We start from the raw sequence: 57418 nt of genomic DNA on the forward strand, positions 1-57418 counted from the left end.
CAGCAGGTTCTACGATGAGGATTTTTTCATATTCTTCGGCAATCGGCAGCATGCCTTTGGTCACACCGGATGAGGTAGCCCCCACAGCCAAAAGCACTTCGTCGTCGCCGTATGCCTCGGCCAGTACAGCCCGCGCCACATCTGGCTTGAATTGAGTGTCTTTGATGATCACTTCGATGGGGCGGCCGTTAATCTCGTTGGTGCCGCCGGTTGCATATTCCAGACCCAGTTCAAAGCCGGTTTGTGCCTGTTTTGAGAAGGCCTCAAAACTGGAGCCGGAAAGCCCGTGCAGCAGGGCGATCTTGATCGGGTCTTGCGCCCAGCCTGCGCTGGTCAAAGCAAGGGACGTGACAATTGTTGCGGTGAACCGCGTTAATATCTTCATGGTATCCTCCCTGGGGGCAGGCGATGTCGTTGCACGCACCAAGCCCATCGTATAAAACACTTTCACCATCCGCGAGATAATGCTTGGAGGCAAGATGGTGGAAATACTTACCGACGATTCCTATTCAAATGGGGAGTTTGCAGAGCTGGCATTCACCTATGCTCCGATTGGTCTGGTCGTGACCGAGATGCGTGTGATCCGTGACTGCAATATCGCATTTGCACAAATGTTCTGCTATACACGCGATGAATTGCGCAATCAGATGTTTTCAATCCTCTATCCTTCGGCGGAGGAGTTTAAGAACATTCGTGATCGGGGTGTTAAGCAGCTTCGTGAAAACAATAGCTATTGGGATGAACGGATTATGGCGCGCAAAGATGCCTGCCTTTTCTGGTGCAGGGTACGCGGCCATTCTTTTACACCTGATGATCCGCTTGCCCGCGCTGTCTGGAGCTTTGCGGATCTGTCCTCCGAGCGCCCTTACAACAAACTCACCCGCCGTGAACGCGAAATTCTGAGCCATCTGAGCGAAGGGCTGACCAGCAAGGAAATTGCTATTCAGCTGGATATCTCTTACCGCACCGTCGAAGTGTACCGCGCAAAGCTGTTGCGCAAATTCAATGTCAGCAATACCAGCGGGCTGTTCCACTCACTTGGCGGGATTGATGGTGAACATGTCGTATAGGATCACTTGACGGGACAGGCGCGCATTGGCCGACGGAGGTGGTGTCGGCCTCTTGGCCGTAAACTTCCTGCTGGAAGCACAGGCATGAACCAGCGTAGAAGTATCCCAGCGCATGTAGATATGCGCGAGATTTTTAGCGCGATCACCCTCGGACCACAAAAGGAATTTACGATGAGCACAATTACACGCATGCACGGCGGCCCTAGAATGAGCCAGATCGTAACCCATAACGGCACCATCTATCTGGCAGGCCAAGTGGGCAACGCAACAGATGATGTCGCGGCACAGACCCAGACATGTCTGGACAAAATCGACGCATTGCTGGCCGAAGCAGGTTCAGACAAGACACGCATCTTGCAAACTGTGATCTGGCTGGCGGATATGTCCGATTTTGCGGCGATGAATGATGTTTGGGATGCTTGGGTGCCCGAGGGCCACACCCCTGCGCGTGCTTGCGGTGAGGCCAAGCTGGCGACACCTGATTATCGTGTCGAATTCACGGTTATCGCAGCACAAAGCTAAACAATTGCGGGCGCGCCATGACGCGCCCGCGACCCTTTGGCGTTATTGCGCCTGATAGGTCACTTTGCCATCACAAATTGTCGTGGCCGCGTTTGCTTCGGTGATCCGATCAGCGGCCAGCGCAAAGAGATCACGATCCATCACTACTACATCGGCCTGTAAGCCCACTTTGATCCTGCCGCGTTTATGCTCGGCAAACTCGGCCCATGCGTTATCGCGGGTATAGCTGGCCAATGTGTCGGTCAGGCTTTGGGTTTGATCGGGCCAGTCCTCGCCCAAATCCAATGGCGCAATGGCGGCGCGGATGTTGGGCATCACGTCAACAGGGATCACAGGCCAATCAGTTGAGAAAATCACCTTGGCGCCCGTATCACGGATGGTTTGCCACGCATAAGCACCTTTGATCTGTTCGGGGTGGATACATTGGCCAATGGCACCTGGTGGAAAGATATGGCCAATCGGCGCATGGCCGGGCTGGATTGACGCGACAATGCCAAGCTGCGCCAGACGCGGGATGTCATCGACATGCATCACTTCCAGATGTTCGATCCGGTGGCGGCTGTCGCGCGTGCCATTTGCCTTTTGCGCTGCGTCATAGGCGTCAATGGTGCGGCGCACCCCTGCATCCCCAATCGCATGAACCGCAATCTGGAAACCCAGTCTGTCGGCTTCAACGCAGCACTTCACAAAATGCTCTTGGGTAAAGACTTCGTCACCTGTGTTGCCATCCTTACCCAGATCAGCGGGGTAGGGATGCAGCATCAGGGCTGTACCGCTTTCGACCACACCGTCGATGAACATTTTGACGTGCGAACACCGCACCATTTCTGTCTGCGTATGGTCACGCATGAGGGGCGCTTGGGTGGTTAACCATTCCAACGGGTCGGTACCTTTCATGTGGAAAGGCACATTGCAGCGGATGATCAAGCGGCCTTCGGCCTCTAGCTCGGACAGTAATTTCAACTGATAGGTATTGCCGTCCATCAGGTGCAATCCGGTGATCCCCTGCGCGGCGCAATGTTTCAAGCCGCGTTCAATGGCGTCTTTGTCCATTTCGCGCTGGGCAGGGGTGGCGGGCGGCACGGGGTCTTTGCCTGTGGTCAGCCCCATCATATCGCGCCCGCCATAACGCGTCAGCGCCAGCACGGGACCATAGGCCCCCGGCTCTAGCAACGCACCACTGGCCTGCCCGTCGTCGCCCATGACGATCTCGGAACCCGCATCAACTTTGCCGCCTTCCAGCATGCCTACGGCACGTAGGGCCGCCGTGTTGGCCCAAACAGTATGGTGATCGGGCGCAAACATCGCCAGCGGGCGATCGGGCAAAATTTGGTCAAGGTCTTGGCGGGTCAGGGTGGCCCCTGTGCCCAGAATATCATAATCGGCCATCACGCAGAAAACCATCTGGTCGTCCGGGTTGGCGGCGGCATATGGCAGGATGCGTGTTTTCATCTCCTCCAGCCCTTTGACGCCGTAGAGGTCTAACATTTCCAATTCAACCGAGCCGCCAAACAGATGCACATGGCTGTCGATAATGCCGGGTAAAACTGTGCCGCCCTGCGCGTCAAGCATTTTGGTCTGCGGGCCAGCCAACGCAAGGATATCCGCGTCATTGCCTACCGCAGTGATCAACCCGCCTGTGATGGCCATGGCTTGTGCTGACGGGGCAGCGTTGTCAAAAGTGGTGAGTTTTCCGGTGTGGATGATGATGTCAGGTGTCATACAAGCCTCTGGCAGAATGAAAAACAGCCCCGCAATTGCGGGGCTGTTGGTTGGCTTTATCTTCGCTTACTTCTGCAATTCTGTCCAGATCGCAGTGTAGAGCTTGCTTGCTTCTGGTGGGCAGGTTCTGGCGATATAGGCAGCGCCTTTCAGCTCGGCTGGAACAACGATTTCTGGTGCTGTTTTCAGGTCTTCGGCCATGAACTCTTCTGATCCGACAATACCATTTGCATAACGCGCAAAGGTAGACAGCATCGCCGCGTTTTCAGGGTCCATCATGAAGTTAAGGAAGGTTTTTGCCTCATCGACATTTTTGGCGTCTGCCAGAATTGCCGCGTTGTCCATCCAAACAGAGAAGCCTTCTTGGGGATAGCCGAATGCGATGTCGGCGTTTTGCACACGTGCGCGCATAGAGGCACCGTTCCAGTTGGTGCCAGCAGCGACATCGCCCGCAGCGTATTTCTCGATCATGCCGTAATCCATGGACAGCCAGTGTGGTTTGGCTGCTGTCAGCACGTCACGGACTTTCATCAGGACTTCTTTGTCCGCTGTACATTGTTCGCCGCCAACATAGTGGATCGCCATTTGCATCACGTCATTCATTTCTGGTGTGACGTTGATCTTGCCTTTCAGCTCTTCTGGCGGGTCGAATACGACGGCTGCGGTGTTGATGTCGCCTGTGTAGGTTTTGGTGTTCACGGTCACACCAACGGTGCCCCACTGCCACGGCACGGTATAGTTGCGGCCCGGATCAAACTCTACGTCTACCCACTGTGGGTCCACGTTTTTAAAGTTCTCCATCTCGTTCGGCTTGCTTTCCATCAGCAGGCCTTCTTTGATGAAGATCGGAACATATGTGCCGGACGGCACAACAATATCAAACCCGTGGCCGCCTGCTTTGATTTTTGCCAGCGCGGTATCGTTGCTGTCATAATCGGTGATCGTGACCTTGATGCCGGTCTCTTCCTCGAACTTCGTGATCATCTCGGGCGAGGTGTAGTTGCCCCAGTTGTAGAGGTTCAATTCACCTTCGGCAAAGGCGGGGCCTGCAAGAACAAGCGCAAGTGCGGTGACTGTCTTTTTCATTTTTAACTCCTGTTGGTTTTTAATTTCGTATTTTGCTGAGCAGTGTAAAGGCAACGACCATAAAGACCGAAATACCTAGTAGAACAGTAGAAATCGCATTGATTTCCGGCGTGATCACGCGGCGCAACTGGCCCAGCATGTAGGTCGGCAGCGTGTCTTGGCCAGCGGATTTCACGAATTCGGTGATAACTACATCATCCAGAGAGATGACAAAAGCCAGCATCGCGCCCGCAAGGATACCGGGCCAAAGTTGGGGCAGGGTCACGCGGCGGAACACCAAAAACGGCGAAGCGTAGAGATCAGCCGCTGCTTGCTCAAGGCTTAGGTCCATGCCTTGCAGCCGTGCGCGAATTGGCAGGTAGGCAAAGGGGATACAAAAAGCCGCGTGAGCGATGATCAGGTACAGCAGTCCCGTATAGCCTGTGGCGACTTTGATCACTGAAAACAGGATCAACAAGGCAACCGCTGTCACAATCTCAGGCACCATCAGGGGCTGGTTGATCATAGCAAATGCCGCTGTCTGGCCTTTGAACTTGGGCGTGCGAGTGGTTGCAAGGGCTGCCATCACAGCAACGCTTGTCGCAATGGCTGAGGCCCAGAAGGCAATCACTAGGGATCTGACAGTTGCGTCTTGGACCTGTTCATTCTCCCATGCCGAAACATACCAGCGCCACGAAAAACCTTCCCATGCTGCGATGGAGGTGCCCGAGTTGAAGGAATAGATGATCAGCAAAAAGATTGGTGTGTAGAGCAGGATGAAACAGGCGATTGCAATAGTGCCAAAACCTGTCTGTTTCTTGATGTCAAAACCGTGTTTAGCCATGATGTGCATCCTCTTTGCCAGCGGTGCGCACATAGAAGATCAGTGCGACCATAACGATAACCAGCAACGTGATCGACAGCGCAGCCCCCAAAGGCCAGTTGCGGCCTTGGCCGAATTGCAGTTCGATCAGGTTGCCCAGCATCAACTGATTGCCGCCGCCCATCACACGCGGTGTCACATAAGCGCCCAGCGATGGGACAAACACCAGAATGGAACCCGCGATCACACCCGGTTTTACCAGCGGCATAATCACACGGCGCAACACCTGAAAACGCGTCGCATAAAGATCGTAGCCCGCCTCGACGAGGCTGAAATCCAGCCGCTCCATTGACGCATAGACGGGCAGAACCATCAGGGGCAGATAAACATAGAGCATACCCAGCAGGATCGAACCTTCGGTATAGAGCATCTGGATCGGCGCATCGATAATACCCAGCCACAGCAGAAGCGTGTTGATAGTGCCTTCATTGCGGATCAATTCGAGGATCGCAAAGGTGCGGATCAACAGGTTGGTCCAGAACGGGATCATGATCAACAACATCCACATGTCGCGCTGTTGTTTCGGGCGTGTAGCGATGAAATATGCGGTGGGAACGCCAAAGAACAGGCAGGCCAACGTTGTCATCAGTGAAAGCTTGATCGACCGCCACAAGATGCTCAGATGTGCATCCGACCACCCTAAGGTGTCATCGAAAATATCGCGCTGCGCAAAAACGTTGAACCAGCCGTCGGTGGAAAATTTCCAAACCACCCCGCCATAATCGCCGGGCGTCAGAAAGGAATACACCAAGGTGATCAGCAACGGGCCGCTGGCTGCAAGGACCAGAATGATTAACGCAGGCGCAAGCAGCATCCAGCGGGTGCGCGATGCGCGTTTGGCGACAGTTGTGGACAGATCAGCCATGCATCAATCCTTCAGAACCTGAGCCACATTCGCACCAAAGCGTACAGCGGCACGGTCTCCCTTTTCGTATTCCAATGTCGAATCCGCGCTGTTTTGCTGGCGCAGAACAAAGGTGGTGCCGTCCTCCAGCGTCATATGCACATGGGTGTCGGTGCCGAAATAGACGATATTGTCGATCATGCCGCTCAACAGACCGGTTTCAGAGGTGGTCAGGCTTGCTTGCTCGGGGCGTACGGCAAGGGTCACGGCACCTTCGCGTGCAACACCTTCGGGCAGATGCGCGGTGACGGTTTTGCCAGAGGCTAGCAATACCTGCGCCACATCCCCTTCGACAGATTTGATCTGCGCGGGCAGGAAGTTGGTATCCCCAATGAAATCCGCCACAAAGCGTTCAGCAGGGCGGTCATAGATATCACGTGGGGAACCGATCTGGCGGATCGAACCACCACCCATAACCGCGATGCGGTCTGACATGGTCAGGGCTTCTTCTTGGTCATGGGTGACAAAGATAAAGGTAATGCCGGTTTCAGTCTGGAGGCGCTTCAGTTCCAACTGCATCTCTTTGCGCAGCTTGAAATCCAGCGCGCTGAGCGGCTCATCCAGCAGTAATACACGCGGTTTGGGTGCCAATGCACGGGCAAGGGCCACACGCTGCTGCTGGCCACCAGAAATCTGGCTGGTCTGGCGATCCGCCATTGCGGTCATCTGCACCAGTTCCATCATCTCATCAACGGTGGCTTTAATCTCGGCTTTTGGTTTGCCCAGCATTTCCAAACCAAAAGCGATGTTCTGTGCCACTGTCAGGTGGGGGAATAAGGCATAGCTTTGGAATACGGTGTTGATCGGGCGTTTATATGGGGGCAAGTCCAGCAGGTCTTTGCCGAACATCTCCAGCGTGCCTCCCGTGGGATGTTCGAACCCTGCGATCAGCCGCAGCATTGTGGTTTTGCCACAGCCTGACGGGCCAAGAAGGGTGAAAAACTCGTTGTCGCCAATCTCAAGATCGACGCCGGCCAATGCCTCTACAGGCGGGTTGCCGGGATAAACCTTGCGCAGGTTGCGGGCGTGTATCGCTGTGGTCAAATTTGTGTCCCCTGTTCCAGTATCAAGGCAATATGCTGTGATAGCAGAGATTCCAGTAAACATGATCAAATTAGTTTAGGCTATGAAAAATAACCCCGATCAGGTAGTTTTTTTTAAAATCGCTTTAATTAGGGGGTAATTTTAGTGCAGGAACTCTCTCATCGGGACGTTTTTCGCCTGCGTCATGCGATGGCCTCGGTTGGAAGCGATTCTTTCTTCACCTCATTCAGGAAGCTTCTCAGAGGCAGATTACATTTCGATACGTTCCTGATGATGCGATTTGATGCGGGCAATGCGCCAACATTGCTCGGCACGTGGAAACGGCTGGGCGCGACGCCGCCGCATGTGTTGGGCGAATATCTGGATCGGGCGTACCGCCTTGATCCGTTTTACCAGTTTACTGATGTGCCAACGCAGGGCGGGCTGTACCGTCTTTGTGATATTGCGCCGGATCGGTTTTTCTCAAGCGAGTATTTCTACAAGTATTTCAAAGAAACCCGCCTGTTGGATGAGGTGGGGCTGCTTGCCCCGCTGTCTTGCGGGTCTGTCGTGCACTTGTCCTTCAGCCGTCTGGAGCGGAGCGGGCAATATCGCCGTCGTGAAATACAATGTCTTCAGGATTACAGCCCGATTTTGTTGGAATTGCTGGTCAGCCATGGCCGGTCATTGCCGCTGGCGGGTGTTTCACCACAAGAGCAGACCCGCGTCAGCGCTTTGCATGAACTTATCCTGAATGAAGCGAATGAGGCATTTCAGGCAGGGTTGACGCGCAGAGAGGCGCAGATTGCGGGGTTGGTTTTGCTGGGGCATTCCAATGGCTCTGCCGCGCAAATGCTGAATATCTCGCGTGAGACGGTCAAGGTGCACCGCCGCAACCTCTATAGTAAATTGAGAATATCGTCTTCGGGGTCTTTGTTCGAGATGCTGCGTCATCTTTTGTAGAATTGTAAGGGCTTAGATAATGTCGGGAAACGGGATTTACGCGGCCTGACGTCTTGCCTTTGGGCGCTTCTATTGTCAATCTCCGCGGAAATCTCTTCCTAAGGACAGTCCCTATGCCATTGCGCCCGCTGAATATTGATCCCACACATTGCCTGATTGACGGTACATGGGCACCCTGTGCCAGCGGGCAGGTTTTGCCGCTGTTGAACCCCTCGGATGGTAGCACGCTATGCGAAATCGCGCGTGGCGGTGCCGAAGATATGGACCGCGCTGTAGCTGCGGCCCGTGCGGCGTTTGAAGGTCCATGGGGGCGCACAACTGGGGTTGAGCGGGGGCGTATCCTGCAAAGAATCGGGGCGCTGGTTTTAGAGAACATCGACGAATTGGCCGAGTTGGAAGCACTGGACGTCGGCAAGCCGATTACTCAGGCCCGTGCCGATGTGGTGGCGCTGGCGCGTTATATGGAATTCTACGCAGGGGCCGTGGACAAGTTGCATGGCCAGACGATCCCGTATCTGGACGGCTATACTGTCTATACAATCCGCGAAGCGCATGGTGTTACGGGGCATATCATCCCGTGGAACTATCCGATGCAAATTATTGGCCGATCAGTCGGGGCGGCATTAGCCACTGGAAACGCGGCTGTGTTGAAACCCGCCGAGGAAGCCTGTCTGACAGCCATCGCCTTTGGCGAGTTGGCGCGTCGTGCGGGGCTGCCTGACGGGGCGTTGAATGTTGTGTCGGGGCTAGGTGCAGAGGCGGGTGCGGCGCTGACCTCACATGCGGATGTGAATCACATTTCTTTCACCGGTTCTGTCGGTACAGGCCGCCTGATCCAGCAGGCAGCATCGCAAAATGTGATCCCTGTGACGCTGGAACTGGGTGGCAAATCGCCGCAGTTGGTGTTCGACGATGCAGACATCGACGCGGCGCTGCCGTTTTTGGTGAATGCGGGTATCCAGAACGCAGGGCAGACTTGCTCGGCGTCTTCGCGGATTTTGGTGCAACGCGGGGTCTATGATGAAGTCGTGCGCCGCATGGCAGAGAAGTACTGCGAATTGCGGGCAGGGCCAGCCATGTCTGACCTCTCGGTTGGTCCGCTGGTCTCTGCTCGTCAAAAGGAAATCGTGGAAGGGTTTATCGCCAAAGGCGCTGACCTGAACCTTGCTGCACGGGGCGAAGTTGTTGCTGATGCGCCTGCAGGCGGTGCCTATGTTGCGCCGGCTTTGTTTGCGGATGTGTCACCGGATCATGCGCTTGCACAAGATGAGATCTTCGGCCCTGTTCAGGTGATTATCCCGTTTGAAGACGAAGCCGAAGCGCTGGCGATTGCCAATGGTACGGCTTACGGGCTTGTCGCTTCGATCTGGTCACGTGATGGGGCGCGTCAGATGCGTTTGGCCAAGGCGTTGCGTTCAGGCCAAGTGTTTTTGAACAACTACGGCGCAGGCGGCGGCGTTGAGTTGCCCTTTGGTGGGTCAGGTCTGTCGGGCTATGGCCGCGAGAAAGGGTTTGAGGCGCTATACGGCTTTACCTCGCTCAAAACGGTTGCAGCCTACCACGGCTGATCTGGAATACCCGCGCCGATGCGGCGCATTTTGAAACGTCAACAAAAGGAATAAACCATGCGTTTGCAGGGAAAAACAGCGATTGTAACGGGCGGTGCCTCGGGTTTTGGTGCAGGGATTGTGCGCAAATTTGTGGCAGAGGGTGCGCGGGTGATGATCGCTGATCTGAATACAGAATTGGCTCAAGAGCTGGCCCAAGAACTGGGTGCGCAGACCATTGTTTCCACAACCAATGTGGCAAATGCCGCCAGCGTGGAGGCGATGACTGCACAGGCAATGGACGCGTGGGGACAAATCGACATTCTGGTAAATAACGCGGGTGTCACGCATTTGCCTATGCCGATGGAGACTGTGACAGAAGATGATTTTGACCGTGTGTTCGCGGTTAATTGCAAATCCATCTATCTGACAACACAGCATATTGTGCCGCTGATGAAGGCCCGTGGCACAGGGAATGTGTTGCATGTTGCATCCACCGCAGGTGTGTCGCCGCGCCCGAACCTGAGCTGGTATAACGCGTCGAAAGGGTGGGTGAATAACGCCACCAAAGGCATGGCGGTTGAGCTGGCCCCCGCAGGTGTGCGCGTTAACGCATTGAACCCTGTTGCCGGTGAAACGCCGCTGCTGCAATCGTTCATGGGCGAGGATACGCCAGAGGTGCGTGCCAAGTTCCTGTCCACCATCCCGCTGGGCCGCTTTTCCACACCCGAAGACATGGGCAATGCCGCGTGCTTCTTGTGCTCGGACGAGGCAAGCATGATTACAGGCGTATGCATGGAAGTGGATGGCGGGCGCTGTATCTAAGTTTCAAACGGAAACCCTAAAGAAATTTGGTTGTGCGGTCTGGTATCAGCCCGCACAATTCTTTAGTTTCTCCGAAACTATTTGTAATATTCGCCACGATTCCTGATCGCGGTGAGACGACAGGCTGCGGAGTAGTTTTTTCCGCACCCCAACAGTATGGAGCGCGTGTGTCCCTTCTTTTGATTGTTGCCTTACCGTTTTTGGGGGCTTTGCTTCCCGGATTGATGAACCAGGCTGGCCGCGCCTCTTGCGCGGGAGTGACATTTACCGTCACGCTGGCGGCCTTTGTCGGTCTGCTGACCAACCTGCCTGCGGTCATGGCGGGTGATCTGGTCATGTACCGGATGGACTGGATTCCCAGTCTGGGCCTGAACTTTACCCTGATGCTCGACAGCTTGGGCTTTTTCTTTGCCACACTGATCCTTGGCATCGGATTGCTGATCATCACCTATGCACGCTATTACCTCGCACGTGAGGACAATATGGGTGAATTTTTCACCTATTTGTTGTTGTTCCAAGGGGCGATGGTCGGGATTGTCATGTCCGACAACATCCTACTTTTGCTGGTGTTTTGGGAGCTAACATCCCTTTCGTCTTTCCTGCTGATTGGCTATTGGAAGCACCTTCCCGAAGGCCGCCAAGGCGCGCGGATGGCGCTGACGGTGACAGGCATGGGCGGTCTTGCGATGATCGCTGGTATGATGATCCTTGGTCAGATCGTCGGCAGCTACGATCTTAGCGTGATCTTGCAAAACCGTGAGCTGATCCAGAACAGTGACCTGTATCTTCCTGCGCTGATCCTGATTTTGATGGGCTGTTTCACGAAATCCGCACAATTCCCGTTCCATTTCTGGTTGCCGCACGCCATGGCCGCGCCGACACCTGTTTCGGCCTATCTGCACTCGGCCACGATGGTAAAAGCAGGGATTTTCCTGATGGCGCGGATGTGGCCGGTGCTGTCGGGGACGCCTGAATGGTTCTGGATCGTCACCTCGGCGGGGATGATCACTATGGTTCTAGGGGCGGTGATTGCGCTGTTCAAACATGATCTGAAGGCGCTGTTGGCGTTTTCCACTGTCAGCCACCTTGGCTTGATCACCATGCTTTTGGGGACAGGCACCACCTATGGCGCAATGGCGGCTGTCTTTCACATCTTGAATCACGCCACCTTCAAAGCGGCGCTGTTCATGTCCGCAGGGATCATTGACCACGAGACCCACACCCGCGACATCCGCCGTCTTGGCGGCTTGCGCCACCTGATGCCGATCACCTTTGTGATTGCCACATTGGCGGCATTGTCGATGGCGGGTATTCCGTTACTCAACGGGTTCCTCAGCAAAGAAATGATGATGGGCGAGGCCTATGACACGGTGATGGGCGGCAATACATGGATTGTTCCCACAATGGCCGTTGTTGGCTCGCTGTTTTCTGCGGCCTATTGCTTCCGGTTGATCGGGCACACTTTCCTAGGTGCCAAACGTGACGATTACCCCGCCAAACCCCATGATCCGCCTGCGGGTCTGTGGCTGCCGCCTGCGGTGCTGGTGGTGTTGGTTGTGGCGATTGGTGTGGCTCCGTTTCTGGCAGAGCCAGCGGTTAAGGCGATCACCAGTGCTGTTATTGGCAACGTTGGCGATGTCTATGACGGCCGTTTCAAAATCTGGCACGGCTTTGTGCCTGCGCTCTATATGTCCATCGTGGCTGTCGGCGGCGGTTTGGTTGCGCTGGCCCTTTTCAATCCAATGTTGAAAATCTGGGACACAGTGCCGCGCCCCGAAGCCAAGACAATCTTTGATGCGGTGATCAGGGCTGCTGTGCGCCTGTCCCGTGCCCTGACCCTGCCGCTGCACAACGGCGCATTCACGCGCTATAGTGCGGTGATGGCAGTGACGGTGGTTGTTGCAGGCTGTTACGCTTGGGTCACAGGCACAGTCGGCGCACCGACCCGCAGTGTGCAACCTGCTGGCGCAATCGAAATTGCAGGCTGGGTGATGTTGGTCTCGGCCACGCTAGGCATGGTATTCCTGCACCGCAACCGTCTGCTGGCGCTTGTGTTGATCGGTATTGTCGGGCTGATGGTTTCGGTCGGTTTTGTGTTCTTTTCGGCCCCTGATCTGGCGATGACCCAGATCACGGTTGAGGTGGTGACAACAATCCTGCTGTTGCTGGCGCTGAACTTCCTCCCGAACGAAACACCCGTTGAAAGCACCGTTTTGCGCCGTGTGCGTGATGTCAGCGTTGCTGTGGCAGGGGGCTTGGCGACAATGGCGCTCAGCTATCACTATCTGCTGCGCGACGCGGTCACGGCACCGATTTCAGAGTTCCATCTCGCCAACAGCTACAAAGGCGGCGGCGGTACAAATGTTGTTAACGTGATCCTCGTTGATTTCCGGGGCTTCGACACCTTTGGCGAAATCATCGTGTTGGGGATTGCTGCGGTCTTGATCTATGCCCTGACAGAAGCACTTTTGGGCGGCCCTGTGCGTGCGCGTCTGTTGAACCGTACGCCGGACAAGCCGCTGGCGGGGGACATGCACCCGATGATGATGGTTGTGCTAACCCGCGTCTTGCTGCCTGTGGTTATGATGGTGGCCTTCTATGTCTTCTTGCGCGGCCACAATGAGCCGGGCGGCGGGTTTATTGCAGGTTTGATCGCGTCGATTGGTCTGGTGATGCAGTACATGGCCAGCGGCTATAGCTGGGCGACACAGCGCCAGCGCTATCCGCACCACGGTGTGATTGGCGCAGGTGTGCTGATCGCAGGTCTGACGGGCATCGGGTCTTGGTTTGTGGGTAAACCTTTCCTGACATCTGATTTCGCCTATGTTCGCATCCCGCCGTTTGGAAAGTTTGAACTGGCCACAGCGGCAATGTTCGATTTGGGTGTGTTTCTGGCCGTTGTCGGGGCGGTTATGCTCTCGCTTGACGGTTTCTCGCGCCTCGCCAGACGCGCCCATGTAAAGGACAGTGATCACGCTATGGATATCAACCCTGCGCGTTCCGAAAAAGAAGCGCTTAAAGGGCAGGGGGTATAACATGGAAATTCTTGTAGCATCCGCCATCGGCATCCTGACAGCAGGTGGTTTGTATCTGGTAATGCGCCTGCGTACCTTTCCGGTAATTTTGGGCGTGTCGCTGCTGACTTATGCGGTGAACGTGTTTTTGTTTGCTTCTGGTCGTCTGACCATCGGCGCGCCGCCGATCCTGACAGATGCAACCACCTATACCGATCCTTTGCCGCAGGCCTTGGTGCTGACGGCCATTGTGATTTCCTTTGGTATGACTGCCGTTGTGGTGATGATTGCACTGGGGGCTTATCTGGGAACGGATGATGACCACATTGATGATGCACCCGGCCGTGGGGAGGACGTAGTATGACCCATTGGTTGATTATGCCGGTTGTTTTGCCGGCGCTGCTTGCACCGTTTCTGATCCTTGCTGCGCGTTATCACATGGGCATCCAGCGGGTGTTCTCTGTGGCGGGTGTGATGGCGATGATCGCGCTTGCGCTGGGGCTGTTTGTTAAGACAATGGACGGCACTGTGATGCTGTACCAATTGGGCGATTGGGCGGCCCCGTTCGGGATTGTGCTTGTGGGGGACCGTCTGAGCACGATGATGTTGCTTCTTATGGCCGTTCTGGCACTGTTTGTCCTGCTCTACTCCATTGCATCTAAATGGGATGATCGCGGGCGGCATTTCCACGTGCTGTTCCAGTTCCAACTCATGGGGATTGCAGGCGCTTTCCTGACGGGTGACCTGTTCAACCTGTTTGTATTCTTTGAAGTCCTGTTGATCGCCTCATATGGCTTGATGATCCATGCAGGCGGCAACACGCGGTTACGTGCAGGTGTGCAATATGTGCTGTTTAACCTGCTTGGCTCGACGCTATTTCTATTTGCGCTTGGTGCGCTCTATGCGGAAACAGGCACGCTCAACATGGCGGACCTTGCTGTGCGGGTGCAGATGATCAGCGTTGACGCCAGCGTGGGTATCCGTGTCGCCGCTGTGCTACTGATCCTTGTGTTTGCGATCAAAGCCGCGCTTGTGCCGTTGCACTTTTGGCTGCCCAGCTCTTATGCCGAAGCACCAGCGCCAGTGGCCGCCCTGTTTGCGATCATGACCAAAGTGGGCGCTTATGCTATCATCCGTGTTTATACGTTGATCTTCCCAGTTGATCTGGAGGTCACCGCGGGTTTGCACGGCACTTGGTTGCTACCCGTGGCGATGGTTTCGTTGGTTGTCGGGGCCGTGGGGGTGCTGGCGTCGAAAAAGCTGGACAGGCTGGTGGCTTTTGCTGTGATCAGTTCTATGGGGATGGTGATGGTTGCCATTGGGATGTTCACCGAAGAAAGCATCGCCTCGGCGCTCTATTACATCGTGCACTCTACCTTGTCGGCAGCGGCGCTGTTCCTGATCGTTGACCTTATCCGCCAGAGCCGTGGGCATCTGGAGCTTCGCACGGATGCGCCGATTACTTCGGCGGCATTGGTTGCGGGCATGTTCATGGTGGCGGCGATTGCCATCGCTGGCTTGCCGCCGCTTTCGGGTTTTGTGGGCAAGCTGATGGTGATGAATGCCGCGTTTGACGATGGGCTTGCTGTTTGGGTCTGGTCGGTAATCCTGTTCTCCAGCTTGATTACCATTGTCGGGTTCTCGCGGGCAGGGTCTGTGATTTTCTGGAAGGCGCAATCGGATGGGGCACCTGTCCCTGAAGCAGGTCGATCTGTGCCCGCGCCGCTGTCGTTTGTGGCGGTCGGTGGATTGCTGGCCTTGCTGGTCGCGCATACGGTTTTTGCTGGAAGGGTCTATGAGTTTACCACATTAACTGCCGCGCAACTGATCAACCCCGAGGACTATTCCAGCACCGTTTTGGAAACACCGGGTAAACTCGACGACGCAAAAGCGGAGGATCACTGAGATGGCGCGCTTTTTCCATTGGCTTTTTCCCCACCCCCTTCTGACCGTTTTGTTGGTGTGTGTGTGGATCATCCTGCAAAATGAATTCAGCGCTGGCATGGCTGTCTTTGGTTTGATCTTGGCGATTATCATTCCACGGATCACCGCCGCCTTCTGGCCCGAACGGCCAGGGGGGGTACACGCTGGCAAGATGATCTCCTATGGCGTCATGGTGCTGTGGGACATTATGGTTGCCAACATCCAGGTTGCTTGGATCGTGCTGACGGTCCCGAACTCCAAGCTCAAACCCGCTTGGATCACCATCCCTCTGGACCTGCGCCAGCCCGAAGCGATTACCGTGCTGGCAGGCACAATCACCCTGACACCCGGAACGGTATCGGCGGATCTATCGGAAAGTGGCCATTACCTGTTGGTTCACATTCTGCACACCGATGATCCCGAAGGGGAACGCGACGCCATCAAAACCCGTTATGAGGCCCGCCTGAAGGAGATTTTCAAATGACCTTTGCAACCGAACTAATGAACTATGCGCTAATGGGGGCGTTTGTGATCGTCGGCCTGTGCCAGTTGATGTCGATGGTGCGGGTTGTCATCGGGCCAAACACGGGCGACCGTATTCTGGCGCTGGATACCATGGTGGTAAATGCCATTGGTCTGATCGTGCTGATGGGATTGTCACAAGGTACGCGAATCTATTTCGAAGCATCCTTGATCATTGCGATGCTCGGGTTTGTATCCACCGTCTCTTATGCGCGGTTCGTCCTACGGGGAGACATCATCGAATGACTTATGAAATCATCGCCCTATACGCTGTCAGCTTTTGCCTGATTGTCGGTGCAATCTTTACGCTGGTGGGGGCCATTGGCCTGTTGAAATTCAACGATAGCATGACGCGTCTGCACGCGCCTACCAAAGTGGGAACCGTGGGTGTGGGCGCGTTGTTGTTGGCATCCATCATCTACAATGGTGTTTTTAATGGCGGCGCTATTCAGGAATTACTGATCATGGGCTTTCTCTTTGTGACGGCGCCAATTTCAGCCCATTTTATCGCCAAAGTGAACATGCACCGTGGTGCCTGTGACACGCCCCCCGAATTGCCCGAGGGTGAGGAATGGGCGACGTTTGATCTGCCTGCAGGGGATAACGCTTTGCTTGAGGAAAACACAACCAGCGCGAATTAAAGCGCTGCAAAGCATTTGGCCAGATGGTCAAATGTCAGCCTCACGCGGGGACTCATCCGCAACTCGCGGTGCGCGGTGAGCCAGACAGGCATGCTTACCAACGGCATGTCTGGCCAAATCTGGATCACGTCAGGGTGCGACAGGCCTACCAAACGCGGCACAAATCCGATGCCCATGCCTTCCAGCACCATCCGCCAGCACACCACCTGATCATCTGACCTAAAGGCAAAAAAACTGCGGTCCACTGGCATGCCAACTTCGCGCATGCCGTCGATGATCAACGTGCTGCGGTCATAGCCGATGATCGTGTGCTTGCCCAAGGCTTGGGCGCTGTTAGGCATGCCGTGTTTTTCGACATATGCCGAGGATGCAAATAATCCGATGGGTAGTTCGGCGACTTTTTTGGTGATTAAATCATTCTGCGTGGGGCGGTACATGCGCACCGCCAAATCCGCTTCGCGGCGCAACAGGTTTTCGGAATGGTCCGACGCCACAACTTCAATTTGTAAGTCCGGGTGGCTGGCATTCAGGCCTACCAACATTTCGGGCAACAGATAGGTGGCCGCGATCTGGCTTGCGGTGATGCGTATTGTTCCGCTGAGGGTTTGCGCCTGCGTCCCTGCCAAGGAAAGTCTTGCCGCTGTTTGGGCCATTTCTTCCGCATGGGCCTGCACCACTGCGCCCTCGGGGGTGAGGGTCAATCCTGTTGACGTTCTGAAAAACAGCCGTTGGCCCAGCAACTCCTCTAACTGCGACAGATGGCGGCTCAGGGTGGGTTGGCTATTGCCAGATGTGGATGCCGCCGAGGATAGTGACCCTGCCGCTGCGATGGCCGCAAAGGACTGAAGTAAATGCCATGGCAAGTTTGTGCTATTCATTTTTGTATGACCAAGTCCAAATTACAGCAGTTATTTATGCGTATATTGTCAGGCAAACAGTCTCTGTCAACATCATTGAACGGAGCACATTATGACTAAAACAGTTCTCATCCTTGGCGCTAACGGGCGATTTGGCCGCGCAGCGACGCAGGCCTTTTCAGACGCTGGATGGAATGTGCGTGCCGCTACGCGCACCGCGCAGGGGGCCGCCATGCCACGGGTCAGCCGCGTGGCGTGTGATGTTACCGTCCGTGCGGCGGTCATAAGCGCCGCACAAGGCGTGGATGTGATCGTGCATGCGGCGAACCCGATTTATCCGCAATGGGCCCAATTGGTGCCCACTCATACGGCCAATATTATCGCGGCGGGGCTTGCCAGCGGGGCCACAGTGATGATCCCCGGTAACGTTTATAACTTCGGTGAAAATGCCGATGTGGTGTTGAACGAGGCAAATGCATTTGCGCCGACCACCAAAAAAGGCGCATTGCGGGTGACAATGGAACGCTGTTTTGAGGATGCGGCGCAGCAGGGGTTGCGCACGATCATCCTGCGCGGCGGTGATTATCTGGAGCGGGAAAAAAGCGGAAACTGGTTTGATAGCCAAATTGGCAATAAGGCCCATCGTGGTAAATTCACCTATCCGGGCAGTATGGATGTGGTGCATGCATGGGCCTATCTTCCTGATATGGCGCGGGCGATGGTTGGTCTCGCAGAGAAACGCGATACATTTGCACCCTTTGTGAGCTTCGGGTTTGAGGGCTACAGCCTGACGGGGACGCAATTGAAAGACGCCGTTGCACAGGCCGTGGGACGATCACTAACAGTGGGTCAAATTCCATGGTGGCTGTTGCGTGTTATGTCCGTATTCAGCCCGATGATGCGCGAAGTGCTCGAGATGCGCTATCTGTGGAATACGCCGCACCGTGTGGATGGTAGCGCGCTGCACGCAACCCTGCCGGATTTCATCCCGACTCCGCTTGCCGAAGCCATGGCAGATGTCATGGCCCCCTCTCGATCGGCTTGACAAAAGGGGCCTGTGAGGGTCCCTTGGCTGCAACATATTTCAGGAGAACCCTCATGATGAAAACCCGTGCCGCTGTCGCAGTTGAAGCAGGAAAGCCACTAGAGATCATGGAGGTGAACCTTGAAGGCCCAAAGCGCGGCGAGGTTCTTGTCGAGATCAAGGCAACGGGATTGTGCCACACGGATGAATTCACCCGTTCTGGGGATGATCCAGAAGGCATTTTTCCCTGCATCCTTGGCCATGAAGGGGCGGGGATTGTGATGGAAGTGGGGGAAGGCGTGACCACGCTTGAGGTCGGTGATCACGTGATCCCGCTCTACACCCCAGAGTGCCGTGAATGCGAATATTGCCTGAGCGGTAAAACCAACCTGTGTCAGGCGATCCGCATCACCCAAGGGCGGGGTCAATTGCCCGACGGCACCACACGTTTCTCTATGTTGGATGGCACGCCGATCCATCACTATATGGGCTGCTCTACCTTCGCCAACCACACGGTTGTGCCAGAAATTGCGCTGGCCAAAGTTCGCAAAGACGCACCGTTTGATAAAATATGCTACATTGGTTGCGGTGTGACCACGGGCATCGGCGCGGTGATCAACACCGCCAAAGTCGAGATCGGCGCGCGTTGCGTTGTCTTTGGCTTGGGTGGTATCGGGTTGAACGTGATCCAAGGTCTGCGCCTTGCAGGGGCCGACCAGATTGTTGGCGTGGATTTGAACGACGACAAAGAAGAAACAGGCCGTTATTTTGGCATGACCGATTTTGTGAACCCTACAAAAATTGACGGCGATATCGTCGATCATTTGGTTGAGCTGACCAAAGGCGGTGCAGACTACACTTTTGATGCCACCGGCAACACCAAAGTCATGCGTCAGGCGCTTGAGGCGGCGCATAAAGGCTGGGGCGAAAGCATCATCATCGGCGTGGCTGCAGCGGGTGCTGAAATCTCGACCCGTCCGTTCCAATTGGTCACAGGCCGCGTCTGGCGCGGGACTGCCTTTGGCGGGGCCAAGGGCCGTACGGATGTGCCGAAAATTGTGGATTGGTACATGAGCGGCAAGATCGAGATCGACCCGATGATCACTCATAAGCTCACACTTGATCAGATTAACGAAGGCTTTGATCTGATGCATCAGGGTAAATCCATTCGTGCCGTAGTCGAGTTCTGATCGGGTGATCAGCCTGAGGCATATCGCAACGGGTTTGGTCGTTGCGATTGTGGGTTTCTTCGGGACGTTCCCGATTGTGATCCAAGGTCTGAGCGCGGTGGGGGCCAGCCCATCGCAAGCCTCGGCAGGGTTGATGGCGTCAGCCATGGCTATGGGCCTTGCCGCCATCGGGCTGAGCCTGTTTTACCGCATGCCGATCAGTGTGGCGTGGTCCACTCCAGGCGCGGCGTTGCTGGCGGTGAGTGTTGCTCCGCAGGGCGGGTTTTCGACGGCCATCGGCGCGTTTATTGTGGCGGGTGTGCTGACCCTTGCGGCGGGGCTGGTTCGGCCATTGGGCCGTGCGGCGGCGGCAATTCCCGCCAATCTGGCGCAGGCGATGCTGGCAGGGGTGTTGCTGCCGATCTGCCTTGTGCCTTTTTCGGCTTTGCCCCAGCTCCCTTATTTTATTGGTCCGATCATTGGCGCGTGGATCGTGGGCGCATTGGTGCACAAGCTGGCGGCGGTCCCTGCGGCGCTGATAATGACGGGTATTCTGACGTTTTTGATGGGCGATATATCCGCGCTGGACGGTGCGGCGTTGGTGACTTTGCCCAAGTGGACCCTGCCGACGTTCTCGCTCACTGCGGCGATCAGCATTGGGGTGCCGTTGTTTATTGTGACGATGGCGACACAGAACGTGCCCGGCATCGCGATCCTGCGCAGCTATGGTTACACGCCACCGCCTGCTGCGCTGCTGACCACTGTTGGTGCAGGCAGCATCATCGCGGCGCCTTTTGGTGTGTTTTCAATCTGCGTGGCGGCGATCACCTCGGCGCTCTGCGCCAATGAAGACAGTGATCCCGACCCAGAGCGGCGCTATATGTCGGCGGTGATGGGCGGCGTGTTTTATTGCCTGTTCGGGCTGTGTGCGGGCGTGTTGACCGCTTTCGCCGCTGCGGTTCCGGCACTGGTGTTCGGGGCGTTGGCGGGGCTTGCTGTGTTGAACGTCATGGCAGGCGCATTGCGCGCGGCACTGATAGATGACCACGGGCGCGAAGCGGCGGTTTTAACCATCGCAGTCACGGCCTCGGGGATGAGTTTTGCGGGCATCGGTGCTGCGGTTTGGGGGCTACTGGCGGGGTTGCTCTTCTTTGGGTTGCTGACGATCCGCGCAGGGCTGACTAAACCGTAGGGGCCTTGTAAGAAATCGCAGCATTCAGCATGTGCCTGAGCTGGGCCTCGTATACGGGGCTTTCGCAGGGGGCTATACCACTTAGGAACATGGATTTTTCGGCAACAGTCATGCCCAAAATAGCCGCCATAAACAGCGCGGCACGCGGGCTGTCACCCAAGGCAGCTTCAATCCCCGTTTGCATTGCACTGTGCTGCGCCTCACGTACCAATGGCCCCACTTCTTCGTCCTGCGCGTTCATCAGTAGAAGATGCAGAATTGTGGGTTCGGGGCTGTCGCGGGGATGGCTGGTGAACAGATGCACGACCAAATCTACCAAGTCCTCTGGCCCATCGACCCGAGGAAACTCAAACGCGCCTTCTAATGTGGCCTCAAACAACCCTAATTTGCCCCCGAAATAGCGCGAAACCAGCGCCACATCCACGCCCGCCGCTTTGGCAATCTGGCGGAGTGTCACGTTGGAGTAGCCGTACCGCCACTGAAGCGCACGAGCGTTGTTTAACAGAGCTCCGCGTGTTTTCTCGGCTTTGGTCATGGGGTGTTTCTACTGTGTTGAAATGTGTTGTCAACGATTGTTGACTTTTGGCGTGGAGTACCTATTTGTGAATTTAATTAACCTTTGGCTCGGAGGCATACAATGTCCAATACGGCACTTATCACAGGCGCATCTTCGGGCATTGGCGCTGAATTTGCCCGTTATCATGCATCGAAAGGCGGCGATGTCGTTCTGACGGCACGCTCAGCTGATGCATTGCAAGCACTGGCGGCTGAGTTGACGGCGGCGCATGGCATCAAGGCGCATGTGTTTGCGGTTGATCTGGGCGCTGCAGAGGGTCCAGCCGCATTGATCAAGCAAATCACCGATGCGGGAATTGAGATTGATATTCTGATTAACAACGCCGGATTTGGGGGGCAAGGACGGCATATTGACCGCGCCCTTGAAGATGAACTGGGCATGATCGACCTTAACACCAAGGCACTTGTGGCGCTTTGCCATCATTTCGGTGGGGTTATGGCCAAACGGGGTACGGGGCGCATCCTCAATGTCGGCTCTACGGCGGGTTTCATGCCGGGGCCGCTACAGGCTGTCTATTTCGCGACCAAAGCTTTTGTCAAAAGCTTCTCCCTCGCGTTGGAGCATGAGCTGCGCAAACAGGGGGTGACTGTGACGCTGCTGGCTCCCGGCTATGTCGAAACAGCTTTTGCCGACCGTGCGGATTTGCGCGGCACCGATCTGGCGAAAGGTACTAAAACGCCTGCTTCGGTTGCGAAGCATGGTTATGATGCGATGTTGCGCGGTGATCTACTCACTGTGAACGAGGCAGGATTGGGCTTTGCGGTGAATTGGATCATCCCGCTGGCACCACGGCGGTTGGTGATGAAGATCATCGAACGCATGCAGGCCAAATAAGAAACACTCCGGAGGGAATAGGCGATGAAACTGAACGTAGATGGAAAATCCCATGAAGTGGATGTCGAAGACGATATGCCGTTGCTTTGGGTGTTGCGGGATGAATTGGGCATCACTGGCGTAAAATACGGTTGCGGCATTGCGCAATGTGGGGCGTGTACCGTCCATATCGATGGTGTTGCGGTGCGGTCGTGCCAAACGGCGGCAGGGGATGTCGACGGTGCAATCACAACCATTGAAGGTTTGGGAACGCCTGACGCCTTGCATGCGGTTCAGGACGCATGGATTACACATCAAGTGGCGCAATGTGGTTACTGCCAATCTGGGCAAATCATGCAAGCAGCCAGCCTGTTGGGCGAGAACACCGCTCCCACTGACGCCGAAATTGATGAGGCGATGGATGGTAATCTATGTCGCTGCGGAACCTATCCGCGCATCCGTGCCGCTGTTAAAACCGCCGCCGCCAAGCTGCAGGGAGCCTGACCCATGGGTAAGTTGAAAACAATTGCGCGACGTTCGTTTCTGATTGGATCGGCTGCCATTGTTGGCGGTGTGGCCTTTGGTGCTTATCTGGTCAAGCGCGATCCCGAAAACCCGTTGGCGCTGGATGCTACTGACGCGGATGCCGTGTTTAACCCATGGGTCAAGATCAACGCCGAAGGCATCACACTGGTCACGCCGCATACGGATTTGGGGCAGGGGGCTGCCTCCATGCAGGCGATGCTGATTGCCGAGGAACTGGATGTGAATCTGGATCAGGTTACCACCAGCTACGGGCGCCCTGCGGCGGCCTATTACAACACGGCGATGGCTGGCGAAGCAGTGCCGTTTCGCTCCAATGATGACAGCTTTGTCGCAGGGGTGGCGCGTAGTACGGTGGACGCTGTGATGAAAGTAATGGGCGCGCAGGTCACTGGCGGGTCCAGTTCGGTTACAGACAGCTATGAAAAACTGCGCCAAGCAGGGGCAATGGCCCGCGAAACCCTCAAAGCGGCAGCGGCTGCCGAGACAGGTTTGCCGATAAGCGATCTCAAGACCGAAGGCGGCGCGGTTGTGCTGCCTGATGGCACACGGATGGCCTATACCACCTTAGCTGCCAAAGCGGCACAGATGGACCTTGTGCAAGATGTCGCCTTGCGCGATCCATCGCAGTGGCGGTTGGTGGGCAAGCCTGTCCAGCGGATGGATGTTGTGGCAAAATCCACGGGCACCCAGACCTATGGGATTGATCTGAACATCGAGGGCATGGTGTTGGCTTCGGTGCGGATGAACCCGCGCAAAGGGGCGCCCATGCGCGGCTTTGATGCAACCGCAGCTGAAACGATGCGCGGTGTGTCGCAAATTGTCGCTCTGCCTTACGGCGTGGCCGTGGTTGCCGACAACACATGGCGCGCCTTTCGTGCGTTGGAGGAGATCGAGATTGACTGGGCCGAAGCGCCTTATCCAGCGGAGCAAGATGACCATTGGGCCGCTGTTGCTGCGTCCTTCACGCCTGATCGTTTGGATAAGGAATGGCGCAGCGACGGCGATGTAGAGGCGGCGTTTGAGGGGGCAGAGGTATTTGAAGCCGAATACCGCGCGCCTTATGTGGCCCACCAGCCGCTAGAGCCGCTCAGCGCTATTGTCAAAGTGACGGATGACCGTGTGGATATTTGGGCGGCGCATCAGATGCCAAGGTTTGTGCAACAACGAGTGGCCAAACGTCTGGAAATGGATGAGGAGCAAATCCACTTCCATAACCAATATGCAGGCGGGAGTTTTGGCCATCGGCTAGAGTTTATCAACATCGATGTTGCTGTTGATGTAGCGGATAAAATGCGCGGCACAGCTGTCAAAATGATCTTTCGTCGCGAAGAGGATTTCACACAGGATTTCACCCGCCAGATCGGCATGGCCCGTGGGCGCGGCGCGTTTGAGGGCGGTAAGATTACGGCGCTTGATCTGGAGATCGCAACGGTCTCATCCTCACGCTCGCAAATGGCGCGGCTTGGGTCGTCTGTGCCGGGACCAGATATGCAGATTGTAGCGGGCGCGTGGAACATGCGTTACAGCGTGCCAAACCTGCGTGTGCGGGGGTATGCGGTGCCGGAACTGGCGCCGACATCGTCTTGGCGCTCTGTCGGGGCATCGTCAGCTGGGTTCTTTGCCGAGAGCTTTCTGGATGAATTGATCCATGCGGCGGGCGCTGACCCGATGGAAGAACGCTTGCGTTTGGCCGATGATCCAGATGCCCGTGCTGTTCTTGAGGCGGTGGCCGAGATGTCAAACTGGGGCAGCCCGTTGGGGCCGCGCAAAGGGCGCGGCGTTGCCTTGGTCACCTCGTTTGGAGTGCCTGTGGCTGAAGTTGTTGAGGTCACGGATACGGATGACGGTATCAAAATTGACCGCGTCTGGCTGGCCGCAGAAGTGGGGCGTGTGGTTGATCCCGTCACCTTTGAGAATGTCGCCACGGGGGGCGTGATCTGGGCACTGGGCCATGCGATGAACTCCGAGATTACTTATTCGGACGGGCAGGCGGAGCAAGACAATTATCACCTCTCTGAGGGGATGCGCCTGCGTCAATGTCCTGTGATCGAAGTGCGTGCCTTGGAAAATAACCCGCATGTGCGCGGCATTGGGGAACCGCCTGTGCCGCCTGCCGCTGCTGCACTGGCCAATGCGATTTTTGCCGCTACAGGTACCCGCCTGCGCGACATGCCGTTCTTTAATACGGTTGATTTTGTTTAACTTACTCAAACTCTAAAGGGGGTCGCGCGTCGTTGCGGCCCTCTATGGACCTCGTATTAGAGGATTGAGCACCCAAAGTCGAAATTTCATGCACTGAAGTACGTCTGAACATCTTGACGCCCCAGCCGTGATGTCATACCCAATGATTGGTCGCGGGCGTTGTGTAATGGTTAAGACCTCAGTTTTCCAAACTGAAGATGAGGGTTCGATTCCCTCCGCCCGCTCCAAAATCCCCTTTTTGATCCTATAGATGCGACATTGCGGCGCTTGACCCCGCGCCATAGCCGCGCCACTAAGCGCTGCATAGATTTGAAAAAGGACAGCGCATGGCGGATACACCGACGCCCCCCCCTTCCACTACAGAAGAGCGTGAGCGTTCGCGCCGTATTGGTGCGCTTGGTGCGCTGTTGCCGTTTTTGCGGCCTTATCGTTTGCTTATGGCTGGCGCGTTAGTTGCTTTGGTTGCAACTGCGATGATATCATTGACGCTGCCGTTGGCGGTACGCCGTGTTGTCGATACGTTCAACAGCGGCGAAGCGCAGTTGCTGGATCAGTATTTCTTGGCTGCATTGGGGATCGCGGGTTTGTTGGCGATTGGGTCGGCGCTGCGCTATGCGTTGGTGACGCGTCTGGGCGAACGTGTGGTTGCGGATATCCGCAAGGCGACCTTTGACCGTGTGATCTCCATGAGCCCCGTGTTCTACGAAAGAATCATGACCGGCGAGGTCCTGAGCCGCATCACCACGGATACCACCTTGATCTTAAGTGTGATCGGATCGTCTGTTTCCATCGCCCTGCGCCATTTCCTGACGTTTGTGGGCGGATTGGCGTTGATGTTGCTGACATCGGCCAAACTGGCGGGGCTGGTGTTGCTGATTGTGCCCGCGGTTGTGTTGCCGATCCTGTTTCTTGGCCGTCGGTTGCGGGTGTTGAGCCGCGAAAATCAGGATTGGATTGCGGCCTCATCTGGCAATGCCTCCGAGAGTCTGAGCGCGGTACAAACTGTACAAGCCTTTACCCACGAACGTGCAAGCCGCGCCCAATTCGCACAGATGACCGAAAGTTCGTATGACGCAGCACGCCGCCGCATCCGCACCCGTGCGCTGCTGACCTCTATTATCATCTTCTTGGTGTTCTCTGGCGTGGTCGGCGTTTTATGGATTGGCGCGCGCGATGTCCGTGCCGAAGTCATGACCGTGGGCGCATTGGTGCAATTCTTGATCTATGCTGTGATGGTCGCTGGCGCTGTCGCTGCCATGTCCGAGATTTGGTCAGAACTGCAACGTGCCGCTGGGGCGACTGAGCGGTTGGTTGATCTGTTGGAAACTGTTGATCCGGTAACCGATCCGGCCACGGCCCAAACACTGGCAGAGCCTGTGCGCGGTCATATCCAGTTTGAGGATGTCGGTTTTCGCTACCCTGCGCGCCCAGATACGGCAGCACTGGATGGTGTGACGCTGGAAATCAAAGCGGGCGAAACCGTTGCCTTTGTCGGCCCGTCGGGGGCAGGTAAAACCACGATTATCCAGGTGATCTTGCGCTTTTATGATCCGCAATCGGGGCGGATTACCTTTGACGGCATTGACCTGCGCGATCTGAGTCGCGATGCATTTCGCCGTCAGATTGCCTTGGTGCCGCAAGACCCTGTGATTTTTGCCGCATCGGCGCGTGAAAACATCCGCTTTGGCCGCCCTGACGCAACTGACGCCGAGATCGAAGCCGCCGCACGTGCCGCCGCTGCGCATGAATTCATTTCTTCGCTTTCAGATGGCTATGACAGCTATCTTGGTGAACGTGGTGTGATGCTGTCTGGTGGTCAAAAGCAACGTATTGCCATTGCCCGTGCCATTCTGCGCGACGCACCTGTGCTGTTGCTGGATGAAGCCACCAGTGCGCTAGATGCCGAGAGCGAACGTGCGGTTCAGGCCGCTGTCGAGGAGCTGAGCGCAGATCGCACCACATTGATTGTGGCGCACCGTTTGGCCACGGTGAAAAAGGCCGACCGCATTGTCGTCTTAGAGGCGGGACGCATCATGGACACTGGCACCCATGAGGCACTTGTCGCGAAAGGGGGGCTTTATGCCCGTTTGGCGCGATTGCAGTTCACAGATGGTGCGCCAGAGGCGTAATTCCCTCTTGCGCCTTGGTGGCACAGGTTGGACTATCCACTTGTAACCAATCCATTCAGGGAGTTTTCAAATGGGTCTGTGGAATTTCGTAAAAGGTGCCGGCAAAAAAGTATTTGGCGGCGAAGATGCGGCAGAAGTGTCCGGCGCGGCACTGCAGGACGAATTGAAAGAACTGGGCCTTGATGCCGAAGGTCTGGACATCAAAGTTGACGGCGACAAAGTTACCGTAACGGGCAAAGCCGCCAGCCAGGAAATGCGTGAAAAAGTTATTCTGGCAGTGGGTAACGTTGAAGGTGTGGCCGCCGTTGAAGACGACGTAGAAGGCGGCGAAGGCGAGCCGACTTTCCACACTGTTGAAAAAGGCGATACACTTTGGGCCGTTGCGGAAAAAGCGCTGGGCAATGGCGCGCATTATGAAAAAATCTTTGAAGCCAACAAGCCAATGTTGAGCCACCCTGACAAAATCTACCCTGGTCAGGTTCTGCGCATCCCGACGCTTTAATATCTTGGCCGCATCCCGTAGAAAATTACGGGGTGCGGCCCTTTCGGCTGGTGCCGACATCCCCCATATAGCCAAGATCACGTTGACGTTGGGTCAATCTTCCGAATAATGCAGCGTTCTGGCCTATCGTTTGCTTGATGTATGGCATCGAGGACGTCATCGTAGAGTATCAAATACGTTAACCGCAAAAGCGGTAGCACTCGGGAGGAAGAAAAATGGGATTTTCAGGTATTGCGGATCGTGATGCAATCGAAGCAGAGAGCGCGTGGGAAGACCGCGATTTGCACAAAACGCTTTATGGCATGCTTTCAGCGACAACAGCCAAGTTTCCAAATAGAAAAGCCGTCAGCTACCAATTGTTGTCTGGCCCTACGGATTTCGCAGAAACACTCACATGGCAGCAGTTTCACGATAAATCCGTCCAAGCGGCGAACCTTTTTCGTGGCCTAGGTATTGGCCCCAAAGATGTCGTGGCCTTCATTCTTCCCAACACCAATGAAACAGCGATCACGCTGATTGGTGGCGCAATTGCAGGTATTGTTAATCCGATCAACCCGTTGCTGGAGCCTGAGCAAATCGGTGCGATCCTGCGCGAGACAAATGCCACGGTGGTTGTCACCCTGCGCCCGTTCCCTAAGGCGGACATCGCTGACAAAGCCGCCGAGGCTGTAGCGCTTGCTCCGAATGTGAAGACGGTTCTGGAAGTGGATTTACACCGCTACCTGACGGGGCTGAAAAAGCTGATCGTACCTTTGGTTCGCCCGAAACGTAGCGCGCAAAACCATGCGACTTACATGAACTTTAACGCCGAAATGGACAAGCAGCCGAAAACTTTGCAGTTTGAAGACCCGCAAGAAGACCGCGTGGCCTTCTATTTCCACACGGGTGGCACGACGGGTATGCCCAAAGTGGCGCAGCATCTCTATTCTGGAGTTATCTACAACGGTTGGACGGCGAACCGCCTGCTCTACACTGAAAATGACGTTGCGATTTGCCCACTGCCATTGTTCCACGTGATGGCCTGCCACTCGGTCTTTATGGGCGTGCTGCATTCGGGCGCACATATGATCTTGCCAACGCCGCAAGGGTATCGCGGTGAAGGCGTGTTTGATAATTTCTGGAAGCTCTGCGAACGCTGGAAAGTTACCTTTATTATCACAGTGCCGACCGCCATTTCGGCAATGATGCAGCGTCCTGTCAATGCAGACTTGTCCACAGTGAAAACGGCGTTTTCAGGTTCAGCACCGTTGCCGCAAGAACTGTTCAAGCGGTTTGAAAAAGCCACTGGCATCACCATCGTTGAGGGCTATGGCCTGACCGAAGCGACGGTTCTGGTGTCATGTAACCCAGTTGATGGCCTGCGCAAAGTCGGCTCCATCGGGGTTGAATTCCCATATACCAAGGTACGCATCATCAAAGGCACGCCTGACGGACCGATTGACGCAGGCGTTGACGAGATCGGCGAAATCTGCGTCTCGAACCCCGGTGTTTTTGCGGGCAATACCTATACAGAAGCCGCGAAAAACAAAGACCTCTACTATGACACCAAATTCTTGCGCACAGGTGATCTGGGCCGCAAGGACGAGGATGGCTATATCTGGATCACGGGCCGCGCAAAAGATTTGATCATTCGCGGCGGTCACAACATCGACCCTGCCGAGATCGAAGAAGCCCTGTTGGGCCATGAGGCTGTCGCCTTCGCGGGGGCCATTGGCCAACCTGATGCCCATGCCGGCGAAGTGCCTTGCGCCTTTGTTGAGCTGGTAGGCGGTGCCACGGTGACCGAAGAAGAGCTGTTGGCATTTGCTAAAAAGCACGTGCACGAAAAAGCTGCGCATCCAAAGCACATGACCATCATGAGCGAGCTGCCCAAGACCGCAGTGGGTAAAATCTTTAAACCCGATCTGCGGCGCATGGCGATCACCCGTGTCTTTGACGGGGCATTGGAAAAAGCGGGCGTAGCTGCGCGTGTGGATCATGTGATTGATGATAAAAAGCGGGGTCTTGTTGCGATGATCGCAATGAATGGCGCGGATCAAACTGCGGTTGGCGCAGTGCTGGGCGACTTCATCAACCAATGGGACGCTGTGTGAGCGTGACAGACTATAGCCTGCTCCTCGATGACGAGGTGCGGGCCTATATCGCGCGGGGGGCAGAGTTCTATCCCCCCGATGCGGTCAATTTGACGATCATTCAACAGCGTGCAGTCTATGACGATATGTGCGCCGCCTTTCATGCGGGTCGCCCTGAGGGCGTACAAACATGGGATGAACCCTATGGCGGCGTGCCGTGTCGTCGCTATGAGGTTGGCCCATCGGATGTAACGCTGATCTATTACCACGGCGGCGGGTTTGTCGTTGGGGGCTTGCACAGCCATGATGACGTCTGTGCAGAGCTATGTGCGCGGACAGGGGCGCGGGTGATCTCGGTTGATTACGGGCTGGCGCCTGAAACGGTGTTTCCTGCCTGCTACAACGATGCAAAATCAGCCTTTGATGCCATATCCCAAACCTACACAGGTAAAATCCTGATGGCGGGAGACAGTGCGGGCGGCAATCTGGCGGCTGCGGTGACCCATCATGCACGTGACCGCATTGCTGGCGTGGTGCTGATCTATCCGGGGTTGGGCGGGGATCCCACACGTGGCAGCTATATCACTCACGCAAATGCGCCCGAGTTGAACACACGCGATATGGAATTTTATAAAACCGTGCGAACAGGCGGGGCCGTGCCACCGGTGGGTGATGCGCGGTTTGCGCCTCTGCACGATACGAATTTCTGGGGCCTGCCGCCCACGGTGATCGTAACTGCGCAATGTGATCCATTGTCCAGTGACGGCGAAACCTACCGCGACGCGATCACTGCGGCGGGCGGCCAAGCTGTCTGGTTTGAAGAGGCAGGTCTGGTGCACGGCTGTTTGCGCGCCCGCACCATGAGCAAGCGCGGGGCGGCGTTTTTTGACCGTGTGGCAGATGCGGCCAGCGCATTGTCGCGGGGCGACTGGCCGTATTAGGCCCTAGCGCAGGAAACTGCCCGCTTTCATCGTGTCAGGCACGGGGGCGCCCAGACGGCTCAGGATGGTTGGCGCAAGTTGGAGTTGGTCAATAACCTGATCGGCCTCTGGGCCTTCTGCGTCACCAAAGTAATATAACGCTGCCTCTTGCTGTAACGGATCGCGTCCGCCGTGGTGCCCACGTGCGTCTTGGCCGTGATCTGCCGTAACAATCACCTCATAGCCCGCTGCGCGCCATTTCGGGATGAAAGGGGCCAGCATTTCGTCCATGACGAAACAGGCATGATCCATTTCCTGACAGTCGTGGAAAAACCGATGGCCCATACTGTCGAGTGTGCAGGTGTGCAGCATACCATAGTTAAGGCCAAAACGCATGCACATGTTGGACAGTGTCGCAAAGAGATCAACGTCAGAGGGGGTCATCTGGTTGGCCGCGCCATAGCCTGTCATCGTGTGGAAACGGCCATGGTTGATGGTGCTGCTGTCGGGTTCGTCATATTCGATGTCACGCACGTAATCGAAGGGATGGCGATTAAAAAACTCGGACCAGAAGCTGTGAGCGACGGCCCCGGTAATGCCGCCGCCTTTGCGCACTTGGGCAAAGACATCTGGCTGGCTGAGGCGGAACACATTGCCGTTGCCCGTACAGCCATGCACCGCAGGGGCCACACCTGTATGGATAGACGCGTAACAAGACGCCGAGATCGACGGCAAAACCGAACGCATTTTCCAGACCCGCGCATCGCCGCTGTCCACCCAACCCTCCAGATTGCCAAAAAGACGCCGCCAATTCCGGTAGGGAACACCGTCTAGGATGATCAAAAGAAGTTTCTTATCCATGTTTCTACCCGTCCTATCGTTTGGGCGTACACAACGGCAAACAGTGCTGTAGCGCAAGGGTAAGCACACCAAATTGTGAGGCCCCTTTTCCAGAGATTTGAGATAGCAGGCAGGCTGGACCGCATCGGCAGGAGAGTTTCAATGGCAGCCAAAGGTAACAAACGCAAACAACAACAGGCCCTCAAACAGGCTGACACGTCCAAGGCAGCCATGACGCGGCGTAGGCTGTTGACATGGGGCGGCGCGGCGGTGGTCGGTGCAGCAGTGCTTGGTGCAGGCGGTATTTGGGCTGTTGGGTCATTTAACCGTTCACTTGAGGAACATGACCTGAGCCGCATCGGGCAGGGGCAACCAACCGTGGTTCAGATCCACGATCCGCAATGCCCGCTGTGCACTGCGCTACAGCGCGAGACACGCAAGGCGCTGGCACGGATGGAAGGCACGCCGCCAGTCTATCTGATTGCTGATGTGACACGGACCGAGGGCGCTGTGTTTGCACAACGGCACAACGTTCAGCATGTGACTTTGATGTTGTTTGATGGTCAAGGCAACCGTGTCGAAACGCTGACTGGTCCCCGTAAGCGGGATGAATTGACTGAGGTTTTTGCACGCCATACGCGATAGGGTGGTGCAGGCAAGGGGATGAAACCTTGCCTGCGGCCATTTGTTTAGTTGCCCGCAGCTTCCATCTTGCGGGTGGCAATTGTCTCTTCGAGCCAGCCAATCCGCATTTCGGGAACCGAGCTGAGCAGCAGGTCGGTATAATCGTCAAATGGCGGTGCCAGCACTTGGGATTTCGGGCCGTAGCGCACGATTTTACCCTGAAACATCACCGCGATGCTGTCTGCAATGGCCTTTACGGTTGCCAGATCATGGGTGATGAACAAATAGGCTACGTCCTCGACCTTTTGCAGGCGCAACAGCAGCTTGAGGATGCCATCCGCCACCAGCGGATCAAGTGCACTTGTCACCTCGTCACAGATGATCAGCTTGGGCTTGGCGGCCAGCGCACGGGCGATACAGACACGCTGTTTCTGCCCGCCTGACAATTCGGCAGGATAGCGATCTTGGAAGCCTTCGCCCAACTCGATCTCATCCAGCAGTTGTTGGATACGTTTCTGTTTTTCCTTGCCCTTGAGGCCAAAGTAGAACTCCAATGGCCGCCCGATGATAGTGCCAACGGTCTGGCGCGGATTCATCGCAGTGTCGGCCATCTGATAGATCATTTGCAATTCGCGCAGATCGTCCAGAGGGCGTGTTGCCAGATCAGGCGTCAGGGTGCGGCCATCAAAGGTCAATGTCCCCTCGGATGGGGGCAAAAGGCCGGTGATGACCCGCGCCAGCGTGGACTTTCCCGACCCGCTTTCGCCCACAACGGCCAATGTTTGGCCTGCGTGCAATTCCACGTCGATGTCTTTGAGGACATCAAAGTTGGTCCCTGAATACCGCGCCGTGATGCCTTCCACCTTCAGGAGGGGCGTTTGGCCTGGTTCTTTTTCGACATGTTTGATCGAGCGCACAGAAACCAATGCTTGGGTGTATTCTTCTTTCGGGGCATTGATGATTTGATCAACGCTGCCGTATTCCACCATCGCGCCTTGCTGTAGCACCATGATGTGATCGCTCACTTGCGCCACAACCGCCAGATCATGGGTGATATACAGTGCAGCAACACCTGTATCTCGGATCGCCGTTTTGATCGCTTTGAGCACGTCAATCTGGGTGGTCACATCCAACGCGGTTGTAGGCTCGTCAAAAACGACAAGGTCGGGCTGGGGGCAGAGCGCCAGCGCGGTCATGCAGCGTTGTAGCTGGCCGCCTGACACCTGATGCGGATAACGCGACCCGATGTTTTCAGGATCGGGCAGGCCCAACTTCTCAAACAGGCCAACAGCGCGTTCTTCGGCTTCTTTCTTGGTGAATTTGCCGTGGCTGATTGCAGCTTCGGTCACTTGCTCCATGATCCGCTTGGCAGGGTTAAAGGAGGCTGCCGCGGATTGTGAAACATAGGTCACTTCGCCGCCGCGCAAACTGCGTTTGTCAGCCATGCGCGATTTCAGAATGTCGCGCCCGTTCAGCCAGACTTCTCCGCCTGTCAGCTCTACTCCGCCGCGTCCATAGGACAAAGCAGCAAGGCCGATGGTTGATTTCCCCGCACCAGATTCCCCGATAAGGCCCAGTACCTTACCGGCTTCCAGATCAAAATCGACGCCATGTACAATTTCAATATCGCGGGATTTTTCACCCGGTGGATAGATCGTCGCGCCTATTTTCAGGCCGCGTACTTTGAGCAGTGGTTCAGTCATCCCCGACCGCCTTTCAGTGATGTGGTGCGGCCTAAAATCCAGTCAGCCACAAGGTTGATGGAGATACACAAAGTTGCGATTGCATAGGCTGGATAAAGCGCCGCTTGAATGCCGTAATTTATGCCCTCTTTGTTTTCTTTCACGATGCCACCCCAGTCGGCTTGTGGGGGTTGTACGCCCAAGCCGAGGAACGACAGGGTCGAGACAAATAGAACCATAAAGATAAAGCGCAGGCCAACTTCGGCGACCAGTGGTGATAGCGCGTTTGGCAGTGTCTCGCGGAAGATGATCCAGCCGATTTTTTCGCCCCGCAGGCGGGCGGCTTCGACGTAATCCATCACGGTTATGTCTACGGCCACAGCGCGGGCAAGGCGGAACACACGGGTGCTGTCCAGCAAGCCCATCAACAATATCAATGTGAGAATTGTTGTTGGCATGACCGAGAGAACCACAAGCGCGAAGATGAGCGAAGGGATCGACATAACAAGGTCAATAAAGCGGCTAAGGACCTGATCCACCCAACCACCCGATACAGCGGCAAAGAAGCCTAGCGTGGCCCCTGTGACAAAGCTAAGGACCGTGGCGGCGGTGGCGATGAAGATGGTTGTACGCCCGCCCCAGATCATACGTGACAGCAGGTCACGGCCAATGCTGTCAGTGCCGAGCAGGAACTCGGAGGAGGAGGGCTCCCAAACATCGCCCACCACTTCGGCCATGCCGTAGGGCGCTATAAAGGGTGCAAAGATCGCGCAGAAGAAAAAGACAGAAGTGAAGAAGAGCCCAACAAGGGCGGCGGGAGGAATACGCATCATTTGGGGTGCCTCAACCTTGGGTTCGTGATGATAGAGACAATATCAGCGACCAGATTCAGCCCGATATAGACCGCAGCGAAGATGAGACCCACGGCTTGCACCACTGGCACATCGCGTTTTGTCACATGATCGACCAGATATTGGCCCATGCCAGGGTAGGCAAAAACAACCTCAACCACGACAACACCAACCACCAGATAGGCCATGTTGATCATCACAACGTTTACAATAGGGGCAACCGCATTTGGAAAAGCATGCGTGCGGATGATTTTGAGCATCCCCAAGCCTTTCAGTTCTGCGGTCTCAATGTAGGCGGATTGCATCACGTTCAGGATCGCCGCACGGGTCATCCGCATCATATGCGCAAGAACAACAAGGGTAAGTACAATCACAGGGATGGCAATCGCGTTTAACTTTTCAAGCAAGCTCATGGAGTCGTTCAGGATGGCGACAGAAGGGAACCAGCGCAGTTTGACCGCGAGCCAGTACATCAGGATGTAACCGAGCATGAATTCGGGGATCGAAATAGTGGTCAATGTCACCGCTGAGATCAGTTTGTCTGGCCATTTGTCTTTGTAGCGGACGGCCAACAGGCCGAGGAACAAGGCCAAAGGGACTGATACCACTGCAGCCCAAAAGGCGAGGAACATGGTGTTTTTCAAACGTCCGCCGATGCTTTCGGCGATGTCGCGGCCATTGGTGAGGGCGGTGCCAAGGTCACCTTGAAGCACGCCGCCCAGCCAGTTGAAATAACGGGCCACGGGTGGGTCATTCAGCCCCAGCTCTGCGCGCAAGTTTGCGAGGCTTTCGGGGGTGGCCCCTTGACCGAGAATTTGTTGCGCCACATCGCCGGGCAACATCGTGGTGCCTGCAAAGATAAGGACGGACGCGGCGAAGAGGAGCAGGATGCCCAGCGCGAGGCGCTGGGCAACCAGAGTTACAATGGGGTGCATGATCCGATCACGCCTTCCAAGTGTTCTTAAACGCATACCAGTTCATCAACGAAGCATTTGGATCGTCGTTATAACCTTGCACTTCGCTGGAGATTGCATCGACATAGTCGTTGAACATTGGCACAATCACCCCCCCTTCTTCGTTTATCATGCGACCCATTTTGGAATAGATTTCCTTGCGCTTTGCAGGGTCAAGCTCGGCACGGGCTTCTAGAAGCATCGCGTCGAAGTCATCGCGTTTCCAACGGGTGTCGTTCCAGTCTGCTGTAGAGAGGTAAGCGGTAGAGTACATTTGGTCCTGTACAGGTCGCCCGCTCCAATATGAGCAAGAGAACGGCTGAACGTTCCAGACTTCGGACCAGTAGCCATCGTTTGGTTCACGTTTAATTTCCAGCGGAATGCCCGCAGCCTGACACGACTGCTGGTACAATGCTGCTGCATCTACGGCACCGGGGAAGGCACCATCGGCGGTCCGCAGGATGATGGAGCTGCCGTCGTGACCTGATTTTTTGTAGTGTTCAGCGGCTTTTTCCAGATTGAATTCGCGCTGCGGGATTGTGTCGTCAAACAGTGGATAGGCTGCGTTGACTGGCATGTCGTTGCCAATTGTGCCGTATCCTTGCAAGATTTTATCGACCATTTCCTGACGGTTAACCGCATATTTCAGGGCCAGACGCAGATCATTGTTGTCAAACGGTGTTGTGTCAACGTGGGCGATGAATACATAGTGGCCACGGCCTGCAATGTTACGTACTTGCAGATTTGGGGCGCGGTCCATCAATTTGGCGATCTTTGGTTCAACGCCATTGATGACATCCACCTGACCCGATTGCAGCGCAGCGGTGCGTGCCGTTGCATCGTTCAACACAATGATTTCGATGTTATCGTAATGGGCCACTTCTTCTTGTGTGCCGCCCCAATAATCATCGCGACGTTTGGCTGTGGTGCGCACACCCGGTTCGTCGGTTTCCAAGACGTATGCACCAGTGCCGATTGCAGCGTTCGGATTGTCAAAGCCGCCATCGGGTTGGATCATCAGGTGATAGTCAACCAGCAGATAGGGAAGGTCGGCATTGCCGATCTTCAGCGTGACTTCGAAAATGTCATCGCCATCGGTGCGCATGCTCTCGATGTTTCTCATGATGCCCAAGGCACCGGATTTTGAATCTTCGTTCGAGTGGCGCTCCATCGTGCGCAGTGCGTCTTGAGCGGTTACAACTTGGCCGTTGGAGAATTTGATGCCTTCGCGGATTTTAAAGCGCCAGACTTTTGCGTCTGAGGAGCCTTCCCAGCTTTCTGCGACCAGCCCAGACAGTTCACCGTTTGGGAGTTGGCGCAGCAGCGGTTCTGCCCAGAGACGGCCGATTGCCAGCGGGACGTGAGACGCCCAGAGCGCGGGATCTTGTGTGCTTGTGCTTTCGCCGCCAGTCAGACCCATGCGGAAGGTGCCGCCGACAACAGGTTTGGCTTCTTCGGCTTGTGCCGTGCTGGACAGCATCGCGTTTGCAACGGCGGCTGTCACGCCCAAGGCAGCGGCGCGTGAAATGAACTCGCGACGCGTTAAGGCGCCGCTCGCAACTTGTGTGCTGAGCTTCGTCAGTTGTTCGTTCATGGTAAGGATCTCCCAGTTGGAAATGAGCGTCTATTGCGCTGCTTTATATATGTGATGCCTTAACGTTACGCATTTAAGGGTGTGTCGCAAGGGGTATTACCCCACCAATGTGTCAGTCGCACAACAAGAAACGAGGGGAGTTGAGAGCACTTAGGGGGCGTTTTACAAAGCACCTGTCTTTTGTTTCTTGAGGACACGATTTGTGCGTCACCCGAAGGGCCAGTGGGTAAATTGAATGGGATGGGCAGTAGGGCATCGCCTTGCGCTCTATGGCTCTAAGTTGTGTTGCGCAGATTTTAACGCAGCGCCGCAGTGCCGCATTTCACAGGCCCGCGGCATGTCGGAGGTGTTGTCATAGAGTGGAGGTAGTAGGCCGCAAAAAAGACGTGTAAAATGTGGTGACAAACCTGTCCTGATTAAATTTTACATTTTTTTGTGCTATGCAGCATTTGCCTATTTGTGTGCCAGTGATTGCTGTTGGAGACATGAAAACCACAATCTCTTGCGTGGTAGAGTACAACCTATCCGATAACGCAGAGCGCCAAATGTCCCGAATGTGTCTGATTCTGTAGTATTTTTACGACGCTTGCGGCCCATACCGTGCGTTTGCGGCAACAAAGCGGCAGATTTGAAACAGGGGGGAATTTTCCTCAATTAAATACTGGATTTCGCGATTGCCGCAGAATAATGTGTCCAAATAACGGTGAAATCACGGCGCGCTCGAACGGGCCGGATAGCAGAATATAAAAAAATTATAACCAAGCGACCCGCAACAAAGTGGGCGCTTCTGAGGTAGAGTGGGTATAACGATGAAGACGATTGATTTCGTTGTCCGTGGAAGTGCGGGCGATTTACAGCGTGGAACTGTTTCTGCAGATGCCACAAATCAGGTGATCGTGGCTGGTGCCGGTCAAGAAATTTCCCTTAATGCACGTCAGTCAGATCTGGCGAGTCAGGTTCGTTCAGGTGATCAGCTGATCGTCACACTTAGTGATGGCCGTGTCCTGACGATTGACAACTTCTTTAATGACAGTGGCGCAGCGAACCGTCTCTTTGTGTCGGCTGACGGCTACCTCAATGAAGTGAGCTTTATTGATGCTGGGCAGGGCAACCTTTATGCACAGTACGGGCCAACAGCTGAATGGGGCAAGTGGAGCCCGTCAGATGATCTGATCTTCCTTGGCGACAATGAAATCGCTGGTGTTCCGTTGGGTGGCGATGAGCAGGTTTCGATGCTTGGCGCTGGTATGCTTGGTGGCGGTGGTTTGCTTGGTGCAGGTTTGATCGCAGCAGGCGTCGGCGGTGCAGCACTTCTCGCTGGCGGCGGTAAAGACGGTGGTGGTAGTAATGGCGGCGGTGGCGACACAGGTCCGAAAGCGCCGTATGTTGATGACGCCGATTCAAATAGTGTCATCGGTGGTGATGACGCTGAGGAAACTTTGACCGTTACAGGTGGTGGTGAGCCAGGTGATACAGTCAAAGTTACCGTAGGTGACAAAGTTGTTGAAACCGTGATTGACGATGATGGCAAGTTTGAAGCCGTTTTCGAAGGCGAAGACTTTCCCGAAGATGGTGTCTATGATGCCACTGTGGTTGTTACCGACCCTGACGGTGGTACGACTGATTTGGATGGCCCGTCATTTGAAATCGACACAACACCACCGGTACTCGGCTTTACCGAGGGTACAGAGTCTACGGGCGATTTCTTCAATGAAGTTAGCTTCGAAGATGGCGTGACCTTGACCGGTACAGGCGAAGCAGGTGCAACTGTTGAAGTCACAATCGACGGCGAAGTGCGCAGCACAGTTGTTTCCGAAACAGGCGAGTGGAGCCTGACATGGGAAAAAGGCACGCTTGAAGCAGGCGAGTATACCACTGCAATTACTGCGGTAACCACCGACAGCTACGGCAACTCAAGCAGCTATACCGAGACCCTCGTCATCGACACGGTCAACTCGGTCAGCATCAACGAAGAAGTCTCCGTAACGGTCGACGGTGTTGTCACTGTGGGTGACAACGTCATCAACGGTGCAGAACATACTTCCGGTGCGATATTCACGGGGACTGCAGATGCAGGATCTAGTGTTGTTGTCACAATCGGGTCTGTGTCCAAAACAGTCACAGCAACTGCTTCGGGTACATGGAGCGCAACCTTCACTTCCACTGAACTGGCAACGGGCGAGTACACGGGTGAGGTTTCGGTTACCTCAACGGACAACCACGGCAACGTGGCCAATGGCACCGGCTCCTTCGAAGTTGATACATTTGTGCGTGATTTCTCGATCACATCCAGCACAGGTGGCTCCGATGGCGTCATCAGCGGCTCCGAAGTTGGGCAAGCGCTGACCGTTACAGGTATGACCGAACCAGGTTCGACTGTTGTGGTTGAACTGGGCGGCGCAACTGCAACTGCTGTTGTTTCCGCAGACGGTAGCTGGACTGCTACTTTCCCTGCAGGCAGCGTTGCAGAAGGTACTTACACCAAGACAATGACCGCTACAGCAACTGATGCTGCGGGCAACGTTGATACGGCCACAACATCGGTCGTTGTAGATACCGAAGCGGGCAAACTCACGATCGATACTGATCCGGTTGAAGGTGACGATGTCGTTAACAAAGTTGAAGCCAGCGACGGTGTCATCCTAACTGGTACTGCGGATGCAGGTGCAACTGTTACGGTAACAATGAACGGCGTAAGCCATGATGTTCTAACCAAAGCGGATGGCACATGGGAAGCGTTCTTCAAAGCATCCGAAGTCGAAGCTGGTGTGTATACTGCTAAAATCACTGCGACAACAACAGACCCATACGGCAACAACCGTTCGGCATCTGACAGCGTTGAAGTCGATACACGCGTAGACAACCTCACCCTGAATGCAGACGATATCGCAGGTGACAACATCATCAGCGCGTCCGAGCATGACGGCAACGTGACAGTCACCGGCACAACCGAAGTTGGGTCTACCTCTGTAGTTGTTACTTTGGATGGCAAAACGGCTAATGCGACTGTAGACGCAGCAGGCAACTGGACCGCAACCTTCGATGCAAGCGCATTGGCGGAAGGCACCCATACGGCTGACGTCTCTGCTCTTGCGACTGACAAAGCTGGTAACACCAAGTCGGTTTCTGCAACTGTCGATATCGATACCGAAGTTAACCCGCTTGAAATGACAAGCAACTCTGCTGGTTCCGATAACGTTGTGAACGCAGAAGAAGCAGCTATGGGCATTGATCTGGGCGGCTCCGTGGAAGCGGGCTCTACCGTGACAGTGACTGTCAACTTTAACGGCAAGTCGGCTGAGTACACAGCAGTGGTCTCTAAATCCGGTGACTGGTCGCTGAATATCCCGGCAGAAGATATTCCTGCTGGGGAATATGATGCGGCGATTACCGTGAATGCTGTTGACCATGTGGGCAACAAAGCGGAAATCAACGAAACGCTTGCGATCGATACACAGGCGCCAGATGGTCCGGTTGTTAACTTTATCGGTGACGGTCGTAATGATGGCTACCGCGAGATTGCGACTACAAGTGTCGGCGACGACACTGACGTCACAAGCGTTGCTGAAGTTCGCGAAGCTGGAACCATCCATGAGGTTGCAGGAACGCAGGGCGAAAACGCGCGGGGAGAGACAACTTTCGAGTTTGATCAAGACGTTCCAAACGGCTCACATCTGATCGTCAATTCAACAGATGAAGCTGGCAACACGTCGGGTACATTGGTCTTGTTGAACGACAAAGCGGCGACAGAGGACTATGATCTCTCTAACGCAGCTTACGGTGAGTTCAACATCGAGAACCTCGATTTGATCTCAGCCGAAGACGCGACTGTTGTGATTGATGAGGCAAGCTTGTTGGCACTTTCCAGCGGCTCAAACACTCTGACTGTGCGCGGTGGTAGCGACGATACGCTGAACATCGAAGGCGGTCTTAAGACAGAGCAAACTGAAGTTGGAGCAGACGGTCAGACTTATGATGTCTATTCAGTAGGTGCCGAAGGCATGTTGCTGGTAGATCAAGACATCAATGTCGCCATCATCTAACGGCTGACTGCGAATAAATAAGGGATGCGGCGGGGCCAAACCACCGCCGCACCCAACACGAATAAAACAATAAAAATAATAAATATAAATATCGGCACGTTAAGGGCAGGATATGGGGCAGTGGCTAGTTAAGACGACGTTAATGTGCGCAAGCGCGTTGGCGTTGACGGGTTGTTTATCAGGTACAGGCAGTACCGGTTCCAATAGTGATGTCGTGGCAATGCAAAGCACCACAGGCACTGCGAATGCGGCCAAACCAACTCACTCAGAAAAGATTAATGCGGAAAGCGCGATTATTCAGGGTTTGATTGCCCGGCGTTCGGTTTTGCCTGCGGGCAGTTCGTACAGCCGTGTGGCGACAGCCGTGCTTGCCGCGAACTCGCGCAGCGCCGAAAGCGAATTGCGCGCAGCTCAGTTGCGCGCGCGCGCAGCTTCCAAAAACTGGCTCCCCTCCATTGGTCCAAACATCAGCCTGACATCGCTCAGTTCCCTTGTGGCCAATCTGGTGATTGAACAGGTGATCTTTGACAATGGCCGCAAGAAAGGCGAACGCGAGTTTGCCGTAGCTGACGTTGAAGTTGCTGCCGTGGCATTGGCCACAGATACAAATGCCCGTGTGCGCACTGGTCTCGACCTCTATGTCGCAGCGCTTGAAGCCCGTGAAAAGATGGCATTGGCCAGCAAAAATGCCAAAGACATCGGGCATTTTGAATGGGTTATGCAGCAACGCGTTCAAGGCGGAGTCTCTGACAGCTCGGATTTGAACATTTTACGCCAAAAGCTATTGGAAATTAGGGCAACGGTGTCTGCGGAAAGCGAAACTGCAAACACCTCGATTGCAGAATTGAACGCGATGGCCATTGGCGATCTGAGCGGTGTTAAAGGAACCTCGTCGTTGCCCGTCCGTGCGGGGCTGGCACAACCGCTGAGCGTGACCCAATCAGAAGCAGAGAAAATTCGCGCTATTGCGGCAGCCAAGGTTGATCGGGCTGGCCAGTTGCCGGGTTTGACGGCCAGCGCAACCATCGGCGAGGGCGGTTCAGCAGGATTGGGGATCAGCTCCAACAGTCTCCTCGGGCTCGGAACGGGTGACAAGCTCAAGGCGATTGAAGCCACAAGCGAGGCCGCCGGACGCCGTGTGGCGCAAGCGACAGAAGACGCAAACCGCAAGCTGCGCAAGTTCGAAGGGCAAATTGCCTCAAAAGAACGCCAAGCCATAGAGGCAGCCAAGCTGACAGTGCAGGCCAAGAAAAACCTCGATTTGTTTCAAGCGCAATATGATGCGGGCCAGCGGCAGGTCATGGATGTTGTAGGCGTCTACGAGACTTTTGCCCGCCAGCAAGAAACCGAAGTTACTTTGAAATATGAGGCCATCCGCTTGCGGATCGCCATGGCCGAACTCTTAGGGGTTCTGGCAGATGGGTCCGCAATATGAGCAAGCCATTTACACTGACAATCGTGAACGGCAATGCTGGGCGATTGAAACCGGCAGAAGTGGAAGAAACGCCAAAAGTAGAAGTGGTTCCAAGCTTTGAGCTCAAGCTGCGCGCGCGCGGTGCTTTGATTGCAACATACGCAAGTGTACTGGGTGCTAATGTCTCCCAATCAGACCTCACCGATGGGTTGATCCGCCGTCTCAAGCCGGATGCAACCGAGCAGGATGAAGCGCAAGTCATCACAACCTTGCTGCGTCGTAACGGGTTAACCGCTGAGTTGCTGCGTAGTAAGTCATTGGACAAACAAACATTTCCGGCATTAGTTTATATGACGTCGGGCCAGCTTTTGTTGGTCATGGGCCGCGTCCGTGATGAGTTGGTGGTGTATGATACAACATGCCCCGACAACCGCGCATTGGTGCCTGCAACCGATTTTGTCCCATTCTTTTCGGGTCTAACACTCTGCGCTAAGATGCCGATTGAAAAGGTTGCCGAGGTTCACAAAACAGCCGAGAAACCAACACATTGGTTTTGGGGACAATTTGCAGGCTTTAAACGTCAGTTGGGCGAAGTTGCCTTGGGCTCTTTTGTGGCGAACCTTCTGGCTGTTGCCGTCGCCTTGTTCTCTTTGCAAGTCTATGACCGCGTGATCCCACACCAATCCGAAGCCACACTTTGGGTTTTGGCTGCTGGCGCTGTTTTGGCGCTGCTGATGGAAGCCTTCATCAAAATAGCACGTGCCCAACTGATGGACGGGGCAGGCCGCCAAATCGAACTGTCAGTGCAGAGCACATTGATGCAACGGATACTGGGCATGCGTAGCGACAAGCGCCCGCAATCGCCCTCGGATCTATTCTCCTCGATGCGTGAATTTGGGTCAGTTCGTGAATTCTTTACCGCTTCAACCATTGGTACAATTGCCGATATCCCGTTCATCTTTGTCTTCCTTGCGCTTGTGGCGTCCATCGCGGGCAATGTGGTTTGGGTGTTGGTGTTAGGTGGTATCCTGATGGTTATCCCCGGATTTTTCATGCAAAAGCGGATGATCCGCCTGACGCAAGAAACCCAAGGGGCCACTGCGAAATCCTCACGTCTGCTGCATGAAGCCATTTTTGAGTTGGACACAGTTAAAACCCAGCGTGGCGAAGAGCGCGTACAGCGCCTTTGGAATGAGCTGACAACCCTTTCAGCCGTGAAATCCTCTGAGCAGCGTAAGCTCTCATCGATTTTGACCTTCTGGAGCCAAGGCGTCCAGCAGGGTACATATGTGGCTGCGGTCATCATGGGCACCTATTTGGTGTTCGCTGGCCAATTTACCGTTGGGTCGATCATCGCCACCGGTATCCTCACGTCGCGCACGTTGGCACCCTTGACGCAATTGGCGGGCACGATGGCGCGTTGGGGCAATGTTAAATCTGCCCTCGACGGATTGGAGCATATTGCCACTTCCGAGCAGGACGCAAAGGACGGCCGCACTTACATGCGCCGCGACGAACTGGTGGGCAATTTTGAACTGAAAGCGGTGACGTTCCGTTATATGGAAGAAGGCGCTCCAACGCTTGACCTGCCCGGCGTCAACATTTTACCCGGGCAACGGGTTGCGGTTTTGGGGGCCAACGGCTCCGGTAAATCATCCTTGCTCAAGGTCTTGAGCGGCCTTTATGCGCCCACCGAAGGGCGTGTATTGATCGACGGTACAGAGATGAGCCAGATTGAGCCCCGCGACCTACGCCGCCTGATCGGATATTTGGGCCAAGACGTTCGCCTGTTCACAGGCACGCTGCGTGATAACCTGAACCTCACAATGCTGGAACGCGACGATGCGCGGCTGATGGCTTCGCTTGAGTTTGCGGGTCTTGGAGCGTTTGTGCGCAATCACCCCAAAGGTCTTGATCTGGAGATTTTGGATGCGGGGGGCGGCCTGTCCATCGGGCAACGTCAATCCATCGGCTGGGCGCGTCTCTGGCTGCAAGACCCAAAGATTTGTTTGCTGGATGAACCAACTGCGGCGTTGGATCAAAAACTGGAAACGGCTCTTGTCGAGCGTCTGGACCAGTGGATGGAAGGCCGTACTGCGGTAATCGCCACCCACCGTGCCCCCATTTTGGCGCTGACCACCCGTACCATTATTCTGAGCAATGGCCGGATGAGCATTGATGGCCCGAAAGACGAAGTTATGGCCCATCTGACTGCCATCAAAGGAGGTGCTGCATGAGCGGTTCCATGGATACCCATATCGAACGCCAGATGCGCGGCCCCTCCATGGTTGTATGGCTGAGTGCTGGGACTGTGATCGTGTTTCTGGCTTGGGCTTTCTTTGCCTCGGTCGATGAAATCGTGCGCGCCGAAGGATCGATGATTTCCAGTTCACGACCCCAGATCATCCAGAACCTCGAAGGGGGTATTCTGGCGGAACTGAACGTGGGCGAGGGCGATATCGTGGAGACAGGTGATGTTCTGGCCCGCCTGCACAACACGCAATTCCAATCTTCGGTAGATGATCTCCAAGATCAGATCAGCGCATTTGAAATCCGCCGCATGCGGTTGGAAGCCGAAATAGACGGGGAGTACACCTTTGATGTCCCTGACGAATGGGCACGCCGTACACCGGAAATGCTGGTATCGGAGGCAGCACTGTTACAGGCACGTCAATCTGATTATGTCTCGTCGGTAGATGGTGCAAAAAACGTTCTGATCGAAGCGCAACGCGAACGTGACTTGATGGACGGGTTGCTGAAAAACAAGATTGTATCCCTGATTGAAGTAACACGCGCACGCAAATCCTATGCGGATGCCAAAATCAAATATGATGAGGTAGTGACACGCACTGATCTGGATCGCGCACAAGAATACTCTGATGTGCTGCGCGAACTGTCGACATTGCGCCAGAACCTCAAAGCCAGCACCGACCAGTTGGACCGCACGTTGCTGCGTAGCCCACTACGGGGCATTGTGAACAACCTGAGCGTCACAACCATCGGCGGCGTTGTTCGCCCCGGTGAAGAGATTTTGCAGATCATTCCGCTGGACGAAGAACTATTCGTCGAAGCCCGCGTGAAGCCTGAAAACATCGCTAACGTGCGCCGTGGACAGGCGGCAACGATCAAATTGTCTGCGTATGACTACACGATCTTTGGTACGTTGCAGGGTGAAGTAAAGCTCATCTCGGCGGATACGTTCAAAGACGAGCGCTCACGCGATCCAGATGGTGATCCGCATTACAAAGTGACACTGGCGGTTGACACTTCCGATCTGACACCGCGTCAATCCGAGCTGGAAATCCGCCCCGGTATGCAGGCAAGTGTTGAGCTGCTCACAGGATCAAAGACGATTCTGCAATACCTGCTCAAGCCGCTGTATAAATCCAAGGAAGCTTTCCGCGAACCGTAAGCGGATAGCCTGAAATGAGACATAGACTTAAAATGCGGGCCTAAGGGGTCCGCATTTTGCGTTTAGGCGTCGGTGTCCAGCCAGAGGGTCACAGGCCCGTCATTGGTGAGAGCCACAGACATATCGGCACCGAACTTTCCCGTTTCAACAGGAAGTCCCAGATCACGTAACGCAGATGCAAATTGCAGATACAAAGTTTCTGCTACATCAGGTTTGGCCGCATAGGAAAACCCGGGCCGCGTACCGCGCCGCGTGTCGGCAGCAAGGGTGAACTGGCTGACAACCAATGCACTACCGCCGGTTTGCGTAAGGCTCAGGTTCATTTTTCCCGCCTCATCTTTAAACAGGCGCAGCTTTGAGATTTTTAAGGCCAGTGCTTTGGCGGTGTCGTAGTCATCTTCTGGCATGGCGCAGACAAGCACCAAAAGCCCCGCATCGATTTGGCCTATGATTTTACCTTCAACGGTAACAGAGGCTTGTATCACCCGTTGCAGTAAGGCCCTCATGTGTCGTGCCACCCGATGATGTCATCCGTGTCCGCCCTTGCGGTGCGAAAGCTGTTGATGGGGGCGTCAGGGGCGGCATACCCCAGAGAGATGGCGCAGAGGATCAGACGATCATCCGCAACGCCTAAATGCTCTTTCAACAATGGCGCATAGGCTGCAATGGCGGCTTGTGGGATGGTGGCCACGCCAAGGGCCGTGGCAGCCAATGTAAAGGCTGTCACAAAGCCGCCTGTATCCATCGCGCCATAAGGCCCCAGCTCGACAGGGGAGTGGATGATTGCCACATGGGGCGCATCAAAGAAAGCATAGTTGCGCAGCATTTGCGCCATGCGGCCAGCGCGGTCTGATTTATCGATTCCGACTGCATCATACAGTTGAAAGCCGCAGGTGCGCCGCCGCTCGGCATAATCGCCGGAATAGGTACTGGGCCAGTCCAGATCGGGGGTAGGGGGCGTGCCTGTGCTTGCGGCCTCCATCAAGGCGTTGCGCAGGCGGTCGGTTGCGGCACCACGTGTGATTTCGACCTGCCAAGGCTGGGCGTTGCACCATGAGGGCACATGGCGCGCTGTCTCAACAATGCGCGTAAGATCAGCATTCGGGACAGGATCAGGTTTGAAAGCACGACAAGAATAGCGGTCATTCAGAAGTTGGGAAAATGTTTCGATTGCTGTCATGTCTTATCCGTTCTGCGCATAGAGGTAACCGATGATCGCAGCGGCAATAAGGCCTGCGATCACGGCGAAAGTAATCTTGATGGCTGAGTAGGGGCGTTCCCCCTGTACCCGCCCAGTGCGGCCATTGACCACAAAGCGATAGCTTTTGCCGCGATATTTATAGGCAGCCATCCAGACGGGCAGCAGGATATGCTTAAACGTCGTTTCACTCAGGTTCACATCCATCGAATGAATGCGCTGCCTATCGCCGCCAATGTCGAATTTCACATCGCGGGCAATCATCGCGTCCATCTTGGCACGCGCCTCGACCAGACCCTCATCCAGCGTGACCGTATAGCCCTCGGCGCGAAATCCAGCGAGGTATTCGGGGGCGTAAGGTTCTAGCGCAGATAAATCCCAGGGCTCTAGCGCGTCGGTGAACCGTTTTGGCAGCGAGCGGGAGCCGAGCACCAGCACATCATCAAAGAACCGTGCCACACGCCCCGACACACCGCGCCAACGCACTTTGGCTACTTGTACCTGCTGGCGTTTGCCATCGCGCATAACGGTTTGTGTCTCGTAATAAACTGTGCCGCGTTCGCCCGTATAGCGGGTTTGGGTCTGCGCATCATATGTCCAATAGGGAACATAGATACCGTCCATGGTGCGCCCCTTGCGGGCATAGGCTTGCAACCCGTTTGGGGCAAACCACAATCCGCCCAACCAATCCTTCATAGCGTCCCGCGCGGTTTCTTCGGCCAATGCAAAGGGCAGCACCGCACGCGGTTTGATCTGGCGCTGCGTGCCAGTATCCACCACCACGGGTGTGGCGCAAAAGGGGCATTCGGTGGCTTGGGTATTGGCGTCAAACTCAACCTGCGCTGCGCAATTCGGGCATTGGCTGACGCGGGTTTCTTCCATCTCGGTCACGGATAGGGTCTGCGCAAGCCCGCGCTTCAGATCCAGCTCGGCGATGGTTTTATTCTTGCTCCAGACCGTGCCAATCGGCTCTACGTTGCCACACTGCTCGCATTTCAAGTCACCCGCAGCAGGATCATACCGCAGATCTGATCCGCATGTATCACAGGGGAAACGGTGCTCTTGCAGAACGGCGATGGGATCAGTGTCGGACAAGGGATGGCCTTTGATCGGGGGGATGGAGCTGGAGAGTGTTCAGAGCAGATTTCCGCCCGCATCAGCTGCGGACGAAATTGGTTTAAGGGCAATAGGGGCTTAGCCAGCCATTGGCGGCGGCGGCGGCATGACAGTAAACAGCTGCGCCAGTTCAACAACATCTTCCGCTTTTTTCCAGCCATCTTGCCCGGCAGTCCAGACCAATGTCTCACGCGTTAAACCGCCTTCTGTTACCATGCGGCCCATTTTGGCTTTGGAGAAGGGGCCAGTTGTCTGACCGTTTTCCGCGATGTGCCAGACATGTTCAACGGGGGGCGGAGGAGGCGCCATAGGGGGCGCTGCGGCGGCAGGCTGTGGTGCTGCGCCCCAAGGGCCGCCTGCTGCGGCTTGTGCACCGATTTGCATCCCCAGACCTGCGCCCATGCCCGCCTGAATGGCCGCGGCACCTGCGCCATCGCGGCCCAAAGCTTCGGCAGCTTGGAACTGCATATATTTGTTAAGGTCACCCACCACACCCATGGAGGTGCGTTTGTCCAACACGTCCTCTACTGCAGGCGGCAAGGAGATGTTCTCAACATAAAGTTCTGGCAGGGCCAAACCATATTCAGCCAGTTGCGCTTCAATCTCTTTGCCCACCAGGTTGCCCAATTCGCGGGTGTTTGCGGCCATATCCAATACAGGGATGTTTGAGCGCGCAATGGTACGCGAAAATTCCTGTACGATGATGTTGCGGATCTGGAAGCTGATCTCATCCATGGTGAATTCACCATCGGTGCCGACGATTTCACGCATGAACAGCGCAGGGTCTGTCACCCGCACGCTATAGGTGCCAAAGGCCCGCAGGCGCACAGCGCCGAATTCGGGGTCGCGCACGATCACAGGGTTTTTAGTGCCCCATTTCAGGTTGCTGAAACGGGTGGTGTTGACGAAGTAAATCTCGGATTTGAACGGAGATTTAAAGCCATGATCCCAGCTTTGCAGGGTCGTCATGATCGGCATGTTGTTCGTCTCTAGCATGTAGAGACCCGGAGAAAAGACATCCGCCAACTGGCCCTCATGGATGAACACAGCCGCTTGGCCTTCACGCACGGTCAGCTTGGCGCCATATTTGATCTCATGTGCTTCGCGCTCAAACCGCCAGACAAGGGTGTCGCGTGTATCATCGGTCCAGTGGATGACGTCGATGAATTCACCGGAGAGGAAATCGAAAATGCCCATTAGATTTGGTCCTTCGGGGTTGGGGAGATCAAAAGATATGTACGCGAGGTCTGGATGCCAAGGCCCTCTGCGTCACTTTGAAGTAGGGAAACGCGCGGCGTCATACAGGCCCCGCACTGGTCAACTCACGTGCTATGCGCTGCACGGTGGGCCGTGCTTCTTCGGCATGCATGCCGGGGCTCAGGCGTGGGTCATAGAGCATCTTGAGCATCAGCTCATCCTGACGGGTCAGCAGCGCGAATTCGTCATCGTCGTTAAAGATCGAGGGGCGGGCATGGGGGCTGTCATTGGCCAGACCCATGCCTTGGGCCAGTTCTTCGTGGATGCACGACAGGCGCAGTAAGCTGGGATTTTCGGCGCGGATCACCGCCAATGCGGCGGTGTAGGTGTTGGCTCCACTCCCGCCGGAATAGGCGGCCACGACGCAATAGGTATCTTTGGGCAGATTGATCAGCGGAGCAATGCTGGATTGCGATATGCTGGGCATACGGGCGATTGCAGCCGCGAGCGTATCACGCCGATCGTCCTCGCCTGCAACGATCACGATGAAATTGGGAGTGCCACCCATGCTCACTGGATGCCCTGTCGCGCGGCCCAACCGTGCGGCATAGGCGCTTATCGTCTCGCTGTCGGACTTGCGTTGCGAGGGAGGGACTCCATCGCCAAAGATGACCTCCATCCGTATAGGGGCTGTCCAACGGCGCAGCGGGCTGGCTCCCCCACGGCCTGAGAAATCACTGTCGTATTCATTGTAGAACGCAATTTTTTCGAAATTCCGCGCCAGCATTGCGTCGGTAAACGGGGTGTCCTCACCGCCGCCATCGCGCCGCAATAACCCTTGGCTGAGTTGTGCGCTTTGCACCTGATTGAGATAGCTGCGCAAGGCGGCGCTGGCCTCGGATGTGGGGCGTGCGACCTGAGCGGGCTTTTGTGGCGCGGCTGGAATGTCAGGGCGCGCCACAGGTTTTGTCATGGGTAAGATGGGCTGCTGCACGTCCGTACAGGCGGCAAGGCCAAGAGCGATAAACCCCAGCCCTGCCAGAAAAGTGCTGCGTACCCGTACCATTTAGCTGGCCACGCTGCCAGCTGCCGTATCGCCCAAGCCTGTCTTTTTGGCTTTGGCGGAGGCAAGTGTGTCGCGCAGTTTGGCTTCCATCTCTTTGAGGTCTTTCTCGGCAGAGGCGCGTTTTGCCTTGCCCGCATCTGCGATTTGCAGGCTTTCTTCGATGGTGCCAATCAGATCGGCGTTGGCTGCTTTGACGGCTTCGATGTCGAACACGCCGCGTTCCATTTCCTCGCGGATGACCTTGTTGCTTTCGCGCAGGTTTTTCGCGTTGGAGGTCAGCAGTTCATTGGTCAGATCGTTGGCTTCGCGCACGGCTTTGGCCGCCTCGAACGAGCGTTGGATGGTTACCGCTTGGGCCAGTTGGGTTTCCCACAACGGCACAGTGTTCACGAGCGTCGAGTTGATTTTTGTGACCAGTGATTTGTCGTTCTCTTGTACCAGACGGATCGACGGCAAGGACTGCATGGTCACTTGGCGCGTCAATTTGAGGTCGTGCACACGGCGTTCCAGATCATCGCGCGCAGCACGCAGATCGCGCAGTTCTTGCGCTTTCATCACCTGCTCGTCTTCTGGAACCGCGTTTACTTCGGCTTCTTTGGCTGGGATCACTGTTGCATCCAGTTCGGCCAATTTGGCCTCACCCGCTGCGATATACAGTGCCAGTTCGTCGTAGAATTGAAGCGTCTTTTCATAAAGCATATCAAGCGATTTGATATCTTTGAGCAGGGTTGTCTCATGGCTCAGCAGATTGTCGGTGATGCTGTCGATCTGGCTTTGGACTTTTTCGAATTTCGCAGTGAATTTGGCAAAAGGTGCCGCACGGCCGATCAGTTTTTCCCACCAGCTGCGATCACGGCGCACGTCCAGTTCGGAAACCGAGAAGCCACGGATCGTTGTAACAATGCCGCGCAGACTGTCGCCAGCGGGGCCAACATCTTTGTTGCGCACGTCTTGCAGCATCGCCTGAGAGATTTCTTGCAGCTCAGCCTGTGCAGCAGACCCGAAGCTGATGATCGACTGGGTGTCGTCCATGTCCAGCTCGTCCATACGCGAGCGGATTTCGGCGCTTTGGGGCGCGTCTGCTTGCTCTAGCGTAACAACAGCGTTCGCCTCAACAGGTTCGGGCAGGACAACTGCTGTGACTTCCTCAACTAGAGCGAGGGATTGCACGGCTTTTTCGCGGGTGGCTTCAGACATTGTTCGTTCCTTGTTAATGTGGCTTTGCGCAAGTTATTTAAGGCGCACGCCTTCACGCGACAGCCGCTCGCGCAGCACGTCGATTTCAATATTCAGATCACTGCGATCGTCGAGCAGGGATTTACGGTTTCGGGCGGCAAAGTTCGTCTCGAGGTCATCAAGAAGTACCAGATAGTCGGTGCGGGCTTGTTCATCGCGGGTGCGGCTATAGATGTCGGAAAATTTCGCCGTAGCGTCACGTGCGCCTTCCAGATAGACGCCCAAAAACTTGCGCGTGGCGGTCAGATCACGCGGGTCTTCTTCTACGGTGCGGATCAGATCGCGGGCCGTTTCAATAAAACCCTCCAGCCGAGTGGTTGACTGGCGGTCACCTGCACGGTTGATGGTCTCACGCATTGTGTTCAGGTGTTTTTCGGCTTCATCCACCACACGCGCCACGCGGTCTTGTTGAAAGGTATCAATCCCGTCCATGCCTTTGTTGCGCATCGGGTCCAGCCCAAAAGCAGCAATGTGCAGACCTGCTGTAATCACGCCAAAGATCACAGGTGAGATGATGTTCATCCCGTCTAGATGTGCAACAATGGCCAGTGCCGCGCCAATCCCGCTGAGCGCGGCTGCCAGCATCTTGCGCGGCAGGGCAGGGCGACGCGCAACTTTGCGTTCGTTATAGGCGGCCTCGGCGCGTAACCCGCCGCGCAACAGCCATGCCGCCAATGTCAGCGATACGGCCCCGACAAGCGCAGGCAAAAGCGACAGCGCGCCGCCGCTGATATTTGTCGCGACCAGTACAACTGCTGGAATGAACAGCACGTTTGAGCGCCCACCCGCGGGATCGACGTCGATCCTGCGTGCGCGGGGGCTGTCAGATGGGTTTTGGGTGCCGTTGGCATCAGGGCTGTATTTGCCCCCAAATTGTTTGGCCATCTTCAAAGCCCCCCAAGCCAGCCAGAGCTGACGCCGAAAAGGACAACGATCAACGCAACATAAGCGGCTTTTCGAAATGGTTTTGGTCCCATAGTTTCCTCAAATGTCGCGGGCTTAAAGCCGCAGTTATATATATAGTAAGCAGGCTATGTGAAGGTTTCTAGTGCCGCTTGCCTGTGCGGCGCTCTGTATTCAGCTTGCGGGTATAGCCGGATTGAATGATTTCCACGATCACCAGTACCAACACACTGAAATAGAAAGTAGTTTTAGACATCGGGATCACTTCGAAACCGAAAAAGCGCAGCGCCAATTCTGGGTCACTCATAGCGTGAGAGGCAGCTTGACCAGCTTCGCCCAGCAAAACTATGCCGACGATCAGCAAGATAAACAGGCCTAACACCTCATACATGCGGTTGGCTTCCAGAAATTGCGTGACCTTTTCGGCCAATAGCAACATCGCAAGGCCAGACAATAGGATCGCTGTGGCGAGGATCGGGAAGACATCGGTGATCGCCAAGGCGGACAGAACCGAGTCGAATGAGAAGATCAGGTTCATCAGAACAATCAAACCAACCACTTTGGCGGCTGATTTGCCAGATTTTGAATGCACGTCTGTGCTCAGGTCTTCGATCGCCAGCATATGGCTGATTTCTTTGACCGCCGTATACATGATGAAAATACCACCAATGATAAACACCAACGTGGCAAAGTTCACGCCGCCCGTCAGAACGCCCTCCCAGTTGAGGATAAAGAAGGGCTCGGCCATCGCATCAATGGCTTTGATCATCACAAACAGCAGAATAACCCGTAGGGCAACCGCAAGGATAATACCCCATTTACGCACTGCGGCTTGCTGCGCCACTGGTGCGCGCTGACTCTCGATTGAAATATAGAGCAAGTTATCAAAGCCCAGTACAGCTTGCAAAAAGCACAGCATGACAAGGTTGCCCATATTTTCGAGCGTTAGCAGGTCGGTCATAGCGATTCCTTCGAATTTCGTTGCCGCATGCTTAACGCAAGAGGGTGCAAAAGTGAATTAAGTTGCACGGGGAAAGGCCGGATAAAAATATCACTCGGCTGTGGCGCAAAAGCACAGATCACGCGCCCGACCCTAAGAAAAAGGGCGGGCGCAGTATCTGTTAAAACCGCCTGCTAACGTTTTGGGCCTTTTGGCCCTGTAGAGGGGCGTGATTTTGAGGCTGAGCTGGTGAAGGTGCGTGGCGTAGAGCTGGAGAATGTTTTTGGCCCTTGCCCGCCTGCTGCCTTGCGGGCGGCATCGCGCACCGCTTTGGTAGGGCGGTAGCTTTTGGCGGATTTGCTGGATTTACCGCGCTTGCCGCGTTGATCTTCGTCCATCTCTTCGCGTGGCTTTGGTCTGCCGGGTTGGCCCGGGCCGCCAAATTCGCCTTTATGCGGCACACGCCGTTTAAAGCCGCGTTTGACCTGTGTTGGTGCTTCGGCAGGGGCTCCCAAAAGGGTTTCTGCTTCTGCGCCCAACTGGTCGCGTAAAATTTTACGGCGCACTTCTTCAACGGCACCCGGTTTCAAGTCACCCAACTGGAAGGGGCCATAGCTGACACGGATCAAGCGGTTCACGCTCAGCCCGATTTCATCCATGGCGCGGCGGATTTCGCGGTTCTTGCCTTCGCGCAGGCCCACTGTCAGCCATGCGTTTGCGCCTTGCTGGCGGTCCATGACCACTTCCATGGGTTGGAAGGGCTGGCCTTCGGCAATGATACCTTTGCGCAGGGGTTCCAGCGTTTCTTCGGTTGGGCGGCCATTCACACGTACACGGTAGCGGCGCAGCCAGCCCGTTGAGGGCAATTCCAACAAGCGTTTTACGCCGCCGTCATTGGTCAGCAACAGCAAACCTTCGGAGTTAAGGTCAAGCCGTCCAATGCTCATCACACGCGGCATGTCATCAGGCAAGCCGTCGTAAATCGTCTCGCGGCCTTTTTCGTCGCTGTCTGATGTCACCAGCCCAGTAGGCTTGTGATATAGCCAGACGCGGGCTGGCTCTGGCTGGCCTACAGGTTTGCCATCGACAGTGATCTTGTCGGATGCGGTGACGTTCAGCGCAGGCGAGGAGATCTCGGCGCCATTGACCCAAACACGGCCCGCTTCGATCATGCGTTCCGCTTCGCGGCGGCTGGCAATACCAGCGCGAGAGAGAACTTTTGCAATGCGGTCGCCGTCGGGCGTGGAGGATGTATCATTCATGCTGCCAGCCATAGCGCAACAGAACCCCTTGCGAAAGGAGGTGTTTTGCCGCCATCAAGGGCCATGGTATTTACGTCCTTTATGCAGACCGCCCTAAGCGAGGCCCGCGCAGCCGCAGATCGCGGTGAAGTGCCTGTAGGTGCGGTGGTGGTGTCCCCCCAAGGCAAGGTGGTTGCGCAGGCAGGCAACCGCACGCGAGAGGGTAATGACCCGACTGCACATGCGGAAATCCTAGCTATTCGCGCAGCTTGCACCCATTTGGGCGCTGAGCGGCTGACGGGTTGCGCGCTTTATGTCACGCTAGAGCCTTGCCCGATGTGCGCAGGTGCCATCGCGGCGGCGCGTATCGGGCGGCTGTATTACGGGGCTGCTGATCCCAAGTCGGGCGGCGTGGCGCAGGGCGCGCGGGTCTTTGCGCATCCGCAATGCCACCACATCCCTGAGGTGTTTGATGGCATTGCCGAGCGCGAATCTGCGGCGCTGTTGCGTGATTTCTTTGCGCAGCGCCGCAAGACTTAGAGATTTATCGCTTCCATGACCTGCGGCTCTACCACCGAGGTGCCGGGCATCACGCCGTTGGTCAGGGCCTCTGCGGTTTGCTCTAACATCGGCATGGTGCGGTAGTGGCAGGGGATGATGGTTTTAAAGTCAAAATAGGTACGTGCCGCATAGGCGGCCATTTCCATGTCCATCGTATAGTGTCCGCCCGCAGATAGGATGCCGATATCGGGTTTGTAATAATCCCCGATCCACGCCATATCCGCCATCAGCCCTGTATCACCCGAGATATAGATCGTGTGTCCTTCGCCGCGCAGGATAAAGCCTGTCTCGCTTCCCATTGAATGACGCTTGCCGTCTATGCCCGCAGTTGAAGAGTGTGACGCAGGCACCATGCTGGCCTTTACGGCATCGCCGATTGCAATGGTGCCACCCATGTTGAACGCTTCGCCTTCCACAGCGCCAAGCCCGTGCAAGTGTTGGGCCAGCTCATACATCCCCGACACGGGCGCGCCTGTGTTTTTGGAAATCTGCACAACATCGTCGATGTGATCCGTGTGGCCATGGGTGACCAGAATATGTGTGGCCCCTTTGATCGCGGCGGCGTGTTGGTCACTGGGCAGCATCGGGTTGTCGTTCACCCACGGGTCAACCAAGATTACCTGATCTTCGATCTCGATGCGAAAAGACCCGTGCCCAAGCCAGATGATGTTCATACCATGTCTCCTGTTGATTCTGTGGTGCTGAATAATTGAGCTGAGCCTAGCGCAACGCGGCGCAATGGCGAGGGCTGCGTGTGAATTTTTCCGATGCAGGCCTTGCAGACGCCTCCCCATGGCTTGCAGCAGCGACGCGGTAACGGTAGAGGACGGGTAAGTAGATGAGGAACTCCTATGTCGATTGATGAAAGCACCGCCGCGCGGGTTGCCAAACTGGCCCGCATCAAAGTTGAACCAGAGGCGCTTCCGGCGCTGGCACAGGAATTCAACACGATTCTGGGATTTATCGAACAATTGGGCGAAGTGGACATCGAAGGCGTTGAGCCGATGACCTCTGTCACCCCGCAAAACCTGACCCGCCGCGCCGATGTGGTGGCGGATGGCGACCAACAGGCCGCCATTTTGAAAAACGCGCCCGATGCGCGTGAAGGGTTCTTTGCTGTGCCGAAGGTGGTGGAATAATGACTGATCTGAATAAACTGGGTTTGGCCGAGGCACGTGATGCTCTGCGCAAGGGCGACACAACTTCTGTAGAGCTGACGACAGCTTGTCTGAAAGCAATTGAGGGCGCTGGCGCGTTGAACGCCTTTGTGCACCAAACACCCGAACTGGCGTTGGAACGCGCTGCCGCCGCTGATGCGCGTTTGAAGGGCAGCGAAGAGGCGCCCGCCATGTGTGGTCTGCCCATCGGGATCAAAGACTTGTTCTGCACCAAAGGTGTGGCCTCGCAAGCGGCATCGCGCATCCTTGATGGCTTTAAGCCGGAATACGAATCTACTGTGACGCAGAACTTGGCCGACGCAGGCGCGGTGATGTTGGGCAAGCTGAACATGGACGAATTCGCCATGGGCTCCTCCAATGAGACATCAGCCTACGGCAACGCCATCAACCCATGGCGGCGCAAAGGCGAAGAGACACCGCTGACGCCCGGTGGATCATCTGGTGGTTCTGCTGCTGCGGTTGCGGCTGATCTTTGCCTCGCGGCAACGGGCACTGACACGGGTGGTTCCATTCGCCAGCCTGCGGCTTTCACCGGAACAGTGGGCATCAAGCCAACCTATGGCCGTTGCTCGCGGTGGGGTGTGGTGGCGTTTGCGTCATCTCTGGACCAAGCAGGCCCGATGACCAAATCTGTACGCGATGCGGCCATCATGCTGGAAGCCATGGCCAGCTATGACAGCAAAGACAGCACATCCGCCAATCTGGCCGTGCCGAACTTTGAAGCGGCGCTGACTGGCGACAT

The 57418-nt window shown here is 55.6% G+C and carries 52 protein-coding genes and 1 tRNA gene (2 of these 53 cut by a window edge); 30 read left to right on the forward strand and 23 right to left on the reverse strand.

Annotated features, from left to right (window positions below; all coding sequences use genetic code 11):
- Window positions 1-385 carry the beginning of a substrate-binding domain-containing protein gene (locus GGR95_RS05145; RefSeq protein ID WP_184563472.1) on the reverse strand. It extends 815 nt beyond the left edge of the window, so only the first 385 of its 1200 coding nucleotides appear in the window; its start codon is at window positions 383-385; its stop codon lies off the left edge, out of view.
- A 94-nt stretch (window positions 386-479) separates the two neighbouring features.
- Here GGR95_RS05145 and GGR95_RS05150 point away from each other — a divergent pair, with 94 nt between their 5' ends.
- Both GGR95_RS05150 and GGR95_RS05155 read left to right on the forward strand, forming a co-directional pair.
- Window positions 480-1070 (forward strand): helix-turn-helix domain-containing protein, encoded by a 591-nt coding sequence (locus GGR95_RS05150; RefSeq protein ID WP_184563474.1) that lies wholly within the window; start codon window positions 480-482, stop codon window positions 1068-1070.
- Between the two features lie 171 nt (window positions 1071-1241).
- Window positions 1242-1592 carry a RidA family protein gene (locus GGR95_RS05155; protein WP_184563476.1) on the forward strand — a complete coding sequence of 117 codons (351 nt, stop codon included), beginning with the start codon at window positions 1242-1244 and terminating at the stop codon, window positions 1590-1592.
- 42 nt (window positions 1593-1634) lie between these two features.
- On the opposite strand, the gene GGR95_RS05160 is transcribed toward GGR95_RS05155, so the two are convergent.
- The 5 genes from GGR95_RS05160 to GGR95_RS05180 all read right to left on the reverse strand — a co-directional run bounded on the left by GGR95_RS05160 (window position 1635) and on the right by GGR95_RS05180 (window position 7210).
- Window positions 1635-3314 (reverse strand): amidohydrolase, encoded by a 1680-nt coding sequence (locus GGR95_RS05160; protein ID WP_184563478.1) that lies wholly within the window; start codon window positions 3312-3314, stop codon window positions 1635-1637.
- Between the two features lie 66 nt (window positions 3315-3380).
- Window positions 3381-4400, reverse strand: coding sequence for an ABC transporter substrate-binding protein (locus tag GGR95_RS05165; protein WP_184563480.1), 1020 nt, complete (start codon window positions 4398-4400; stop codon window positions 3381-3383).
- Window positions 4401-4419: 19 nt separating this feature from the next.
- A complete protein-coding gene (locus tag GGR95_RS05170) occupies window positions 4420-5223 on the reverse strand; it encodes an ABC transporter permease (RefSeq protein WP_184563482.1) in 804 nt (267 codons plus the stop codon).
- Window positions 5216-6127, reverse strand: coding sequence for an ABC transporter permease (locus GGR95_RS05175; RefSeq protein ID WP_184563484.1), 912 nt, complete (start codon window positions 6125-6127; stop codon window positions 5216-5218). Before GGR95_RS05175 ends, GGR95_RS05170 begins: the two co-directional genes overlap by 8 nt.
- A 3-nt stretch (window positions 6128-6130) precedes the next feature.
- Window positions 6131-7210: an ABC transporter ATP-binding protein gene (locus GGR95_RS05180; protein ID WP_246423286.1), complete on the reverse strand. Its 1080-nt coding sequence runs from the start codon at window positions 7208-7210 to the stop codon at window positions 6131-6133.
- Between the two features lie 270 nt (window positions 7211-7480).
- On the opposite strand from GGR95_RS05180, the gene GGR95_RS05185 reads away from it, so the two are divergent.
- The 9 genes from GGR95_RS05185 to mnhG all read left to right on the forward strand — a co-directional run bounded on the left by GGR95_RS05185 (window position 7481) and on the right by mnhG (window position 16624).
- Window positions 7481-8152 carry a helix-turn-helix transcriptional regulator gene (locus tag GGR95_RS05185; protein WP_246423287.1) on the forward strand — a complete coding sequence of 224 codons (672 nt, stop codon included), beginning with the start codon at window positions 7481-7483 and terminating at the stop codon, window positions 8150-8152.
- A gap of 113 nt (window positions 8153-8265) precedes the next feature.
- Window positions 8266-9720: an aldehyde dehydrogenase family protein gene (locus GGR95_RS05190; protein ID WP_184563488.1), complete on the forward strand. Its 1455-nt coding sequence runs from the start codon at window positions 8266-8268 to the stop codon at window positions 9718-9720.
- A gap of 57 nt (window positions 9721-9777) precedes the next feature.
- Complete coding sequence (locus GGR95_RS05195; RefSeq protein WP_184563490.1) at window positions 9778-10524, forward strand: SDR family oxidoreductase; 747 nt, start codon at window positions 9778-9780, stop codon at window positions 10522-10524.
- A 167-nt stretch (window positions 10525-10691) separates the two neighbouring features.
- Window positions 10692-13559: a monovalent cation/H+ antiporter subunit A gene (locus GGR95_RS05200; RefSeq protein WP_184563493.1), complete on the forward strand. Its 2868-nt coding sequence runs from the start codon at window positions 10692-10694 to the stop codon at window positions 13557-13559.
- Window position 13560: 1 nt separating this feature from the next.
- Entirely contained in the window at window positions 13561-13902 is a 342-nt protein-coding gene (locus tag GGR95_RS05205) for a Na+/H+ antiporter subunit C (RefSeq protein ID WP_184563495.1), read from the forward strand.
- Entirely contained in the window at window positions 13899-15443 is a 1545-nt protein-coding gene (locus GGR95_RS05210; RefSeq protein WP_184563497.1) for a monovalent cation/H+ antiporter subunit D, read from the forward strand. The genes GGR95_RS05205 and GGR95_RS05210 overlap by 4 nt, the downstream gene beginning before the upstream one ends.
- Before the next feature lies 1 nt (window position 15444).
- Entirely contained in the window at window positions 15445-15945 is a 501-nt protein-coding gene (locus tag GGR95_RS05215) for a Na+/H+ antiporter subunit E (protein WP_184563499.1), read from the forward strand.
- Window positions 15942-16229 (forward strand): K+/H+ antiporter subunit F, encoded by a 288-nt coding sequence (locus GGR95_RS05220; RefSeq protein WP_184563501.1) that lies wholly within the window; start codon window positions 15942-15944, stop codon window positions 16227-16229. The genes GGR95_RS05215 and GGR95_RS05220 overlap by 4 nt, the downstream gene beginning before the upstream one ends.
- A complete protein-coding gene (gene mnhG, locus GGR95_RS05225) occupies window positions 16226-16624 on the forward strand; it encodes a monovalent cation/H(+) antiporter subunit G (protein ID WP_184563503.1) in 399 nt (132 codons plus the stop codon). The genes GGR95_RS05220 and mnhG overlap by 4 nt, the downstream gene beginning before the upstream one ends.
- Here mnhG and GGR95_RS05230 read toward each other — a convergent pair.
- Window positions 16621-17502, reverse strand: a complete 882-nt coding sequence (locus GGR95_RS05230) for a LysR family transcriptional regulator (RefSeq protein WP_184563505.1) — start codon at window positions 17500-17502, stop codon at window positions 16621-16623. The genes mnhG and GGR95_RS05230 overlap by 4 nt on opposite strands.
- A 91-nt stretch (window positions 17503-17593) precedes the next feature.
- On the opposite strand from GGR95_RS05230, the gene GGR95_RS05235 reads away from it, so the two are divergent.
- From GGR95_RS05235 to GGR95_RS05245, 3 genes are read left to right on the forward strand one after another with little or no spacing between them, the layout of a single operon-like run.
- The gene (locus GGR95_RS05235) at window positions 17594-18526 is read left to right on the forward strand and encodes an NAD-dependent epimerase/dehydratase family protein (RefSeq protein ID WP_184563507.1); all 933 of its coding nucleotides are present in this window, start codon (window positions 17594-17596) and stop codon (window positions 18524-18526) included.
- A 56-nt stretch (window positions 18527-18582) separates the two neighbouring features.
- A complete protein-coding gene (locus GGR95_RS05240; RefSeq protein ID WP_184563725.1) occupies window positions 18583-19695 on the forward strand; it encodes an S-(hydroxymethyl)glutathione dehydrogenase/class III alcohol dehydrogenase in 1113 nt (370 codons plus the stop codon).
- A gap of 4 nt (window positions 19696-19699) precedes the next feature.
- A complete protein-coding gene (locus tag GGR95_RS05245; protein ID WP_343042082.1) occupies window positions 19700-20866 on the forward strand; it encodes a benzoate/H(+) symporter BenE family transporter in 1167 nt (388 codons plus the stop codon).
- On the opposite strand, the gene GGR95_RS05250 is transcribed toward GGR95_RS05245, so the two are convergent.
- Window positions 20856-21401, reverse strand: coding sequence for a TetR/AcrR family transcriptional regulator (locus GGR95_RS05250; RefSeq protein ID WP_184563509.1), 546 nt, complete (start codon window positions 21399-21401; stop codon window positions 20856-20858). The two genes, GGR95_RS05245 and GGR95_RS05250, sit on opposite strands and share 11 nt — an antisense overlap.
- Window positions 21402-21503: 102 nt before the next feature.
- On the opposite strand from GGR95_RS05250, the gene GGR95_RS05255 reads away from it, so the two are divergent.
- The 8 genes from GGR95_RS05255 to GGR95_RS05290 all read left to right on the forward strand — a co-directional run bounded on the left by GGR95_RS05255 (window position 21504) and on the right by GGR95_RS05290 (window position 30648).
- Window positions 21504-22277: an SDR family NAD(P)-dependent oxidoreductase gene (locus GGR95_RS05255; protein ID WP_184563511.1), complete on the forward strand. Its 774-nt coding sequence runs from the start codon at window positions 21504-21506 to the stop codon at window positions 22275-22277.
- Between the two features lie 24 nt (window positions 22278-22301).
- The gene (locus tag GGR95_RS05260; protein ID WP_184563513.1) at window positions 22302-22760 is read left to right on the forward strand and encodes a (2Fe-2S)-binding protein; all 459 of its coding nucleotides are present in this window, start codon (window positions 22302-22304) and stop codon (window positions 22758-22760) included.
- Between the two features lie 3 nt (window positions 22761-22763).
- Window positions 22764-25004, forward strand: a complete 2241-nt coding sequence (locus tag GGR95_RS05265) for a xanthine dehydrogenase family protein molybdopterin-binding subunit (RefSeq protein ID WP_184563515.1) — start codon at window positions 22764-22766, stop codon at window positions 25002-25004.
- A gap of 152 nt (window positions 25005-25156) precedes the next feature.
- Window positions 25157-25231, forward strand: a tRNA-Gly gene (locus GGR95_RS05270).
- Window positions 25232-25330: 99 nt separating this feature from the next.
- The gene (locus tag GGR95_RS05275; protein ID WP_184563517.1) at window positions 25331-27133 is read left to right on the forward strand and encodes an ABC transporter transmembrane domain-containing protein; all 1803 of its coding nucleotides are present in this window, start codon (window positions 25331-25333) and stop codon (window positions 27131-27133) included.
- A gap of 70 nt (window positions 27134-27203) precedes the next feature.
- Complete coding sequence (gene lysM / locus GGR95_RS05280; RefSeq protein WP_184563519.1) at window positions 27204-27635, forward strand: peptidoglycan-binding protein LysM; 432 nt, start codon at window positions 27204-27206, stop codon at window positions 27633-27635.
- A 215-nt stretch (window positions 27636-27850) separates the two neighbouring features.
- A complete protein-coding gene (locus GGR95_RS05285) occupies window positions 27851-29728 on the forward strand; it encodes an acyl-CoA synthetase (protein ID WP_184563521.1) in 1878 nt (625 codons plus the stop codon).
- A complete protein-coding gene (locus tag GGR95_RS05290; protein ID WP_221384707.1) occupies window positions 29713-30648 on the forward strand; it encodes an alpha/beta hydrolase in 936 nt (311 codons plus the stop codon). The genes GGR95_RS05285 and GGR95_RS05290 overlap by 16 nt, the downstream gene beginning before the upstream one ends.
- Window positions 30649-30651: 3 nt before the next feature.
- Here the strand turns inward: GGR95_RS05290 and GGR95_RS05295 are convergent, their stop codons facing one another.
- On the reverse strand, window positions 30652-31488 hold the full coding sequence (locus tag GGR95_RS05295; protein ID WP_184563525.1) for an alkaline phosphatase family protein: 837 nt from the start codon (window positions 31486-31488) through the stop codon (window positions 30652-30654).
- A gap of 141 nt (window positions 31489-31629) precedes the next feature.
- On the opposite strand from GGR95_RS05295, the gene GGR95_RS05300 reads away from it, so the two are divergent.
- Complete coding sequence (locus tag GGR95_RS05300; protein ID WP_184563527.1) at window positions 31630-32112, forward strand: thioredoxin family protein; 483 nt, start codon at window positions 31630-31632, stop codon at window positions 32110-32112.
- Between the two features lie 44 nt (window positions 32113-32156).
- Here the strand turns inward: GGR95_RS05300 and GGR95_RS05305 are convergent, their stop codons facing one another.
- The 4 genes from GGR95_RS05305 to GGR95_RS05320 are packed head-to-tail and all read right to left on the reverse strand — an operon-like array spanning window position 32157 to window position 37171.
- Complete coding sequence (locus tag GGR95_RS05305) at window positions 32157-33794, reverse strand: ABC transporter ATP-binding protein (RefSeq protein WP_184563530.1); 1638 nt, start codon at window positions 33792-33794, stop codon at window positions 32157-32159.
- Complete coding sequence (locus GGR95_RS05310) at window positions 33791-34606, reverse strand: ABC transporter permease (protein ID WP_184563532.1); 816 nt, start codon at window positions 34604-34606, stop codon at window positions 33791-33793. Before GGR95_RS05310 ends, GGR95_RS05305 begins: the two co-directional genes overlap by 4 nt.
- Entirely contained in the window at window positions 34603-35559 is a 957-nt protein-coding gene (locus tag GGR95_RS05315; protein ID WP_184563534.1) for an ABC transporter permease, read from the reverse strand. Before GGR95_RS05315 ends, GGR95_RS05310 begins: the two co-directional genes overlap by 4 nt.
- A 7-nt stretch (window positions 35560-35566) precedes the next feature.
- Entirely contained in the window at window positions 35567-37171 is a 1605-nt protein-coding gene (locus GGR95_RS05320) for an ABC transporter substrate-binding protein (RefSeq protein ID WP_184563536.1), read from the reverse strand.
- A gap of 809 nt (window positions 37172-37980) precedes the next feature.
- Here GGR95_RS05320 and GGR95_RS05325 point away from each other — a divergent pair.
- The 4 genes from GGR95_RS05325 to GGR95_RS05340 all read left to right on the forward strand — a co-directional run bounded on the left by GGR95_RS05325 (window position 37981) and on the right by GGR95_RS05340 (window position 46040).
- Complete coding sequence (locus tag GGR95_RS05325; RefSeq protein WP_184563538.1) at window positions 37981-41214, forward strand: Ig-like domain-containing protein; 3234 nt, start codon at window positions 37981-37983, stop codon at window positions 41212-41214.
- A gap of 220 nt (window positions 41215-41434) precedes the next feature.
- On the forward strand, window positions 41435-42649 hold the full coding sequence (locus GGR95_RS05330; protein WP_246423288.1) for a TolC family protein: 1215 nt from the start codon (window positions 41435-41437) through the stop codon (window positions 42647-42649).
- Window positions 42646-44865: an ATP-binding cassette domain-containing protein gene (locus GGR95_RS05335; RefSeq protein WP_184563540.1), complete on the forward strand. Its 2220-nt coding sequence runs from the start codon at window positions 42646-42648 to the stop codon at window positions 44863-44865. Before GGR95_RS05330 ends, GGR95_RS05335 begins: the two co-directional genes overlap by 4 nt.
- Window positions 44862-46040, forward strand: coding sequence for a beta-barrel domain-containing protein (locus GGR95_RS05340; protein WP_184563542.1), 1179 nt, complete (start codon window positions 44862-44864; stop codon window positions 46038-46040). The genes GGR95_RS05335 and GGR95_RS05340 overlap by 4 nt, the downstream gene beginning before the upstream one ends.
- 62 nt (window positions 46041-46102) lie before the next feature.
- On the opposite strand, the gene dtd is transcribed toward GGR95_RS05340, so the two are convergent.
- From dtd to GGR95_RS05385, 9 genes are all read right to left on the reverse strand, one after another.
- Complete coding sequence (dtd, locus tag GGR95_RS05345) at window positions 46103-46546, reverse strand: D-aminoacyl-tRNA deacylase (RefSeq protein ID WP_184563544.1); 444 nt, start codon at window positions 46544-46546, stop codon at window positions 46103-46105.
- Window positions 46543-47220, reverse strand: a complete 678-nt coding sequence (locus GGR95_RS05350; RefSeq protein WP_184563546.1) for a nitroreductase — start codon at window positions 47218-47220, stop codon at window positions 46543-46545. The genes dtd and GGR95_RS05350 overlap by 4 nt, the downstream gene beginning before the upstream one ends.
- A 3-nt stretch (window positions 47221-47223) precedes the next feature.
- Window positions 47224-48333: a TFIIB-type zinc ribbon-containing protein gene (locus GGR95_RS05355; protein WP_184563548.1), complete on the reverse strand. Its 1110-nt coding sequence runs from the start codon at window positions 48331-48333 to the stop codon at window positions 47224-47226.
- 99 nt (window positions 48334-48432) lie between these two features.
- Window positions 48433-49551, reverse strand: coding sequence for an SPFH domain-containing protein (locus GGR95_RS05360; protein ID WP_184563550.1), 1119 nt, complete (start codon window positions 49549-49551; stop codon window positions 48433-48435).
- 100 nt (window positions 49552-49651) lie between these two features.
- Window positions 49652-50617 carry a DUF2927 domain-containing protein gene (locus tag GGR95_RS05365; protein WP_184563552.1) on the reverse strand — a complete coding sequence of 322 codons (966 nt, stop codon included), beginning with the start codon at window positions 50615-50617 and terminating at the stop codon, window positions 49652-49654.
- Entirely contained in the window at window positions 50618-51814 is a 1197-nt protein-coding gene (locus tag GGR95_RS05370) for a toxic anion resistance protein (protein ID WP_184563554.1), read from the reverse strand.
- Window positions 51815-51847: 33 nt separating this feature from the next.
- Entirely contained in the window at window positions 51848-52738 is an 891-nt protein-coding gene (locus tag GGR95_RS05375) for a 5-bromo-4-chloroindolyl phosphate hydrolysis family protein (protein ID WP_184563556.1), read from the reverse strand.
- A gap of 160 nt (window positions 52739-52898) precedes the next feature.
- Window positions 52899-53717 (reverse strand): TerC family protein, encoded by an 819-nt coding sequence (locus GGR95_RS05380; protein ID WP_184563559.1) that lies wholly within the window; start codon window positions 53715-53717, stop codon window positions 52899-52901.
- A 173-nt stretch (window positions 53718-53890) separates the two neighbouring features.
- Complete coding sequence (locus GGR95_RS05385) at window positions 53891-54958, reverse strand: pseudouridine synthase (protein WP_343042087.1); 1068 nt, start codon at window positions 54956-54958, stop codon at window positions 53891-53893.
- Between the two features lie 63 nt (window positions 54959-55021).
- On the opposite strand from GGR95_RS05385, the gene GGR95_RS05390 reads away from it, so the two are divergent.
- Window positions 55022-55477, forward strand: a complete 456-nt coding sequence (locus tag GGR95_RS05390) for a nucleoside deaminase (RefSeq protein ID WP_184563563.1) — start codon at window positions 55022-55024, stop codon at window positions 55475-55477.
- On the opposite strand, the gene GGR95_RS05395 is transcribed toward GGR95_RS05390, so the two are convergent.
- Window positions 55474-56172 (reverse strand): metal-dependent hydrolase, encoded by a 699-nt coding sequence (locus GGR95_RS05395; RefSeq protein ID WP_184563565.1) that lies wholly within the window; start codon window positions 56170-56172, stop codon window positions 55474-55476. The two genes, GGR95_RS05390 and GGR95_RS05395, sit on opposite strands and share 4 nt — an antisense overlap.
- 177 nt (window positions 56173-56349) lie before the next feature.
- Here GGR95_RS05395 and gatC point away from each other — a divergent pair, with 177 nt between their 5' ends.
- Window positions 56350-56637 carry an Asp-tRNA(Asn)/Glu-tRNA(Gln) amidotransferase subunit GatC gene (gene gatC, locus GGR95_RS05400; RefSeq protein ID WP_184563567.1) on the forward strand — a complete coding sequence of 96 codons (288 nt, stop codon included), beginning with the start codon at window positions 56350-56352 and terminating at the stop codon, window positions 56635-56637.
- On the forward strand, window positions 56637-57418 hold the 5' portion of the coding sequence (gatA, locus tag GGR95_RS05405) for an Asp-tRNA(Asn)/Glu-tRNA(Gln) amidotransferase subunit GatA (RefSeq protein WP_184563569.1). 709 nt of this gene lie beyond the right edge of the window; only the first 782 of its 1491 coding nucleotides appear in the window; it begins with the start codon at window positions 56637-56639; the stop codon falls past the right edge of the window. The genes gatC and gatA overlap by 1 nt, the downstream gene beginning before the upstream one ends.

Origin of the sequence: Sulfitobacter undariae (genome assembly GCF_014196805.1) — a bacterium.
Lineage (GTDB): Bacteria > Pseudomonadota > Alphaproteobacteria > Rhodobacterales > Rhodobacteraceae > Sulfitobacter > Sulfitobacter undariae.

What these genes read in the sequence shown, in the direction of transcription:
- GGR95_RS05150 (WP_184563474.1), top strand. Translation starts at nt 480, where the DNA reads ATGGTGGAAATACTTACCGACGATTCCTATTCAAATGGGGAGTTTGCA.
- GGR95_RS05155 (WP_184563476.1), top strand. Translation starts at nt 1,242, where the DNA reads ATGAGCACAATTACACGCATGCACGGCGGCCCTAGAATGAGCCAGATC.
- GGR95_RS05160 (WP_184563478.1), bottom strand. Translation starts at nt 3,314, where the DNA reads ATGACACCTGACATCATCATCCACACCGGAAAACTCACCACTTTTGAC.
- GGR95_RS05165 (WP_184563480.1), bottom strand. Translation starts at nt 4,400, where the DNA reads ATGAAAAAGACAGTCACCGCACTTGCGCTTGTTCTTGCAGGCCCCGCC.
- GGR95_RS05170 (WP_184563482.1), bottom strand. Translation starts at nt 5,223, where the DNA reads ATGGCTAAACACGGTTTTGACATCAAGAAACAGACAGGTTTTGGCACT.
- GGR95_RS05175 (WP_184563484.1), bottom strand. Translation starts at nt 6,127, where the DNA reads ATGGCTGATCTGTCCACAACTGTCGCCAAACGCGCATCGCGCACCCGC.
- GGR95_RS05185 (WP_246423287.1), top strand. Translation starts at nt 7,481, where the DNA reads ATGATGCGATTTGATGCGGGCAATGCGCCAACATTGCTCGGCACGTGG.
- GGR95_RS05190 (WP_184563488.1), top strand. Translation starts at nt 8,266, where the DNA reads ATGCCATTGCGCCCGCTGAATATTGATCCCACACATTGCCTGATTGAC.
- GGR95_RS05195 (WP_184563490.1), top strand. Translation starts at nt 9,778, where the DNA reads ATGCGTTTGCAGGGAAAAACAGCGATTGTAACGGGCGGTGCCTCGGGT.
- GGR95_RS05205 (WP_184563495.1), top strand. Translation starts at nt 13,561, where the DNA reads ATGGAAATTCTTGTAGCATCCGCCATCGGCATCCTGACAGCAGGTGGT.
- GGR95_RS05210 (WP_184563497.1), top strand. Translation starts at nt 13,899, where the DNA reads ATGACCCATTGGTTGATTATGCCGGTTGTTTTGCCGGCGCTGCTTGCA.
- GGR95_RS05215 (WP_184563499.1), top strand. Translation starts at nt 15,445, where the DNA reads ATGGCGCGCTTTTTCCATTGGCTTTTTCCCCACCCCCTTCTGACCGTT.
- GGR95_RS05220 (WP_184563501.1), top strand. Translation starts at nt 15,942, where the DNA reads ATGACCTTTGCAACCGAACTAATGAACTATGCGCTAATGGGGGCGTTT.
- mnhG (WP_184563503.1), top strand. Translation starts at nt 16,226, where the DNA reads ATGACTTATGAAATCATCGCCCTATACGCTGTCAGCTTTTGCCTGATT.
- GGR95_RS05230 (WP_184563505.1), bottom strand. Translation starts at nt 17,502, where the DNA reads ATGAATAGCACAAACTTGCCATGGCATTTACTTCAGTCCTTTGCGGCC.
- GGR95_RS05235 (WP_184563507.1), top strand. Translation starts at nt 17,594, where the DNA reads ATGACTAAAACAGTTCTCATCCTTGGCGCTAACGGGCGATTTGGCCGC.
- GGR95_RS05240 (WP_184563725.1), top strand. Translation starts at nt 18,583, where the DNA reads ATGAAAACCCGTGCCGCTGTCGCAGTTGAAGCAGGAAAGCCACTAGAG.
- GGR95_RS05250 (WP_184563509.1), bottom strand. Translation starts at nt 21,401, where the DNA reads ATGACCAAAGCCGAGAAAACACGCGGAGCTCTGTTAAACAACGCTCGT.
- GGR95_RS05255 (WP_184563511.1), top strand. Translation starts at nt 21,504, where the DNA reads ATGTCCAATACGGCACTTATCACAGGCGCATCTTCGGGCATTGGCGCT.
- GGR95_RS05260 (WP_184563513.1), top strand. Translation starts at nt 22,302, where the DNA reads ATGAAACTGAACGTAGATGGAAAATCCCATGAAGTGGATGTCGAAGAC.
- GGR95_RS05265 (WP_184563515.1), top strand. Translation starts at nt 22,764, where the DNA reads ATGGGTAAGTTGAAAACAATTGCGCGACGTTCGTTTCTGATTGGATCG.
- GGR95_RS05275 (WP_184563517.1), top strand. Translation starts at nt 25,331, where the DNA reads ATGGCGGATACACCGACGCCCCCCCCTTCCACTACAGAAGAGCGTGAG.
- lysM (WP_184563519.1), top strand. Translation starts at nt 27,204, where the DNA reads ATGGGTCTGTGGAATTTCGTAAAAGGTGCCGGCAAAAAAGTATTTGGC.
- GGR95_RS05285 (WP_184563521.1), top strand. Translation starts at nt 27,851, where the DNA reads ATGGGATTTTCAGGTATTGCGGATCGTGATGCAATCGAAGCAGAGAGC.
- GGR95_RS05290 (WP_221384707.1), top strand. Translation starts at nt 29,713, where the DNA reads ATGGGACGCTGTGTGAGCGTGACAGACTATAGCCTGCTCCTCGATGAC.
- GGR95_RS05295 (WP_184563525.1), bottom strand. Translation starts at nt 31,488, where the DNA reads ATGGATAAGAAACTTCTTTTGATCATCCTAGACGGTGTTCCCTACCGG.
- GGR95_RS05300 (WP_184563527.1), top strand. Translation starts at nt 31,630, where the DNA reads ATGGCAGCCAAAGGTAACAAACGCAAACAACAACAGGCCCTCAAACAG.
- GGR95_RS05305 (WP_184563530.1), bottom strand. Translation starts at nt 33,794, where the DNA reads ATGACTGAACCACTGCTCAAAGTACGCGGCCTGAAAATAGGCGCGACG.
- GGR95_RS05310 (WP_184563532.1), bottom strand. Translation starts at nt 34,606, where the DNA reads ATGATGCGTATTCCTCCCGCCGCCCTTGTTGGGCTCTTCTTCACTTCT.
- GGR95_RS05315 (WP_184563534.1), bottom strand. Translation starts at nt 35,559, where the DNA reads ATGCACCCCATTGTAACTCTGGTTGCCCAGCGCCTCGCGCTGGGCATC.
- GGR95_RS05320 (WP_184563536.1), bottom strand. Translation starts at nt 37,171, where the DNA reads ATGAACGAACAACTGACGAAGCTCAGCACACAAGTTGCGAGCGGCGCC.
- GGR95_RS05325 (WP_184563538.1), top strand. Translation starts at nt 37,981, where the DNA reads ATGAAGACGATTGATTTCGTTGTCCGTGGAAGTGCGGGCGATTTACAG.
- GGR95_RS05330 (WP_246423288.1), top strand. Translation starts at nt 41,435, where the DNA reads ATGCAAAGCACCACAGGCACTGCGAATGCGGCCAAACCAACTCACTCA.
- GGR95_RS05335 (WP_184563540.1), top strand. Translation starts at nt 42,646, where the DNA reads ATGAGCAAGCCATTTACACTGACAATCGTGAACGGCAATGCTGGGCGA.
- GGR95_RS05340 (WP_184563542.1), top strand. Translation starts at nt 44,862, where the DNA reads ATGAGCGGTTCCATGGATACCCATATCGAACGCCAGATGCGCGGCCCC.
- dtd (WP_184563544.1), bottom strand. Translation starts at nt 46,546, where the DNA reads ATGAGGGCCTTACTGCAACGGGTGATACAAGCCTCTGTTACCGTTGAA.
- GGR95_RS05350 (WP_184563546.1), bottom strand. Translation starts at nt 47,220, where the DNA reads ATGACAGCAATCGAAACATTTTCCCAACTTCTGAATGACCGCTATTCT.
- GGR95_RS05360 (WP_184563550.1), bottom strand. Translation starts at nt 49,551, where the DNA reads ATGGGCATTTTCGATTTCCTCTCCGGTGAATTCATCGACGTCATCCAC.
- GGR95_RS05365 (WP_184563552.1), bottom strand. Translation starts at nt 50,617, where the DNA reads ATGGTACGGGTACGCAGCACTTTTCTGGCAGGGCTGGGGTTTATCGCT.
- GGR95_RS05370 (WP_184563554.1), bottom strand. Translation starts at nt 51,814, where the DNA reads ATGTCTGAAGCCACCCGCGAAAAAGCCGTGCAATCCCTCGCTCTAGTT.
- GGR95_RS05375 (WP_184563556.1), bottom strand. Translation starts at nt 52,738, where the DNA reads ATGGCCAAACAATTTGGGGGCAAATACAGCCCTGATGCCAACGGCACC.
- GGR95_RS05380 (WP_184563559.1), bottom strand. Translation starts at nt 53,717, where the DNA reads ATGACCGACCTGCTAACGCTCGAAAATATGGGCAACCTTGTCATGCTG.
- GGR95_RS05385 (WP_343042087.1), bottom strand. Translation starts at nt 54,958, where the DNA reads ATGAATGATACATCCTCCACGCCCGACGGCGACCGCATTGCAAAAGTT.
- GGR95_RS05390 (WP_184563563.1), top strand. Translation starts at nt 55,022, where the DNA reads ATGGTATTTACGTCCTTTATGCAGACCGCCCTAAGCGAGGCCCGCGCA.
- GGR95_RS05395 (WP_184563565.1), bottom strand. Translation starts at nt 56,172, where the DNA reads ATGAACATCATCTGGCTTGGGCACGGGTCTTTTCGCATCGAGATCGAA.
- gatC (WP_184563567.1), top strand. Translation starts at nt 56,350, where the DNA reads ATGTCGATTGATGAAAGCACCGCCGCGCGGGTTGCCAAACTGGCCCGC.